Consider the following 57,671-nt stretch of genomic DNA (forward strand, 5'->3'; position numbering starts at 1 on the left):
CTGCTGCGTTTTCATCAGGTTAAGAATTTCAGCCGCAGGACGAACACCGCCCATTTTGCTGCGTTTGAGGTTTTGACCGTGCAGAAGGTTATTGAGGACTTCGGTCAGTTCCTGCAATGCGGCAGGCTGAACGCCGCCGAACGTCGCAATACGCAGCATAATGTCGTTGCGCTCGCGGTCGTCGAATTTACTCAGCACGTCCGCCGCCTGGCCTCGTTTCAGGTGAACCAGAATGGTGGCAATGATTTGCGGATGCTCATCACGGATCAGATCAAAGACCGTCTGCGGCTCCATAAAGTTGAGCGTCTCAATACCATTGGATCCTTGCTGCGAATCCAGAAGATCTTCAAGCAGACTGGATGCCCGCTCTTCACCAAGCGCTTTCACCAGTACACTGCGCAGATAATCATTGGTATTAAGACTCAGCGCAGCGTACTCGCTGGAATCCGTCTGGAATTCTTTCAGCACGGCCGCCAGTTGTTCATGGGTAAATCCCCCCATATTGACCATCGCACTACTGATCATTTTGACTTCGTGAGTATTGAGGTGTTTGAACACTTCAGCCGCCAGTCCGTCACCGAGTGTCAGCATGACAATCGCACTTTTCTCGTGGGCATTCATTATGACTTCAGCTCCTTGTTCATCCACTGACGGAGCACCAGAGCAATAACTCGTGGTTCCTGCTCGGCCAGGTCCCGCAGACTCTGGGTATTAATTTCCGTTTCAACGCGCTGTTCTGCCTTAGCTCTGGCACCACTTTCAGCCCGACGGGTATTGGCATCAATTTCAGCCTGACGCGCCTGCTTCTCCAGCTCAAGACGCTGTAAAACCAGTTCCTGATTTCTCAGCCAGGCCGGCTGCACCGCTTTACGCCACAGGAACCATGCGACAAGTGCGATCAGCAGATAACGTGCGGCAGCCATCAGGAGATTGAGGAACCCGTCCTGCTTCCAGAATGGCGGAGTAACGTCTTCTTCCACGGTATTGAAAGGCGAATTGACGATGTTCAGAGTGTCACCACGCGCGGAGGAATAACCCATTGTTTCTTTCACCAAAGCATTGATTTGCTCCAGTTGCTCAGGGGTTAACGCGACCGGATCGCCCTCTTTACCCGGCAGATAATTCACCACTACCGCGACCGAAAGCCTTTCAATACGACCTGTGCTGCGCTTGATGTGCGTCAGCGTACGGTCCAGCTCATAGTTAGTGGTATTGTCCTTACGGTTATTGAAAGGCATCGGCGTCAGGACTGTCGTCGATGCACTGCCGTTTGCGGCATTGTTTGTCGTCGTGTTAGCCGCAGGGTTATTCGCAGTATTGCCATTTGCCGCTGTGTTATTAGCAGCTGCGGGCTGGGTGATTGGCGTGGTAGCCGGTGCCGGTGGCTGATTGCTCAATGCCCCTGGCACACCGCCTGTGGCGTTTTTGCTGCCCTGTTCTGCGTCACTGGTCTGACGGCTGCGAATGGCCATTTTGTCCGGCGAAGTATTGGGCTGATATTGCTCGGCAGTTTGCTCATGCTGGGTAAAATCAAGTTGTGCTGTGACCTGGGCCTTGACGTTGTTTCGCCCGACAATGGTCGCCACAATCGTCTGGATCCGCTGCTGGAAATCCGCTTCTACTTCACTGGTGTATTTAAGCTGAGTGGTCTGCATCGCCTGACCACCGCTTTGGGTCAGCAGATGCCCGCTTTGATCGACAATAGTGACGTTATCCGCATTCAGGCCGGGAACCGCGCTCGACACAAGATAAGTGATCGCACTGACCTGCCCGGAATCAAGAGAACGTCCCTGACTGAGCGTCACCGTGACCGCAGCAGAAGGTTGCTTTTGCTCGCGAACAAACATCGAAGGTTTAGGAATGGCAAGATGTACGCGCGCACCCTGCACCGATCCGAGAGTTTCAATGGTTCGTGAAAGCTCGCCTTCCAGCGCCCGCTGGAAATTGACCTGCTCGCTAAACTGGCTGATACCAAATTTTTCCTGATCGAGCAATTCAAAACCCACCGCGCCGCCTTTAGGTAATCCCATCTGTGCAAGGGTCAGACGTGCTTCATAGACCTTGTCTTCCGGGACCATAATGGCGCCGCCATGTTCCTCAAAACGGTATGGCACATTCAGCTGCGCCAGTTGGGCCACAATCGCCCCCCCATCCTGCTCGCTGATATTGCTGTACAACACCCGGTAATCCGGGGATTTTGCCCAAAAGACCAGAGCGATAATCACTGAAATGGCCGCTGAAGCACTGATAACAAGAATAATTTTAGGACTAGAGCGGAGACGTTCTAATACTGCCTTCAGATTAGCTGTATTTTTGTTTTTGATACCGTTTGTTGTGGCATTCATGCCGTAATCCTGTAAAAAAATAAATGACGCAATGCGGCGTATTATTGCGAATCAGCACTCCGGTTACGGATTAGAGAAAGCGAAGCAGTAAATACACAGACTTATTTCCAGCTGCGTATTATCTTCTAATTGCGTTTTTTTTAAGCATCAATAAGCTGAAGTTTCTGTCAGCTATTCGAATTATTTTATTTTGCTGACCTTATGTTACGCTGCAGTTATTAAATGCTAATAGAAGGAACGGCGAAGAAGTCATTACGCCGATATAAAGGAAATACTGATGTCTATTCCATCGATTAACGGCGTTCTGGAACAAATGAATTTCCAGGCACAACAGGTTTCAGCAACAAAAACCTCACCTTTTATTTCTGAAAGCCAACGTGCGGACAAGAAGTTACAGTTCTCGGATGTCTTGTTCGACAGCATTAACAGTATCAGCAGTGCCCAAAACCAGGCGAAAACGCAGGCTCAGGACTACATGACCGGCGCGACAGACATCGGACTTAACGACGTGATGGTCTCAATGCAGAAATCTTCAGTGGCATTAAATCTGGGGATTCAGGTACGTAACAAAATGGTCAGTGCCTACCAGGAAATCATGAGTATGGCAGTCTGATTATTCGTTATTTTATTACCTCACACATTGCCTGCAATTAAAAGAAGTTAAGACATTACGTAATAATATGGCCTGCTGGTCATCTTGCGTCCTCACTGAGAATATCTCTTTTTCTCAGGATTTCAGGAAATCACCAGAAAATATTTCTATCTGTGGTTTTTTCTATCAGTAACTTTGTCTATCAGTAAAAGTGCGGGCAGAAATGACCGGTATTATCCCTTTGGGAATGATGTTTTATCCGTGACAGTTGAATAATTAAAATATGCGTATTCAGGAAGACCTTTCTGATAAAGACTTACAAAAAATCAGTGAGCTGATTTATCAGCGTGCAGGGATTGTTTTAAACAGCCAAAAGCGTGACATGGTTTATAACCGGTTGTCGCGCAGATTGAGGGAACTGAAATTAACCAGTTTTACCGACTATGTAAAACGGCTGGAAGCCAACCCGCAAAGTCAGGAATGGCAGGCCTTTATCAATGCCCTGACCACCAATCTGACGTCGTTTTTTCGGGAGTCTTACCACTTTCCTATTTTGGCGGAACATGCCAGGGGTAGGCCTAATTACACCGTGTGGTGTACAGCAGCCTCAACAGGTGAGGAACCCTGCTCAATCGCCATGACCCTGGAACAAACACTGGGGCGCAGTATCACCGGTCCCCGTATCTGGGCGACGGATATTGATACGGAGGTTTTAAACAAAGCCAATACCGGCGTGTACAGACTCGCCGATATCGACAGTTTAACCGACGAACAAAAACGCCAATATTTCCTGCGCGGAACAGGTGCACAGGAGAATCTGGTGAAAGTACGGAAAGAGCTGCTGGCAGAAATCCGCTACCAGCACCTCAATTTGCTGGATTCAAAATGGGATGTCCCGGCTCCCTTTGACGCGATTTTTTGTCGAAATGTGATGATTTACTTCGACCAAAAAACTCAGGAACACCTGATGCAACGCTTTGCAACAATGCTCAAACCTGGTGGCATTTTATTCGCCGGTCATTCTGAACATTTTAGCAAGATGAACAGTCCTTTCCGTCTGCGTGGCCAGTCAGTGTATTACCTCGCCAGGGAGAAATGATGAAAAAGATAAGAGTACTTTGTGTCGATGACTCCGCACTTATTCGCAGCATTATGAGTGAAATTGTGAATCACCAGCCCGATATGGAGATGGTCGCGACAGCACCGGACCCGATCATTGCCAGAGATTTGATCAAACAATTTAACCCCGATGTTCTGACGCTGGATGTGGAAATGCCACGAATGGATGGTCTGGACTTCCTGGAGCGCCTGATGCGGCTGCGCCCGATGCCCGTCATCATGGTGTCATCGCTGACCCGTAGGGGATCGGAAATCACACTGAGTGCGCTTGAACTGGGTGCGGTGGATTTTGTCACCAAACCCGAGATGGGCCTGAAAGACGGCATGATGCACTACGCGGAAATTATCGCGGACAAAATCCGTATGGCTTCTCAAGCGCAGGTTCATCGGCGCGAAAATCCGGGTCAGGTACCTAAAATCATCTCCGGCCCGCTGGTCGGAAGTGAAAAAATTATTGCCATCGGTTCGTCAACGGGCGGAACTGAAGCTCTGCGCCGCGTACTGGTTCCCATGCCGCTCAATTGTCCGGGGATTGTAATAGCGCAACATATGCCGCCGGGATTCACCCGCTCTTTCGCTGAGCGGCTGGATAATCTTTGTCAGATCAAAGTAAAAGAAGGCGAGGATGGCGACCGGGTGCTGCCCGGCCATGCTTATATTGCCCCCGGCGATATGCATATGGAACTGATACGCAGCGGGGCTAATTACCATATAAAAATCAATCAGCTGCCTGCCGTTAATCGCCATCGTCCTTCGGTCGATGTCCTGTTTAATTCAGTAGCAAAATCCGCTGGAAGAAACGCAGTCGGGACCATTTTAACCGGCATGGGCAGCGACGGGGCTCAGGGACTGCTGGCCATGCGTTCAGCGGGGGCACATACGCTGGCACAGAGTGAAAAAACCTGCGTGGTCTTCGGCATGCCCCGCGAAGCCATAGGTCTTGAAGCGGTCTGCGAAATTGTCGATCTGGATGACATAACCCAGCGCATTCTCAACGGCGTCGTGGGTCAGGCACGCAGAATTTAATCTTATCTCCCGTCACGCTGTTTCCTCGCTGCGGTTTTCATTTAATGAATTGTATTTAAAACATTTTTTCAAAAAAAAGGACGATGTATGGCAGACAATAATTTGCGTTTTTTAGTTATCGATGATTTCGCCACCATGCGCCGCATTGTGAGAAACCTGTTGCAGGATCTGGGCTTTAAAAATGTTGAAGAGGCTGAAGACGGTCACGATGCATTAACCAAACTGCGAGCCTCAAAATTCGATTTCGTCATCAGTGACTGGAATATGCCCAATATCGACGGGCTTCAGCTGCTGTCTGAAATACGTAAAGACGACACCCTGAAAACCATTCCGGTGCTGATGGTGACGGCTGAAGCGAAAAAAGAAAACATCATCGCTGCCGCTCAGGCGGGTGCAAATGGCTATGTGGTGAAGCCTTTCACGGCTGCCATTCTGGAAGAGAAACTCAATAAAATCTTCGAAAAGCTCGGGTGGTAAAGGATGAATACAACACAGAACCAGCAGTCAGCAGATAACTTCAGAGAAATTTTCTCACGGATAGGTCAGCTCACCCGCCTCTTACGTGACAGCGTGGCAAATCTGGGTCTGGATCGCGCCATCATGGATGTTGCTGAGGCGATTCCGGACACCCGCGATCGCCTCAATTATGTAGTGGGCAAAACCTCTCAGGCCGCAGATCGCGCCCTGACATGTGTCGAAATTGCGCGCCCGTTACAGGATGGTCTGAGTGAGCAATCCACCGAACTGAAAACGCGCTGGGATGCCTGGTTTGCAGAGCCGGTAGAATTATCCCAGGCCCGCGAACTGGTTGCTGATACCCGTGAGTTTCTGGATACCGCGCCCAAAATTGCCAGCCAGACCAATCAGCAACTGATGGAAATCATGATGGCGCAGGATTTTCAGGATCTGACCGGTCAGGTGATTCAGAACATGATGAAACTGATTGAAAACGTCGAGCATGAGCTGATTCAGGTACTGGTGGAAAACATGCCGGGGGCGCAATCACTGGTCGCCGCACCTTCTGAAAGCCTGAAAAATGGGCCACAAATCAATCAGTCCGTTGCAGGTGTCGTCGCTTCACAAGATCAGGTTGATGACCTGCTGGAAACGTTGGGTTTCTGAGGCAACTGCGCAGTGACTTTCTCCCTTTTATTTATACCAGCCAGAACTTACGGCCTAAGATCCAGCAGAACCCATGTCTCAGGAAAGTGATGTAGAAAAAACCGAGGAACCCACGCCCCACAGGCTATCCAAAGCCCGTGAAGACGGGCAAATTCCTCGCTCCAAAGAACTGACCTCATTGCTGATGTTACTGATCGGCTGGATGTTGATTCTGTTAGGAGGAACGCATCTCGCCGGAAAACTCAATCTGTTGCTGCATAACGGACTGACGTTTGACCGGATGCTGGTTCTCGATACCAAAATGATGCTGTTGCGCGTTGGGGACTTATTAAGGATGGGCGTTCTTTCCGTTTTGCCGATCCTGCTCGGCCTGTTCATTACCGGCCTGGCTTCGCCGTTGTTGTTAGGTGGGCTGAACTTCAGCGGTAAATCGCTGAAGGTGGATCTCAAGCGTTTGAATCCTCTCTCAGGATTCAAACGCATGTTTTCCATGCAGGTCCTGTCGGAACTGTTAAAAAGTGTGCTGAAGGTCACGCTGGTGGGAGCGGCCTGCGCCATCTACCTCATGAGCAATAAGACGCACATGATCCAGCTTATCTCTGAACCGGTTGCGATCGCCCTGGGAGATACGCGATCCCTGATATCCAACGCGCTGCTGGTGGTGATCCTGGCGCTGATCCCTCTGGTGGGTTACGACGTTTTCTATCAGATCATGAGTAATTTGAAAAAGTTACGCATGAGCCGCCAGGAAATACGGGACGAATTCAAACAGCATGAAGGGGATCCGCACATCAAAGGGCGTATCAAACAACTTCAGCGCAATGCAGCCCGCCAGCGAATGATGGCCGATATTCCAGAGGCCGACGTCATCGTCAACAACCCGACGCACTATTCCATCGCCCTTTGCTACAAAGAGGGAGGAACGGGCGCTCCCACCCTGCTCGCCAAAGGAGCGGGTGAAATTGCATTACGCATCCGGGAAGAAGGCGCAAAGCACGGAATTCCGATGCTGGAAGCACCTCCGCTGGCCCGTGCGTTATACCGGCATTGTGAAATCGGAGAACAAATTCCAACAGAATTATATGGCGCTGTCGCAGAAGTTCTGGCCTGGGTTTACGGCCTGAAACGCTGGAAAAAAGGCACCGGCACGCTTCCCCAAAAACCTGAGAACCTTCCGGTGCCTGCTGCACTGGACTTTGCACAAGAGAGTCAAGAGTGATGGCCAATTTAGCCACCAAATTACGTTTACCGGATTTTAAACAGACGCAATGGCAGATTCTGGCAGGACCGATTTTAATCCTGACCATATTGTCGATGATGATTTTGCCCTTACCGACGTTCGTTCTGGATTTACTGTTTACCTTTAATATTGTGCTGTCGCTGATGATATTAATGGTGGCAATGTTTACGCAAAATACGCTGGAATTCTCCGCGTTCCCGACGGTATTGCTGTTTTCAACTTTGCTGCGTCTGGCCTTAAACATCGCGTCCACCCGTGTGATCCTGATGTACGGTCACACTGGCGACGGCGCTGCGGGTCAGGTCGTTGACGCCTTCGGGCATTTTCTGGTGGGTGGCAGCTTTGCCATCGGTATCGTCGTTTTCGTCATTCTGGTTATCATCAACTTTATGGTCATCACCAAAGGTGCCGGGCGTATTGCCGAAGTGGGTGCACGCTTTGTCCTTGACGGGATGCCGGGAAAACAGATGGCGATTGATGCGGATCTCAACGCCGGGATCATCGGTGAGCAGGAAGCGAAAAAACGTCGTAATGAAGTCACTCAGGAAGCGGATTTCTACGGTTCGATGGACGGCGCCAGTAAATTCGTCCGTGGCGATGCCATCGCAGGTTTACTGATCATGGGAATTAACGTGATCGGCGGGCTGATGATCGGGACGCTGCAACACGGCATGTCTTTTGGCGAAGCAGGATCCACCTACACGCTGCTGACGATAGGCGATGGTCTGGTCGCGCAGATACCGGGGCTTATCATCTCTACCGCAGCCGGTGTTATCGTGACCCGCGTGGCGACTAATGAAGATGTCGGCGAACAGATGGTCAGCCAGCTCTTCAATAACCCGCGCGTGATGGTACTTGCCGCAGGCGTCATCGGTTTACTGGGCCTGGTTCCCGGCATGCCGAATTTTGTATTCCTGCTGTTCACCGTCGCCCTGCTGGCGCTTGCCTGGTGGATGCGCGGACGTCAGATGTCTGGAACGGACAGCCAGCGACGCGCCAGCAATAAAGAAGGGCAAGCCTCTGCGGACAGCGAGCCAGATGCAGCACAAACGACCGAAGCCTCATGGTCCGACGTTCAGCATGAAGATGTGCTGGGGCTGGAAGTGGGCTACCGTTTGATCCCCATGGTAGACAGTGATCAAAAGGGGCAGTTGCTGACACGTATTCGTGGGATCCGCAAAAAATTCGCCCAAGACATGGGCTTTTTGCCGCCCGCTGTGCATATTCGTGACAATCTGGATCTGGCGCCTACGGATTACCGAATCCTGCTTAAAGGCGTTGAAATTGGCCGGGGCGAAACCCAGCCGGAACGCTGGATGGCAATTGATCCCGGTTGTGCTGAAGGTGAACTGCCAGGCGTGCCTTGTCAGGATCCTGCTTTTGGTTTACCTGCGATATGGATTGATGAGGTGATGCGTGAACGCGCGCAGACACTCGGCTATACGGTTGTCGATCCGAGTTCAGTGATCGCCACGCATCTGAATCACCTGATTTCCTTGCATACAGAAGAGTTGTTTGGCCGTCAGGAAACTCAGCAACTGCTGGACAGGCTGACCAAAGACATGCCGAAACTGGTAGAGGATCTGATCCCAGGTGTCATTTCGCTGACCACTTTCCACAAGGTGCTTCAGAATCTACTGGCGGAACATATTTCTATTCGTGACGTCAGAACCATCATTGATACCCTTGCGGAATATGCAGGCACCATTACCGATCCCGACGATCTGACCGCACATGTGCGCGTCCGGTTGGGACGTGCTATCACGCAAAAATGGTTCCCCGGCAACGCAGAAATGCAGGTGATCGGGCTGGATCTCAATCTTGAAAGGCTGCTGACCCAGGCAACGCAAAGTGGCAGCGCGATTGAGCCGGGCATTGCGGAAAATATCATCTTGCAGACAGAGAAAGCGATTTCGCAACAGGAAGCCATTGGTGCACCACTGGTTCTGCTGGTGAATCAGCCACTTCGCTTTATGTTATCGCGATTCCTGCGGCGTGTTTTCCCGCAACTGGCGGTGTTATCCAATCAGGAAATCAGCAACAACCGCACTGTCCGGATGTCTTACATCATCGGAGGCAAAGAATGACATTCAGGGTGCTGATGCTGGCTTCTTTGTTTCTTTTCCCGCTGGATGCGCCAGCCGCCAGCGGTTCGTGGAGCGGCACATCGGCCGGGGGCGGCGTCAGCGTTGGCGGACAAATATTATCGAGCCGTCCGCTCAATCCGACGCTACCGGCCGGGGCGCGGCTCAGCCGTATTTCATGGCGCATCTCGTTACTTTCGCCTCCGCCACCTGGTTTGCAGATAAAACTGTGCACTCAGAACCGGTGCGTGTTACTCGATTCCCTGTCGGGGAATAAGCAAGTCACCACCTCACTGACCGCCAGCGGGCCTTTTTATTTTGTTTATTCCGTAGAAAGCCGGGGCCAGCTCGCGCCAGCCCTCAATGTGATAAAAAATCAATTAACGATTAATTATTATTAACAAGTCACTATGACTCACTAAATTACCTGTTAAAAATAATCAGGTTGGTGCGGGGGCGAGAAGCGCTGATGAGAGGGGTGTTCAAATCAGGCGAAGGCTATATCAGGATTAACCAAAATAGCCTCTCAGGGGATTAATGGAAAGCTGAGGTAAATTGTGTTGAATAAGCCTCACTGCCTTTTTTCCCTCGATGTAAAGATGACATTTCTTTTTTTAATACATCCAGACGATTTCTCAGTGTTTTTTCAATTTCGTCTTCATTCTCAAGCAGGTTTCCTAATATCATCGCCAGACTGGATTTCTCCTCAGGCAAAATATCGTCCGGCTGATTCGCCAGCACCTCATGCAGCTGAGTAATATAGACTTCAGCCATCTGGATGAACTCCTCCCATTTTTCCTGCTTCACCATTTCGAGAAGATCTAAATTTAGCTGATAAATACCTTCATAATCGCCATACACAGTCTTACCCATAAGTTTCCTACCTTTTCTTAGGTTCAATTTCCTTCCAGGTCGTGGCAAGGTTGGTCAGAATTTCACTCACGCCCGTGAGCAGTTCGGGTTTATTTTGTCGGTTTGCCTCCAGTAATGTTCGCGACATATACTCATACAGCTGCTCAAGATCCTGAGCGATATGCTGACCTTTCTCATGGTCTAATGATGTCCTGAGCCCGTTATCAATAATATTGATCGCTCTGGAAATCATCTCCCCGCGTTTGGCAATATTGCCGGTTTCAAAATAGATCATCGCCCGCAATACTGCGCTTTTCGCGCCCTCCAGCAACATAGTGATCAACTCGTGGGGCGATGCGCCCGCCAGCTGACTTTCCAGATCAACCTGAGCGTAAGCTTGCGTTCCAGACTTCGAATACATGGTGACTCCGTACAACACACGAAACAGGCAGGAGACTGTCATCCCCTGCCCGTCATTAAGATTAAAGTGAAGCTAACAGGCTGCCCATCTGATTGCTCAGGCTGTTCATTTTGGACATCGTACTGTCGAGATTTTGGAACTGGATACGATAACGTTCCACCTGGGCATCGATCAGTTTCTGCGTTTTATCCAGCTGGGTTTGCATGATTTTGACCTGCTCATCCAGCCCCTCTGTCGAGGTCTTAATAATGCCTTCCGATTTAGTATCCGGATCACCGACATACTTTTCGACGATGGTGCTCAATTTCGTCGCCAGGCCTTCTTTTTCGCCGCGCCCCATAAACATGTCAGCAATGCTGTCAGGATTATCGGCAATGGCAGAATCGAGTTTGGTTTCATTGAGCGTCATCTGACCGGTTGCGGCATCAATTTTGATCCCTAAATCAGCCAGCGCCGTGACATCTGCATCAGAATCGCCGTATATACCATTCACCGCAGTACGCAGTTCTCCGACCATGCCACGCAGGGTGGAGTCCCCCATCAGCGCGCCGCTGTCACCATTCTTATTGGCAACATCCTCGTCTTTCAGACCCGAGGTATCATTGGGTACATACTTGCTGGCGGCTGAAGTCAGCTTCAATAACGCGTTGTATTTCTCTACAAAATCTTTAACGCTGGTCTTAATAGCCGAATTATCACGGGTCAGTGTCAGCTGTTCCGGCTCGGTGGTTTCCGACTTGGCTTTCAGCTCCAGCGTAACATCGGTGATGATGTCTGAAATGTTATTGGTAGAGCGTTCATAATCCATACCATCCACAGTCAGTCTGGCATTCTGCGCCGCTGTGACCAGTTTCATGTTATCGCCATTACCGCTGCCGTCATCGCCACCGCTTGAGGTATCGAGGATATCACCCAGCGCGGTATCGCCATCGACTTTCACCGTCATTTCACCGTCAGTGCCCGTTTCTTTAGCACTCAACACCAGCTGATAACCCTCATTAGTCCGCTGTACAGAAGCTTTCGCTCCGCCGTCGGCTTTGTTAATCGCTTTCGCAATCTGATCCAGCGACGTTTCATCGTCTTCCAGCGTTACTTTGGTTTCTTTGCCATCACCGTTAGTAATAGTGATAGTGCGGGTAGCGCCGTTTTGTTCACCCAGTGGGACGTCAGATTCTGGTTTACCGTCTGTTTTAAGTTTATGCGCCACGGCCAGCTGTTCGATATGTACTGCGTGGGTGTCGGCGCTGGCGCCTGTACCGGCTTTCGCGGTGAAGGCTTTGTTGGTGCTGACCGACAGCGTATTAAAGGCATCATTGGTCAGTTTTTTTACGCTGCCCTGAAGAGCAGACATTGAGCTGGAGATTTGACCCCATGCAGAAATTTTTGATTTATAGGTGTTCTGCATCAGGGTGTAGGGCTTAAGGCGCATCTGTTCCGCAGCCTTAATTTGCTCGAGCATTGCACCGGTATCCATACCTGAACCGATACCTATCGATGAAAACGAAGCCATTAGATTCTCCTATATAGAATATATTTTTCTTTAATTGCACGTCTTAATTAGATATCGGTGATAACGATATAAAGTTTAATTTTTTGGCATAACCACATCAACCTAAAGACGGCATAAAACCATTCCCTTCTTCTTTTCAGTCAATAGAATTCACCAGAGCGTAATTATTCGCGCATCTCAAAACTCCCACTCGTTAAAATAGCGACAAAAATTGCATTATTTCTGCGAATTGGCAGAATAACGGTATTATTTTATTCACTCAGAAAAATTTAACATTGTTATTACTCGTTTTTACATTAAGGATGTCTATCAGTCAATCACAGTGTTATGGGCATAAAAATCTATCCTATCAGATGAATTGCGCACACAAATAAAACCATTTATCCAACTAGCGATTTAAATCAAAAATAATTAAAAAAATGTTTTAGTGAATTCTATTACCACCGATGTTTTTAGTATGCGAAACGAATTACGCATCACTAATTGCAATACGTTGCAGTGTTTAAACATCAATATCTGAGGAAATAGATATGGCACAAGTTATCAATACCAACGCACTGAGCCTGGTCGCACAAAACAACCTGAATAAATCACAGTCTTCACTGGGCACTGCAATTCAACGTCTGTCTTCTGGCGTACGTATTAACAGCGCAAAAGATGATGCCGCTGGCCAGGCCATCAGCAACCGTTTCACTTCTAACATCAACGGCCTGACTCAGGCTTCCCGTAACGCCAACGACGGTATCTCCATTGCGCAGACCACAGAAGGCGCGTTGGATCAGGTGAATGACAACCTGCAGAACATCCGCCGTCTGGCTGTACAGGCACAGAACGGAACTAACTCCGAATCTGACCGTAAATCCATTCAGGACGAAATCACTGCACGTCTGGCTGAGATCAACCGTATCTCTGAACAGACTGAGTTCAACGGCGTGAAAGTTCTGAGCCAGGACCAGACTCTGAGCATTCAGGTTGGCGCTAACGATGGCCAGACCATCGATATCAACCTGAACCAGATGAACGCTACCACGCTGGGCATGGACGGTTTTGATGCCACTAAGGTCGCGTCTAAAATGAGCGTAGGCTCAAAAGTGGCTGATTCTACCGGCACCATGAGCGTCACACTGTCTTCCGGCGACATCGATACAATGAAAACTACTGCATTCGGTACCGGCGGCAGCGGTGAAATCTATGCCACTAAAGACTCTACCGGTGCAACTGTCTACGTGGCAGTGGGTACAGACTCTACCGGCAGTGCAGTGGCTAACATCATGACGCCTACCTTCACTCCGGGCGCCGCGGGTGCTCCAGACACGGTAACCTTCGCTTTAGGCGCAGCAGCAGGCGCTGACGTGATGGCCGGTGTGGGCCAGCTGAAAGCGATTGATGACGCCCTGTCTCAGGTCGCCGATTTACGTTCAGGTCTGGGTGCTGTTCAGAACCGTTTCGATTCTGTCATCAGCAACCTGAGCAGCACAGTCAACAACCTGTCTGAATCCCGTTCACGTATCCTGGATGCGGACTTCGCTTCTGAAGTTTCCAACATGAGCCGTGCAAACATCCTGCAGTCTGCCGGTGTGACCGTGCTGGCACAGGCTAACCAGGTTCCACAGAACGTTCTGTCTCTGCTGCGTTAATTGCTCTGAGCCGTACCCAACTCCCTGTCTTAACGGACAGGGAGTTTTTTATTATTAATTTCCCAAAACCTCTGATTTATAAGAACAGGAATACATGAGAACTACCAAAGCAATACATACCAAAACGATGGATATCAAAACGGAAGATGACTTTATCGGTTATGACAAGAACCATCATTGGTCGCGGCAGTTTAAGGTACTGAAATACCGTGATGGTTTTTTCAGCACACTCCCACAAAAATTTTTCAGAAACTGGCTGGATGAGGAATCGAACACAGGAACATTTTATATTGGTAAGGGTTCCGGTTTGGGAGTGGGATCCATCGTCAAATACGATTCAGGGATCCAAAGCCTGCGTGTGGGGCGTTTTGTTTCCGGTGGACTGAGGTTAAAATTCCTGCTTAACGGCCAGCATGAGATGAAAACGCTATCAACAGCCATATTCGCCGGATTTGGACAGGGCCTGACAAACGCACCGCCCCCGCAGTATCAAGACTCCATTATCAAAAACGATGTCTGGATTGGCGATGAAATGATGATGCTGGGCGGCGGGATTATAGAGAATGGCGTTGTGATCGGTGCCCGTTCCCTGCTGCCACCGAATTTCCGCTCAGAACCTTACGGTATTTATGCCGGCAGCCCGGCAAAACTCGTCCGCTTCCGCTTTTCAGAGAAGGTACGTGAAGCCCTGATCGACATTGCCTGGTGGGATATGCCTAACCTGTTCTCCTGGGTGAAAGAGATGAACGGCTGTTTTACCTTTGATCTGACACTCGATGAACAGAAAACGCTGGAGATTCTTGCGCTGGTAAAAGAGAAGAAACAGCTCTGGCTCAGGGATCATCAGCAATAAAAAAGCGGCAGAATAATCTGCCGCTTTTTATAACTCATACTGACTGACTTTTCAGCGCACTGACTTACGCAGTCTGAGGGTCTGCTTCAATGTGAAAAACAGCCACCATGCTTTCCAGCTGCGTGGTTTGTTCGTCCATTACCGCGGTAATGGCCGCCGATTCTTCCACCAGCGCCGAGTTCTGCTGTGTCACCACATCCATCTGATTGATCGCCACCGACACCTGCTGGATCCCCATATTCTGCTCTTCAGAAGCCTGGGTAATATCCTGCATAATTCCACTGACTTTGCTGACCATATCGACAATGCCGGTGATGGTATTTTTTGCATGATCGACACGTTTACTGCCCGCTTCGGTATCCTCAACGGAAAGCTCGATAAGACCACGAATTTCTTTCGAGGCATCCGCGCTGCGCTGCGCAAGGTTACGTACTTCACTGGCTACCACGGCAAATCCACGCCCCTGCTCACCGGCACGTGCGGCTTCCACCGCGGCATTCAGCGCCAGAATATTGGTCTGACTGGCAATACCGTCAATCACTTTAATAATGTTGGCAATCTGGGTGGCATTGCCGGCGATTTGATCCATTGAACGGACCACATCCACCATGATGACAGACCCGTCGTCGGCCATGATTTTCGCTTCCGTCGCCAGACGGTTGGCCTCACGGGCATGCGCGGTATTATTCTCTACCGTAGTTTTGATCTGCTCCATGCTGGCCGCCGTCTGTTGCAGAGCGCTGGCCTGCTCTTCGGTGCGGGCAGAAAGGTTATTGTTGCCGTCGGCAATCTCAATCGCGTTGTGGCGAATGTTCACCGCCACACTTTTCACTCCACCAATCATTTCCACCAGCGCAGTGCGCATGGTTTCAATGCCACTGAAGAGTTTGCCCATTTCGTTACGGCCATACTCCGGCACTTTTTTGGCCAGCTCACCCTGACTGATTTGCGAGAAGACGTCGGTGGCTTCAGACAGACGATTGAGGATCATACGCGTGATGTAGCGGGTAAGTGACAAATAGACCAGGACGAACAGCGCGACCAGACAGGCCAGTGTCGCCCACAAAACATCATGCAGGAAACCGGCACGGTCCTGATATTCATCCATTACTGCTGCGCTGGTTCGTAAATATTCTCCAGTCAGCGCTTCAAGCTGAAGCAGCAGCTCGTCAGTTTCATCAATGATTGAAGCGTTATTATCTAAATTGCTCGCAAAACCCAAGTAGTTATCCAGAACCCGGTTTAAAAGAACGCCGGTTTTTTCAGATACTGTCTGGATCTCGACCGAAGATTTTGGCGTTTTTACCCACTCAGTAATATTACGGCGTATTTCCTGATTATCCTTTTGGATCGACGCCATCCATTCCGGCCCCGGATCTTGTTGCGTCAATGTGGAAACTTTTAAAAATAAAACGTCGCCACGGATCACCATTAATTTGTACATGGCTTCATCTAATACGGCGACGCGGGAATGTAACTGAATAGAGTCGTCGAAATTACTGCTGGATATGCCTGAGATCCGTAAGCTCAATCCGGCAAGCACCAGAAATGAAAATGCAATGACATAAAGATGTAATTGCACCATCTTTTTAATACTCATAAAAGATAGCAAAATAGCGTTCCCTAAAATTTTTAAATGGAGATCAACAAAGAAATGAGGATATTCAGCCTTATTCGAATTCAGCTTCAGCCAGTCTTTCAACGATTTGCATTTCATCGCTGTTGAGCAGCTTTTCTATATCAACAAGGATCAGCATACGTTCATCGAGAGAACCTAAACCGAGCAGATATTGCGTTGAGAGAGTCGTAGTAAAATCAGGGGCGGGTTTGATCTGCTCTGTCCGCAGCGAGAGCACATCAGAGACGCCGTCCACCACGATGCCCACCACACGGTCACACAGATTAAGAACGATGGTGACGGTCTGCTCATTTATCTCAGCCGATTCAAGCTGGAATTTAATCCGCAGATCAATAATCGGAACGATCACGCCACGAAGATTGGTCACACCGGCAATAAAATCCGGTGAATTGGCAATACGGGTCACCCGGTCATAACCGCGGATCTCCTGAACTTTAAGGATCTCTATTCCGTATTCTTCTTTGCCCAGCGTAAAAATCAGGTATTCCTGATCCACATTATTTTGGCCGAATTGTTTTTCACTTCCTGAGAAATTCATGCAATACCCTCACGTGGTCGGTACAAGTTGATTTTGTTTTCCAGCGAGCCGCTTATTTTTGCAAAGCGTAATCAGTGCCACGACGTCAAGGATCAGTGCCACACTGCCGTCACCCAGAATGGTGGCCGCAGAAATCCCCGGCACTTTGCGATAATTCAGCTCGAGATTTTTTACGACAACCTGATGCTGACCGATAAGCTGATCAACCAGCAGGGCATAACGACAACCGGCGCTTTCCAGGATAACGGCGATCCCGTCACTGGCCTGTTTCGCTTCACTGTCAATGTCGAACACCTGATGCAATTCAACCAGAGGCAGATATTCTCCCCTTACCAGCAGCATCTGTTCATCACCCGCCATGCGGTATAAATCTTTCTCAGAAGGTTTGAGTGATTCCATGACCGTGCCGAGTGGCAGGACATAAATTTCGTCGCCGACACGTACCGACATACCGTCGAGAATGGCCAGCGTCAGTGGCAGAATAATGCGGATCGTGGTGCCTTTATCCTGCTCAGAGTGGATCTCAACGTGCCCGCCCATCGCAAGAATATTTCGGCGAACCACATCCATACCCACACCGCGCCCGGAAACATCCGTGACTTTTTCTGCGGTAGAGAACCCTGCCGCGAAGATAAGCATCCAGACTTCTTTATCGCTCCAGTTATCACTGACCATGAGCCCCTGAGAATACGCACGCGCCAGGATCTTCTCGCGATTTAATCCCGCCCCGTCGTCGGTCACTTCAATGACAATGCTGCCACCATGATGCTCCGCCGATAACGTCAGATTTCCTTTCGCAGGTTTGCCTTTGGCCTCACGCACTTCAATGGATTCGATGCCATGATCAAGACTGTTGCGCACCAGATGCGTTAATGGATCGATGATCCTCTCGATCAGGCTCTTATCCAGCTCGGCTGAACCGCCCTTCAGGGTCAGTTCGATCTCTTTATTGAGCTTACTGCCCAGATCATGCACCAGACGCGGGAAGCGGCTGAATACATACTCCATGGGCATCATGCGGATCGACATGACCGATTCCTGCAAGTCGCGCGCATTGCGCTCCATCTGCACAATGCTGCTGATCAAAGTGTCATGCACGGCGGGATCCAGAACACCCGAAAGCTGTGACAACATGGCTTGTGTGATGATGAGCTCACCGACCTGATTGATTATCTGATCCACCTTCTCGACCGCGACCCGCAGGCTGCCTGATTCCGCGGGCTGTGCCCTGGCTGCCGGTTTAGGTTTTACTGCCGGGGTCATCGCGACGGCGACCGGCTCAGGAGTTTTTTGTTCAGTGATGTTATGCACCGGCGCTAAAGCAGGCGCTTCCGGGGCCAATGCGGTCTGCGGCAGGTCAGTTTCGCCAGTGGCGTTGCCAGCCGTAATCCTGATTTGCTCCGGTTCTAGCACAAAACACAGCACGGCAAGAATGTCATCTGCACTGACCTGAGTCTGAAGCTGTATCTCCAGCGTATTATTATGTGCCTGCGAACTGACGATCTCGCCGAGGTTGGCCAGTTCTTCAGCCATGAGTGTTTTATCAGAATCGGATATCGCGCTGAGCATAATGGTCAGCAAACCGCCGTTATCAGGCGGCGCAGGAGGAGAGGTTTCAGGAATTGCCAGCGCAGTAGCCGGTGTGCTGAGTTGTTTTTCATCCAGAGCAATCTGACGCAATGCTTCACAGATATAACGGAAAGTTTCCTCATCAGGTGTCTGCGAGGATTTATACGCATCAAGCTGATCTTGCATAATGTCTTTGCTCTCCAAAAACAAATTGATGATGTCGCTGTTTAGCCCTAATTCTCCACGTCGAGCATCATCGAGCAGGTTTTCGAGGATGTGCGTCGTTTCCTGTAATACCGTAAATCCGAATGTTCCCGCCCCGCCTTTAATCGAATGAGCAGCGCGGAATATGGCGTTCAGCATTTCGGTATCTGGCGAATTAAAATTAAGCTCCAGCAGATGCTTTTCCATATCAGCCAGCAGCTCATCAGCTTCATCAAAGAAAGTCTGGTAAAAGTCACTCACGTCCATTTTGATCACCTGTTACCTGAGAAGCGCTTTGTGCAGGGTTAACCGGAATGGCGGGGGCAGGCTGAGGCGCAGGCCCGGACGACATCATTTTCAGCTCAGCTTTAATTTTTTCACTGGCCTGATTATCAGAGACGTTTTGTAAAACGGTATCTTCATCAAGGATGGATTTCTCCTTCTGCATGCTCAGAACCAGCAGGCTGATACGCCTGTTGATAGGATCATCCGGACGCAGGTTTGATAGGCTCATTTTGTCTGCCGTGCCAATCACCCTCAGGAACTTGTTATCCGTCAGACCAGCGGCGACCAGCGTGCGACGGGAAGCATTGGCGCGATCAGAAGAAAGTTCCCAGTTGCCATACCCCGCTTCGCCGTTGGCATATGGCAAAGAGTCAGTATGACCGGTCAGGGTGATGCGGTTAGGAAGATCATTGAGAACCGGCACCAGCGCCTGAAGAATGCCGCGCATATAGGGCTCAGGCTCTTTGCTGCCGACTTTAAACATCGGACGCTCCTGGCTGTCGATGACCTGGATAAGCAAGCCATCATCAGTCAGCGACAGTCGAAGGTTCGACTGGAAATCACTTAAGCGGGGATCGTTGTGGATCAAGCTTTCGAGCTTGTCATGCGCACGTTCCAAGTTCTGTGCGTTCTTTTGTTTATCCAGTTGATTCAGGGTTTGGCGGAAAACTTCGCCGTCCTGCTTCGTGAAATCGTCGCCACCACCAGGAATGACACTTTCACTCAGACTGGATTTATTACCCTGCGACAGCGCCACTTTAAGCGGCATCTGGAAGTATTCGGCAATCTGTTCCCGCTGCAAGGGCGTTGAAGAAGACAACAGCCACATGACCAGAAAAAAAGCCATCATGGCGGTCATAAAATCGGCGTAAGCGATTTTCCATGACCCGCCATGATGTGCATGTTTATGTTTCCTGCGTTTACGGACAATGACGACGGAATGTGGCGCTTTGTTCATGATGCGCTTTCCGTCGCATTGCCTTTCGACTGCGTTTTTGCCTCACGAACATGTTCTTCCAGCTCAACAAAGGTCGGTCGTTCGGTTGAGAACAGCGTTTTACGACCAAACTCGACGGCAATCTGCGGAGCGTAACCATTCATGCTCGAAAGGAGCGTCACGCGAATACATTGCAGCATTTTGATTTGTTCACTGCTTTTCTGGCGCAGTAGCGAAGCCAGAGGCAGAACAAAACCATAAGCCAGTAAGATGCCAAGGAAGGTACCCACCATCGCATGTGCAATCAGTTCGCCAAGCTCTGCTGCCGGGCGATCGGCCGCGGCCAGTGCGTTCACTACGCCCATGACAGCCGCAACGATACCGAAAGCCGGGAAAGCATCTCCAATCACATTCAGGCTTTGTGCAGGCACTTCGTGTTCATGCTCACAGGTTTCAATTTCCTCATCCATCAGCGCTTCGATTTCAAACGCATTCATGCTGCCGCTAATCATCAGACGCAGATAATCGATGACAAAATTCATCAGCATGGCGTCAGCCAGTAAGCGGGGATAAGCAGAGAAAATAGGACTGTTATGCGGGTCTTCTATATCGTTCTCGAGAGTCATCATGCCGTTCTGCCGGGATTTACTCAGCAACAAAAACATCATGGCCATCAGATCCATATAAAGCACTTTGGTATATCTCGACCCTTTTAATAAATGAGGGATCGCTTTGGCTGTGGCTTTTATCGCTTTACCATTATTACCCACAACGAAAGCGCCCACACCGGCGCCTCCGATAATCAATAATTCTGCGGGTTGATATAACGCGCCCAACTGGCCACCCGTAATAACAAACCCACCGAACACAGTCAGAATAACAACCAGGTAACCAATAATAACTAACACATGTACTCCTTAATAATTAAATATCTTGTTCAGCCCCATGTGTTCGTTAGCCATGAATTTTGTATACGGGGAGGCCGTATCACTTATTGGCGACACCAGGTTGTAGTTTCTTGTTTTATGAGTTATCTCATCGCTGCGCTTAGAGATGGCTTCGCAGATAATTCAGGTATTTTACATTTTTTAATTGCACGTGACGGCGGGCTGCATAAGCTACATGTAAAAGGATTTTTTGAATGTTCTGATGTCACAACAAACCCACCACCGCAAATACAGCATTCTGTATGTTCTATAATTCCGCAATCAATGAACCGTAATAATGTCCAGGCACGAGTCAGACCCAAAACCTGTTTTTCACCAGGCGGCGTCGGGCATTGTTCCAGGTATAAACGATAAGCTTTAACCGTGGCTTCAATTGGCCGGCAAGGTTCTGTTTTTTGCAGATATAAATGAATATTATAGAACATAGATGAATGAATATTCTGTTCCCATGCCATGAACCAGTCTTCCGAAAAAGGCAGCATTCCTTTGGGTGGCGGGCATCCCCTGAGTTCTTTATAGAGTCTTAATAATCTTCTGCGACTCAAACTGGTTTCACTCTCCAGCATCTGCATACGGGCACCAAAGGAAATCAGTTCCATAGCAATCTGGACTTCTTTGATCTCTTCTAAAATACTTTTTTCACTCATAATCACAAACTCCGTTTTTCCATCAGGTAGGGGTAAGGTTTTGCTCAGAGAGCGAGTTAAGAAGGTTGGTAGATAAGATGATCCCGGTATGAATTTGCTGCAAAGCTTCAATGCGGGAATCTTTCGTCAGGTTATCTATCACTATTTCATTATCCACCCGCAGGCGGCAAATGAGTTGATTGGTAGAAGCCAGCTTTATCAGTTGCGGAAGTGAAAGTTCTCTCAGAGTATCAATTGTCGCTTCGGTCAGCCCCAGACGGAACCCCGCAGCAAATTTGTCTTCCCTGATTAATTGCTGAGCCAGTAGCAGGTAAGAGAGATTAATGTCATGAATTCTTTGAAGCTGTTCATCGATGTTATCTGTATTCATTTCTTCGTCACCACATCCTCACGCTGATGGCATGATGAGATGTAAATTAATTCGTTTGATTTTGATCAATAAATTAATCGATAAAGAAAGCACAGACTTTACGGAAACCCTGACATTCCTTTATCGGATAATTACTATCACCTTGTGATTGCAATTTCTTGAAAAATAGTGAGTTTTTCTCACCCTTTATTTTCCACATCCTGAGTATAAATTTCCACGCAAAAGCCACCGGGTAATTTTGCGGTAAAAACAGAAATTAAATACCCCGTCCCTACCCACTTCATAATGATGAATCGGTGAGGAACATTGTTTCAATATAATAACGACTATCGACTAAAAGCTCAATCTTTAAAGCCCCTTTAACCTTAAGAATTACTTTAAGCGCTACCTGGATTATTTGCACATAAGTAATAGTCACTCATATTACAAATGAGATATTTAACAATGATTCGCATTACTGTAATTATTATTACGATATACAATATTTTATTTAACAGCATCCATCCTGGCCCGTAACCGCTTAATGGCCTGACTGTGCAACTGGCTGACCCGGGTTTCAGTGATACCCAAAAGTATGCCGACTTCTTTCATGTTCAGTTCTTGCTGGTAATACAAATTCAGTAAAAGCTGTTCTCTTTCAGGTAATTCTCTAATTTCCTGACTGATTTTTTCCGTTAACTTCCCTTTCATTAACTCATGTAAGGGATCCAGCATTTCATGCTTCAGTCCGGGTTGTTCAACGTCACCGTTTTTTTCTTCCATCAACTCATCGAGAGAATAAAACTGACTGCTGTTCGTATCCACTAACATCTGCTGATATTCTTGCAATGATATTCCCATGCTGGTCGCAATACCTGCTTCTGTCGCGACAGTACCGGTTTCCTGCTCCAGCTTTTGAATAACAGCAGAAATTTCCCTGGCATTCGTACGTACTCTTCGCGGAACCCAGTCACGCTCACGAAGTTCATCTATCATTGCCCAGCGAACACGTTGGGTAATATAAGTACTCATTCCAATCCCTTTTTTGGGATCAAATTGATCAATAGCCGTTAGCATTCCGATTGCACCGGCCTGGATGAGATCATCCAGTTCAACGCAAGGCGGTAAACGAACCTGCAGGCGTAGTGCTTCGTGGCGAACTAAATAACGGTATTTCAACCATAATTCGTCCTTTTGCACTACACCATCATGGGTATAAATACCATTCACAATTACATTCCCAGCGTACAAGACAGAGCACAATTATTAGGGATCACGACAGGATCATATAGCCTGATAAGGCCAAACAATATTGCGCAATCCGGCACTTAAATTTTTTAATCACGTTAATAATCATCACGTCAGGGACTAAATTGGGCGTATTTGTTAACTATATTAATAAGAAATTAAATTCCTTTTAAAATGTTTCCCAATGACCTTCGTCTGTATTTTTGCTGATCTCGGCGCTGCGTTTAACGGACAGGGCCGGTAACTGGCCGGAAGCTTTATTGCGCACGGAAACTTGCAGGCCCTGAGCTGACTGCTCATTAATTTTAAATTTGCTGACGATCTTCTCCAGCGTCTCGGCCTGAAGTTCCAGATTATTTGCAGCGACCGCGGCTTCTTCAACCATGACTGCATTTTGTTGCGTAACCTGATCCATCTCATTCACGGCCTGGGCAATCTGATTGATTCCCGCACTCTGTTCGTCAGATGCTGAGGTTATTTCGCCCATGATATCGGTCACTTGTGTCACCGAATCCACGATATCACTCATCACCGTTCCTGCGTTGTCCACCTGCTGGGAACCGGTATTCATGTTATCAACACAAACCGTGATTAACTGGCTGATTTCTTTCGCTGCATCGGCACTGCGCTTAGCCAGATTTCGAACTTCGCCTGCGACCACCGCAAAACCGCGTCCCTGTTCACCGGCCCTGGCCGCTTCAACTGCGGCGTTCAGCGCAAGAATATTCGTCTGATTAGCAATGCTGTCGATCACGCCGTTGATATCGGCAATCTGACGGGAACTGCGGGTGATCTGCTGCATAATCTCGTTGAGGTTGAGCATCACATCGCCACCTTTACGCGCATTTGCACTGGCACTATCTGCCAGCTGGCGCGCGGTGTGGGCATTGTCCGCATTCTGACGTACGGTCGTTTTAAGTTCTTCCATACTGGCGGCAGTTTCCTGCAATGCTGAAGCCTGCTCCTCGGTACGCGCTGACAAGTCATTGTTACCCTGTGCTATTTCCTGCGCGTTGGTGTAGATACGATTGACACCTGAATGAACGCCGGAGATGGTTTGTGTCAGATAAACCCGCATTTTTTCCAGCTCAACCAGCATCAGGCCCAGTTCATTTTCATTACCGGTATCAATTTTTTGTGTGAGGTCACCGCCAGCAATGACTTTGATAGATTGCGATGTCTGCTCCATCCGCAGCACCAACGCCCGGCGCAGCCAGATGCGGATCATCAATGTCATGATCACCGAAGCGGAGACAACCACAATGGTCATCACGATCATCTCGTAATAATTTTTTTCTGCTCCGCTGACATACTGGTCATTCAGCCCACTGGTGATATCGCTGTAAGCGTCAATTTTATCCCGGAGCAAATTCCGCTCATGTGATTCACTTTCGAGGTTATCAGGAGAGCTGACGGGATCAGAAATGTAGTCCAGTTTCGCCTGCGCTAAGCTGAGCACATGGTCGAACTGCTTATTAAGGTCAACGGCTGCCTGCTTCTCTTCTTCGGTATTAAACGGCGTTACCATAAACGTTTTCATATTCGCCTGCGCTTTGACGAAGATATCGCGGGCGGTATTGATCGCTTCCGGATCGACTTTCCGGTTCAGGCTGGTCTGAAGCATCAGAGCGTTCACATATGCCAGCCCACCGTTGAGGTTAAAGGCCGCGCCTCGCATGGTATCGATGTTTTCGGTTGAATTCGTAATACGGGTAAAATTGTTTTTTGAGGACATGGCATTGAACAAACTGAAGGCCATCACCACCATCAGAAAAATCGTGAGGGTAGCGATAACCCCGGTAATGCCAGTCGATATTTTTAAATTCTTAAACATAATTACCCTTTATGTGAAGCTGGTTGTCGCTGCAGGCTTACATCAGAGAAATCAAATGCCCGTATCAGAGAACGCCGCTATTGTGACCAGTGAGCTAAGAAATAGCTCACTGAACTTCTTGTAGGAAAATTCCCATGCCTACATATTGAAGATGTTCATCTTCTGCATAGTCTGAAACACCATCATTGAAGAATTCAGAGAAAACTCCGTCATTTTTGACTGACCAATCAACGTGATGAAAGTGTTGTAGTCAGAGCCCACGGTCTCTTGCAGTCGGGATTCCACATTGATCTGCTGAGTCGCAGAGGACATATCCAGTGCATCAATTTGCTGGAGGTTAGTCCCCACTTCCGCCTGAACTCGCCCGAGATTATCGATACCTTTTTTGACCGAGACATTGACCGCATCAAGAGTGTCTTTCAGGGCCTGACGGGCCGCATCATCACCATCATTAATCGGTGTATTCAGGGCGGCGATGGCTTTATCCAGCGCGGCAAATAAATCATCGCCGGACCCACTCATAAAGACGTCGCTGCCCAGATGTCCGGTTTGCATTTCAGTGCTGTCGGCCACAATCTGGGTGGCTGGCGTATCGCCGCCCACATAAGTTCCATCAGGCTGATAGGGACGCGTAGCGGTGTTATAACCCGAGAAAATGTAACGACCACTGCTGTTCTTCGTATTGGCCAGATCCATCATGTTGTCGCGGATACCCTGCAACTCAGTCGCCAGAGCCTGACGGTCAGCATTGGAATAAGCCCCGTTTCCGCCAGCCACAATCTTTTCACTCAGACTCTTGGTTAAAATATTTCCCAGAGAGCTCAGCGTGTTATCTTCAAGTTCCAGTGCATTCTTGGCATAAATACGCGCCGTATCGAACTGCTGCATACTGGCTAAAGAATTCTGATAAATAATCGCCTGAGCGGCCCCGGACGGATCATCAGAAGGCGTCAGTAACTTCTGACCGGCAGATAGGCGCATAGCGATATCATTGCCGGTATTCATTGCCTTCGAGAGGCTGTCGATATTGTGCTGGAACATGTATTGAGTGCTTAGACGCATCACAATCATCCTTAATTTGTCGTCACACTACCGGTGACAAAATAGTGGTTAACGAAGACTCAGCAATGAATCAAAGAGAGTGTTAGCTGCCTGAAGCACCTGCGCATTTGCCTGGTAATACTGCATATACATCTGAAGTTTGACGCTCTCTTCCTGCAAATCGACACCCGTTTTGGACTGCTTTTCAAACTCAATAGCTTGCTGGGCTTTAGAAGTGGTTTCATTGTCTGCTTTCAGCGCCGTCATTGAAGAACCGACAGAACTGACCAGACTGGAGTAGGCTTCAGTCAATGTTCCATTGCCGATAAGCGTGGCGGTTTTGATGGCAATCATGTCTTTGATATTCTCGTTGTTGCCTTCCTGACCGGCCTCACTTGCAGCAGCAATTTCGTCACCTTTGGTGATCGCCACACTAAGTTTCCCCGCAGCACCCGCCGTCGGGTTAAGCACGAAGCTGTCACCGGCCTGCGGCGTGCCCTGTGGTTTAACCGAAATACCTTCAAACTCCAGCTCACCGCCCGCACCGGGGGTCGGGGTGATGGTTCGCCCGTCTTTGGTTTGCACCTGCCAGTCGGTTCCGTCAAAGGTCAGGGTGTAATCCTCAGCCTTCACGTTGCTGATGTCGGTAAACGTGACATCCAGTGAACCATCACCGGCATTGCCCCGGTTAGCCAGCGCAGTCGGATCGGCGATATTGAAAATATCTTCGCCTGCGTTGCCGTCCAGATCGAAACCGGCCTTGTTCACTTCATTGAATTTATTGGCCATCTGCAATGCGAGCTGATTAAGCTGATTACGCGCATCGACCAGGTCTTCATTACGAAATTTGAACAACCCGCCCAGCTTACCGCCGCTCATTTTTTCTTCATCAAGCAGCATTTTATTGCCGGAAGCATCGACGTAAGACACCACGGTTTTCGAAGGGTCCTCCGCTGACGCAGAGGCTTCCAGCTCATAAGAACGGTCGCCGTTAACCAGCTGCATCCCGTTAGATAACGTTACATCCACACGACCCGTGGTGATGTCTTCGTTAACTTTGATCCCAACCTGCGTGCTCAGACGTTCCAGCAAAGCATCGCGCTGATCGAGCAGGTCAGCAGGCAGGTCGCCATTACGCGCATGAATTTTTGCGATTTCTGAATTGAGTTTGGCGAGCTGTTTCGCGTCGGCATTGATATCCGAAACGCTTTGCGAGATGAGCGTGTTGGTGCTTTTTTCCAGTCCGTTCAGCGTATTGCTGTTGGTATTGTACTGATAGGAAATCGCTTTGAACTGGGAGAGTGCCCCCTGACGCGCAGCCTGGCTGGCGGGATCTGCACTGATTTCTTCCAGTGATTTGAAAATATTATTCAGAGAAACCGAGATATTACTGGTGTCGTCACCCAACATATTATCAATCTGGGTGAGCTGCTGATAACGACCGACCTGAGATGAAGATTCGGTGTAGGCGCCACGCAACTGGTTATTCACAAAACCGTCGTAAGCACGTAAGACACCATCGACCTGAACACCATAACCAAAGAAGCCAGAGCCGGTGGTTCTCCCTCCTGCTTCACCCAGAATAATACTCTGCCGGCTATATCCTGGCGTCAGGCCGTTGGTTAAGTTGTTGCCAACGACATTCATCGCTGCTTGTGCCGAACTCAGCCCACCCTGGGCCAAATGGAAAAGATTCATACATCACCAAGATTGTGTTCTTTGCAAAAGTTCTTAGCGCCTTATCCAGAATTATTCTCCAGGAAAATTCGCACCCTACATAATTAATCGGAACTTCGAAAATAAACTAAAATGCTAAATGCTAAAAAATTGCCGAAAGATCGGTTTTATAGGCCTTCAGCCCCTGATCGATATTTCCTTTCACCTGCGCAATGATGCTGATTAATTTCTTCGCATAGGCAGGGTCTGTGGCATAGCCACCAGACTGCAACGCATGGGCTGCTTTTTCCGGTGTGCCGGATTTTGCAACATGTTGATAACGTTGATTGTTAACAAGAAGAGAGGTGTAATCTGACAAGGCGTCGGAATAGGAAGGATATACCCTGAAGACCGCTTTCACCTTTTGCGCCGAGCCATTGATAAATTCGGTGGTGGTGATTTCTGTCCTTTCGCCTTTCCAGTCCGGCGTTGCTTTGATACCAAATAAATTGTGACTCGGCTTACCGGACGCAGTAGTAATTTCCTTATTTCCCCAGCCTGACTCGAGCGCCGCCTGAGCAATAATCAGCTGATGCGGAATACCGCTTTTTTTCGCTGCCGCGATAGCCGGTTCAAGCATGCGGGAAATAAAGTGCGTATTCTTCTCAGGGCCGCGGGAATATTGCGTTGCCGCCGGTTCAGCCTGCGCAGAAATAAAAGGGACTGCTGGGGCATTTTTCTTAAATAACGCCCCGTTCAGACTGTAAGGTGCGGGAGCAGAACCCGGTGTGTTTTGCACCGCCACCGCCTCTCCTCCCATTTGTTTCACCATCATATCGGCAAAACCCAGCTTACTTTGTTCGGCGATATCCTGAGAAATCTGCTGATCGTACATGGAGGTAAACATGTCCGATTCCTGGCTGTGCATCAGGCTGTCCTTAAATGACGCATCCCGCATACTTTTAAGCATCATCTGGATGAACATCCCTTCCATCTGCTTAGCCGCGGCTTTTATCCCTTCCGGTGAATTGCTTTTTACTTCACGTTTCAGGGCATCCAGACCACGCACATCAAAGGCTGCGCCGGTTGAAAACGGAGGGGTACTCATCAGTTAGTCTCCAGCTTCGCGCGCAAACAACCGGCGCTTTTCATGGATTGCAAAATCGACATCAGGTCATTCGGCGTTGCGCCAAGACTGTTCAGTGCCCGAACAACGTTATTGAGATCCGCACTGGTATTCACTCGTTGTAATGAGCCACTCTGCTCGCGAACGGAAATCTCCGTATTCGGCGTCACCACTGTCTGACCGCCACCAAATGGCGTATCTGGCTGGCTGACCTGATTGGTGCGCGACACCTCTACCGTGAGATCTCCCTGAGCAACCGCACAGGCATCGAGTACCACATGACGGTTCATCACCACGGAACCGGTACGTGAGTTCACAATGACCTTGGCATCCATGATGCCAATGCGGATCGGTATGTTTTGCACGTCAGCCAGAAAGCGGACTTTCGCCGCACTGCTCGCCGGAGCAAAAAGTTTCACGGTGCGCGAATCCTCAGCAACCGCTGTCGAACCGCCAAAGCGACGGTTAATCTCATCACTGATCTGCTGGGCAACGGTGAAATCATCATCGTTAAGCTGGAGTCGCAGAATATTTTCCTGCGCAAAGCTGGCAGGCACTTCACGCTCTACCGTCGCCCCCCCGCTGATCCTGGCGCCATTCAGCTGGTTCGTTTGCACCCGGCTTCCGCCACTTTGTGCGCCCGCGCCGGACACCAGTAAATTCCCCTGCGCCAGTGCGTAAATCTGATTATCCACGCCCTTAAGTGGCGTCATCAGCAACGTGCCACCACGCAAACTCTTGGCATTACCGAGGGAAGAAACCACTACATCAATTTTCTCACCGGGGCGAGAAAAAGGTGGCAGATCGGTAGTCACCATCACCGCAGCCACGTTCTTGAGCTGCATATTGGTGCCCGCGGGCACGGTAATTCCCAGCTGAGAAAGCATGTTACTCAGGCTTTGAGTGGTAAAAGGGGTTTGCATGGTCTGGTCACCGGTGCCGTCCAGACCTACAACCAGTCCGTAGCCCATCAGGGAGTTGCTGCGAATGCCCTGTATGGAGGTCAGATCGCGAATTCGCTCGGCCCAGGCGTTCTGCGGCATGATAAAAATCAGACCAAAGAACAAGCTCAGGCAAAAAGAGATAAATGAAGTTTTCATGAGCTGTTATTGTTTAGCCATTCATTAATAAGGAGAAAGATTCAGGAACAGGCGTTGTAACCAGCCCATCTGTTGCGCTTCATTGATGTATCCGTTACCGACATATTCAATGCGGGCATCCGCCACCTGCGTGGAAATCACCGTGTTGCTGCTGCTGATAGTTCGCGGATTGACCACGCCGGAGAAACGAATAAATTCGGTGCCCTGGTTAATCGCGATTTGTTTCTCGCCGACCACCCGCAGGTTGCCGTTATCCAGCAATTGCTGAACAGTGACAGTGATGGTGCCGCTGAACGTATTTTTGGCCGCAGCCCCCCCTTTCCCGGAGAAATCATTTTTGCCACTGATGGAAGTTGCTGCGCGGTCGCCGCCCAGTAATCCGGCCAACATGCTTGGAACGGCATCCACGGAAAGATCGGTTGAACCGCCCCGGTTGGCATTCGCGGAAGAGCTTTTGCTGGCGCTGACATTTTCCTGCAGCACAATCGTCAGGGTATCGCCCACATTTCGGGGTCTGCGGTCTTCGAACATCGGCTGATAGCCGTAGCCCATAGCCTGCCCTGTCTGGAATACGGAACCGTTCGCCGTTGTCATCGCCGACGGCGTGGGTGTGGCAGTCGTCACTCCGTCAACCAGAGGTTTATGCGGGATATACGCACATCCGTTGAGAAACAGAATCAGCACCACCGGCAATGCCCGCTGGGCAAAGGGAGGGAAAGTCAGGGAATAAAGCTGGTTTTTCATTTCATCCACTACGGCGTTAAACAGCCATAAAGCGGCCCCCGTCTGCAGGACAGAGGCCGGGCTTATGGGTGCTATTGGGCTTAATTAGTCAGTTAAAGCTGGGACAGGCGTTGCAACATCTGATCAGACGTTGTGACCGCTTTGCTGTTAATTTCGTAGGCTCGCTGAGTCTGGATCATGCTGACCAGTTCTTCGGCTACGTTGACGTTGGACGCCTCGACATACCCTTGTTTCAGACTGCCACCGCCATTAAGGCCCGGCGTAGTCTCATTTGGCGCACCAGAAGCCTGGGTTTCGCGGTAAAGGTTTTCGCCTATGCTTTCCAGACCCGAGTCATTTATAAAGGTGCTCAATGTGAGCTGACCGATCTGCTGTGGCGCGGTTTGCCCCGGAACCGTTACGCTGACGATACCGTCTTTACCGACAGTCAGCGTTTCAGCATCCTGAGGAATATTGATCGCGGGTTGGACCTGATAACCGCTGGCAGTGACCAGCTGGCCATTCTGGTCGAACTGGAAAGAACCATCACGGGTATAACCGGTGGTTCCGTCCGGCATCAGCACCTGAAAGAAGCCGCTGCCGTCAATCGCCAGATCCTTGCTGTTATTCGTCGCTGTCAGGTTGCCCTGACTGTGAATACGCTCGGTTGCGACAGGACGCACACCGGTCCCTAGCTGCAATCCCGAAGGAATGGTGGTCTGCTCGGAAGACTGAGCGCCAGGCTGGCGCAGCGTCTGATAAAGCAGGTCTTCAAATACTGCACGCTGACGTTTGAAACCCGTGGTGCTCACGTTTGCCAGGTTGTTGGAAATGACATCCATGTTGGTTTGCTGTGCTTCAAGACCTGTTTTGGCAATCCATAAAGAACGAATCATACTGAAATTCCTTTTTGCCGGGCTTAGCCCATGCTGAGTAGCTGGTTAGCCTTCTTTTCATTGTCATCCACTGCACTGATGACTTTCATATTCATATCGAAACCACGGGCGGTTGCGATCATCTCGACCATTGATTTAGCCGGATTGACGTTGCTTCCCTCCAGTGCGCCGGGGATCAGCTGAAGATTCTGATCCGCAGGCAAAACGGCCAGACCGGCATTGGGAGAAGTGGGCGCAATATGAAATAAGCCATCATCACCGTGGGCCAGATCCTGAATGCTGGCATTGACTATTTTCAGCCGCCCGACCTGCGCCAGCGCCGTTGGTTCATCACCAGCGCCCAGCGCAGTAATGGTGCCGTCCGGTGCAATGGTCAGTTCGGATTGCGGAGGAACGTTGATCTGCCCTCCGTCGCCGATGACCGGCATTCCCCGGATACTGAGCAAACCTTCACTGTCGACCTCAATGTTGCCCGCGCGGGTATACGCCTCGGTACCATCAGGCAGCGCAACACTCAGCCAGCCGTTTTGCGGCAATGCGACATCAAGGTTTCGGCCCGTCTGATTGATGGCGCCCATGGAATCATCATGATAAGGCGTGGATTCAGTCACCAGCGTGCGGGTTGCCACAGAAGGACCATTCACCGGCACCGCGCGATAGGCGGCAAGTTGTGAGCGGAAACCCGCTGTGGTGGCATTCGCCAGATTGTTAGACGTCACAGCCTGACGATTCAGGGCGGCATTCGCTGCGCCCATAGCGGTATATATCGCGCGATCCATATCAGCCGTTAACCCAGGTTAGCCAAGATCTGAAGCAGTTCAGACTGGGTTTTGATGGTCTGTGAATTGGACTGGTAGTTGCGCTGGTAGACGATCATATTGACCATCTCTTTACTCAGATCCACGTTCGATGATTCGAGACGATTGCCGAGTAATTTCCCCAGGTTTCCCGTTCCGGCGATACCAGTCGAAGGCTGCCCGGACTCAGGTGTTTCGGCCCAGCTGTTATCACCTTTCGAAGATAATCCACCGGGATTGGTGAAGTTTGACAGCACCACCTGACCCAGTAACTGCGACTGACCGTTACTGTAGCTGGCAATAATCTGGCCGTTATCACCCACGACATACCCGTTCATCAGACCCGGCGCATAACCGGTGGTCGTCGGACTGCCCATCTCCGTATCAGAGGCCTGCTGTGACATGCCGGTCAGATCTAAATTAAAGTTAAGCGCTGCGGCACCGTTGTATGCCGCGCTTTGAATGTTCAGATTCGGTGAGTTTGTCGTCAGTTCCCCGGCGTTAGTAAAGGTTAAATCAAGCTCGCCGTAGAGCGTTTCTCCACCGTCATCGAGTTTGGGAGACGTCGCGTCGCTGGAATACGCTTTCCAGGTGTTATTCCCTGTTTTCACGTAATAAATGTTCACGGTATGTTTATTGCCGAGGCTGTCATACGCATCCATCTGCGAGACAGAACTGTAAGTTTTGTTATTCGACGGATCGAACGCATTGGCCGGATCGGTCTGATCAATGGCCTCGGTTTCTGAATTCAAATTGCCTTTAAGACTGCCTGCATCAGAGGCGCGTGCTGGCATCTGTCCATTGGGGATTTGAATCGGGCCGACTGGCGCGCCGGGCTGAATGGTAGGCGGGTTACCTGTGGCCTGATAGCCGGTCAGGAACATCCCCTGGTTATTGACCACATAACCATTTTCATCCTGCTTGAACTGACCGTTACGGCTGTAGAACACCGCGCCAGCATCATTGGTCAGGCGGAAGAAACCGTTGCCCTGAATGCCCATATCCAGTGAGCTGTTGCCCATTCCCAACACACCATCACTGAAGTTTTGGTTAACCGAGGATACCTGCACACCCATGCCGATTTGTGAACCGGCAAAGACGTCTGCGAAGGCAATAGAACCCGATTTAAAACCGACAGTCTGAGAGTTAGCAATGTTATTGCCGACGACATCGAGAGCTTGAGAAGCCGCATTTAAGCCGCTGAGACCTTGAGAAAAACTCATTATTATTCATCCTGAACGCTAGAAATTAATGAAACACTGAGACCGAATCACTCAATCAAATACACTTTGCTTAATGTCGTACTGCCATCGAGACCGAGCTGTAGCTCCGCACTTCCGCTGGCAAATGAAACCCCTTCCACTTTGGCTTTTTTCAGGGAAACAATTTTTGGCGTATTGCCGTCTTCATTGGACGCTGCATAGGTCACTTTGAAAGAGCTGTTCTCCTCAATGACGGGCTCAGAAGGTTTAAAGTTGGTCAGATCGTCATAGGTAAATTTATTCACCCCGGCTTTCAGATCTTTTAGCTCAGCGGTGTAAGCATTCCCTTCTTTATCCGTCAGCGTGACCGTCACGTTGTCGGCATCACTTTCCAGACTGAAAGAGAGATCCTGTTTGCTTTCTGTGATGACGGAATCCCCTTCGACATACACAGAACGACCGACCCATTGGGCAGAGTTCATCTGCTGCATGCTGTTCACCAGGAAACCGACGCCTTCGAGTGTACCGTTGAGTTTTTCAACGCCCGCTGCGGTATTAAACTGCGCAAGCTGAGAGGTAAGCTGATTGTTATCCATGGGATTGGTGGGATCCTGGTTTTGCATCTGAGCCACCAGAAGTTCCATAAAACTCTGCGAGAGGTCGGCGGCACTGTTGCCACTTCCTCCTGAATTACTGACGTTGTTATTGCTATTCATTACCGGCGAAACAGCCATGATTAAGTCCTTATTGGCCCAGCGTTAATGTTTTCAACATCATCGATTTGGCGGTGTTCATCACGTCGACATTGGCCTGATAACTGCGAGACGCGGAGATGGTATTCACCATTTCATTCACGACATTCACGTTAGGCATCCGTACATAGCCATTGGCATCGGCCAGCGGATTCGAAGGCTCATAGACTTTGCGATCAGGCTCGTCACTTTCGACGACGTCACTGATACGCACGCCACCGATTTCCTGACCTGGTGCACTGTCCACCTGGAAAACCACATGCTTTGCGCGATAAGGTTGGCCGTCGGGTCCGACGGCGCTGTCCGCATTGGCCATATTGCTGGCGCTGACGTTTAATCGTTTTGACTGAGCCGCCATGGCGGAACCTGAAATATCAAAAATACTCATTGTAGACATGACAATTATTAACCCTGACTGATGACACTCATCATGCCTTTAATTTGTGAACCGAGAACGGTGAGGCTGGTTTGGTATTTCATGTTGTTATCTGCGAAACTGACGCGTTCGCGATCCATGTCTACCGTATTACCATCAGCACTGGGCTGATCCGGAATGCGATAAAGCAATTGTCCGTTATCTATTGCCGGCGCTACCGCGGGAATATGATTTCCTGAGGTTAAAGACAAGTTCAGAGGCCCCTGTACCGGCGTATTCCGCTCTACGGCACTTTTTAACTGCTCTGAAAAATCAATATCTCTGGCCAAATATCCTGGCGTATCAACATTGGCAATATTGGATGCCAATATATTCTGACGTTGAGTCAGTAAACCGAGTGCTTCCTGCTGGAAACGAAGCGCATTATCGAGTTTATCAAGCATGAAAAAACTGACCTCTGCCTTATGAAAATTAACGAATGCATTCTATTGGTGAATGATTCAATTTTATACTGCAAGGATAAGACAAAAATAACAGCAATTAGCGGGATGGATTTTGACGGGTTATTCAAAAAAATCCATCCAGATAATTAGCGTCATAAATTTGCGCATTTAACACGTTAATAAAGTTAACTTCTGGCATATACTTTTGATTATCAAAAATTGATAGCCAAGGGAATTACCCTCCGTTATACAATATAAGGTTTGTAAAACTCATGGTTTCATTCCACCGTTTTATTAAAGCACTGCTTACCGGAGCATGGATATTATTTCCGCTCGGTTCAGGGGGCACGCAGGTCTTAGCTGCATCTGCGGATCTCAGTCAGCTGGAATCACAAATTACGGCGCTGATTAATCTGCCGCATGGCAAAAGCGTGGAAAACACCGTGGTTCGTACCATAAAAATCCTCACGCCCGCAGAGCAACTCTCTGCTCTTTGCGCCGACCCGGAACTTTCAGTCGCCGGCAATAATACGCGTCTGACCGGCAATAAAAGCGTAGTGGCACAGTGCGGTACACGGCGCAAATTCATTCAAATTTCTGTACATGCGCAGGGGACATGGTGGACCGCCAAACATACGCTTAAACCTGGCAGCGTGATCACCGCCGACGACATTCAGGTACGAACCGGTTCGCTGGAAAGATTACCTGCCGGTCTGATTTTCGATCCGCAACAGATTATCGGTAAAACCACCACGCGCTCAGTCAGCCGCGGACAAGCCCTGACTGGGAACCAGCTGCGTAAAGGCTGGGCTATCGTTTCCGGACAGGAAGTTGATATCCTCGCGACAGGAAAAGGCTTTCAAATCAGGAGTAAAGGTAAAGCACTGGGCAGCGCCGCTGCCGGACAGCCCTTGCGAATGGCCACCCGTTCAGGGCAAATTATGACTGGCGAGGTCGATCCACAGGGCTATGTGAAAATTAATCTTAAAGAATAATTTTAGTTTTTCTGAGTACCACCGATATTTAAAATATACCGCGAGGTCGAAATACAAATTATCGAGGAACACCATGAGCATAGACCGCACGCTACAGCCTTTGTCAGTCACCGCTGTTAATTTGCAACAGCAGGATTTGAAGATGCGTCCAAGAACCGAAGACGCCAGTTCAGCGAAGATGACGAACAGCGAAAACTCCGGTACACAGATTAAATTAAGCAAACTGACGCAGGAAATTCAGACCGACAGTTCACGTGATGTCGACTACGATCGGCTGGCAAAAATTCGTGCTGCGATGGATGCCGGCGAGTTAACACTTGATCCTGATGCCATTGCCCATGCGCTGGTTGACGATATATTTCAACTTTCATAAACCCTGATAAAGATAGTAATGAAAATGGAAAATCTACGTTCTATTCTGCTGAAACTACAGGACTCTTTGGGCGAACTCGAAGCTATTCTGGTAGAAGAAGTAAATCAATTAAGGCGGATTCAGATTAACCCTGTTTCCCTGCAAATTGTGTCTGATAGCAAAAGTCAGTTACTTGCGACCATCACTCATTATGATGACTTGCGAAAGCAGCAGGAAAAATCTTTACATCTTTCTGCACCCTATCAGCAGAATGCGAGATTTGCCTCTTACTGGAATAACATTACCCGTAAAGTGAAAAATTCGAATGAGCTCAACATAAAGATTTATGAATTGCTCGAATTGCATATGCAAAAAACAGACAATTTAAAAAAGCTCGTCAACAATGCAGGGGCGACATCTTCTCTTTACAGTCAGGAAGGGCAGTCGAATACTCCGCCATCTGGAAAAGTTTATAACATCAGCGTGTAGCGCACAGAATATTCATTCTGTAAAAAAGTTCGAACTCGTTGTTCCACTTCAGGCTTCTCCCCAGAGAAGCTTTTTTTATTTAAAACTATCGTTCTATTTGCGAACACTTTCGTCCTCTCTTCGCCCCTTCTCTTTATCATTATTTCCTCTCAAAAGCCGCTAAAATAACCAACGCAAAAGATGCGGAAAAATAATCAGGATTAATGAAGTGGCAAAAATAATACTGCGCAGTGGCTATCTGGATGATTTTACCGCGCTGGGCGAAAACGGACAGACAATATTCGACAGCGCAATCCAGATACGCGAAACACTGCGCCTGCGAAAACAACAGGCACTGCTCAGTTGTCTGGCAATCCCTCAGCGAAACGATGCGCAAGATAAAGTGGACTGGTATGCGCCGCATGAAGGCACGTTGACACAATGGGCATACGCCAGTGAACAGCAGCGCGACAGTGCCCTTCGTTATCTGGAAAACGCGGTGGCGGCAGCCCGGGCACTCAGTCAGCGCTGCCTGGCAGCAGACAAAATACAACTTCGTCTGCTGGGATCGTTGCTGACGAAAGTGCTGCATTTTCCCGCCAGCCAGCACATTTATCTGGTGGATGATAAACCGGTCATCACCTTCTGGGGATTTGCCTCCCTGAACGATACCGCCCGTGAAGATATTCTCGACTGTCTGCGTCAGACCCTGCTGCCGGAAGAAGTGCAGTCCGTAGAGACTGAGCCAGACGACTCTATGATCGTGCCAGAGCAGAAACTGGAAACAGAGCCAGATCAGGATATTGCGCAGCATGATCGCGTCACACTGAGCCAGAATGAGACTCCGCTTCTGAGCGGTGCGATGACATCCGTGCCTGTGACAGCTGAACCTCCTGTTGTGCAAGCCTCTCCGCTGCCTGACACACAGAAAGTGAAATCTGTCTGGCGCCAGCTGTTGTTGAAAATCTCCCTGGTCGGGATCTTATTTATCGTGCTGCCGCTGGCGTGGCCGCATCTGTCTGCATTGCTGCCGTCCGTATCTGTCTCACTAACCCCTCACAATCCTTCAGAATCCGCTGTGACATCTGCGAATGCAGAACCTGAACGCCCGAAACCTGTCGTGCCAATAAACTTACCGCTGCAAAAAGCGGAGTTTGTGCCAACCCCGGCAGTAGTGACGGAAAAACTCAAAGAGCCTGATGTTGAACTAAAGGCAGAGAAAAACCCGGAAACGACAGTGGATAAAAACGCGTTGTTCCTCCCGGCCGGAGAGGTGAAAGCCGGTTCAGTGACGTTTATGAATGGCCGCTGGAAAGCCAGTATTGACGTTAACAACCCGCTCACCAGTAAACCGCCGGGCTTGCGCTATCAGTTCAAAAACGGTGAAGGCAGCATACAAATTGCACGCAGCAACAAGGTGACCTGTCAGGCAGGGGTGTATACAGGGTTGATGCCGAGCGGCAACTTGCTCATTAAAAGCCGCAGCAAAGCAAAATGTAGCGACAACAGCCGATATCAGGTCCCGGAAATTACCTGTAAGCAACCTCTGGACGGCGCAGCACAATGCACCGGCCGGTATGAGGATGACACTGTGGTACCAATGACGCTGACCAAGGTGGGTAACTAAATCATGCTGGCAAATCTTATTGACTATCAAAGCGCAGTGACGCTAATCCGCGACAGCAGTATCCAGTGCCTGGACTTTGGTCTGAACCCTGTCACCACAGATCCTCATGGTGGTCGGTTTGTTCGCCATAGCGTTAACGGCCCGCTTTTGCGTCTGCGCCACGATCCTCTGTCAGACCGCTTTACCCTGCCGGGCGAAAATGGCAGCGAACCGGAGATCGTCAGGCCGGAGCTGACTGTCGGACTCGAACACTCCTTGCAGGTACTGGACGGCGTCTGGCTGCCGTTACCCTTTATGCGTTTCAGCCCGCCACGGGCTTTCGTTAACAGCCCGTCGAACTGGGCTCGTATGCAGTTCAAACGCCTGAAAACGCCGGATGCGTCGGGTAATATCCTGCGCCTGTGTCTGGCTTTTGATACCAAAGTACAGGCCGATGAAGGTTCTGTTGTCGAACTCGCTCTGACCGAACGGGATATCCGCGATAGCATCCGCTTTGCCCTTGTATGGAAAGACCATGAAGTGGCTGAGTTTCTGGATAACACCTGGGTAGATGGCTGGCTGCGGGAAGCGTTCGTTCATCATGCGACGAAGCAGGAAGAACGCAGCACGCAAAGTCTCAACAGCGCGCTGAAAGTCTTCGAATATCAGGCGCATTACCTCAATATTCTGGAGATGGTGGGCACTCAGCTTTCAGTCCCTGAAATACAGATCATTACTCAAACGCTCAACACCCCGCCAGTGCCTGTTGATCTGATCCTCGACGTCGGCAATACCCATACCTGCGGAGTGATCCTTGAAGATCACGGTGAAAAAAATGTCGGCTTACAGCAAAGCGCGGAGTTACACATCCGTTCTCTGAGCGAACCGCATCTGATCAGCGAGCCACTTTTCACCAGTCGTCTCGAATTTAGCGAAGCCAAATTTGGCAAACATCATTTCTCAATGGAAAGTGGCCGGGAAGATGCCTTCGTCTGGCCTTCCTTTGCTCGCGTCGGCGACGAAGCCAGCGGACTGGCTGCACAGCGTGTGGGTATCGAAGGAACCAGCGGAATTTCCAGTCCGCGACGCTATCTCTGGGATGATACGCCTTCCGCCCAAGCGTGGCGTTTCAGTCAGCTGACCGGTAAAACACCCCGTGAGCCCCGCGCCATTGCGCTGCCTCTGATGAACCTGATGAATGATGACGGCCAGCCTTTATACAGTCTGACGGAAGAAGAACGTCTGCCGGTTTTCTCGCCAAATTACAGCCGCAGTTCGCTGATGACGATTATGCTGTGCGAGCTGCTTGCACAGGCGCTGGCGCAGATTAACAGCGTCAGTCACCGCCAGAGTATGGGCCAGACTCACGCCCCACGTCAGTTACGCCATCTGATCCTGACATTGCCTTCCGCGATGCCTAAACCAGAGCGGGAAATTTTCCGCCTGCGGGTACAGGAAGCGGTGAAACTGGTCTGGGAAGCCCTCGGCTGGCAGCCCGAAGAAGACAATAATTCCATCAGTGCCGCATCACGTTTGCTCACCGTGCCCCTACCTGATGTCCAGATGGAATGGGACGAAGCGACCTGCGGGCAGTTGGTCTGGTTGTATAACGAGGTGGTCAATAATTATTCGGGTCAGGCTCCGATCTTTTTCGAGGGGATGGCCCGCCCTGACCGTCGGCTTGCCAGTAATGAACTGCCGGGCAAAACGTTGCGTGTAGCGTCGGTGGATATTGGCGGGGGGACGACCGACATGGCCATCACCCAATATCAGCTGGATGAGAGTGCCGGGCGCAATGTCCAAATCACACCGCAACTGTTATTCCGGGAGGGCTTCAAGATTGCCGGTGACGATATTCTGCTGGATATTGTCCGCCAGTGCGTTTTGCCTGCGTTTGAAAATGCGCTGCAAACGGCGGGGGTTACCCATACTGAACGGGTGATGGCGAAATTATTCGGGGAAAGCAGCGCCGATGACAACCGCGCGGTACTCCGCCAACAGGTGACGCTACAACTGTTTATTCCGGTCGGGCATGCCATTCTGGCCTGCTGGGAAAATTGTGACCCCGCAGAGACTTCCGCTCATTTTGAGGGGCATTTCGGCGAGCTTCTGCCTCATCCGCCTACGCCCAACGTTATCAATTATATACAGCAAGCCGTGCAGCCGTTGCTGCCTGCCGGTGCTCCCCGCTTTGACGTGCTGGATGTGCCTTTTTGTATTGAACTTGCAGCCCTGAAAGACGCGATGCTGTCGGGAAAATTCAGTCTGACCGCTCCTCTGCTGTCACTTTGCGAAGTGCTCCGCCATTACTGCTGTGATGTTCTTCTGGTCACGGGGCGCCCTTCCGGCCTCCCTGGCGTTCAGGCTCTTTTACGTTATCAGCAGCCCGTGCCAGTTAACCGGATCATCTGGCTGGACGACTATCAGCTGCACGAATGTTTCCCGTTCGGTCAGGCAGGCCAGCGGGTCAATCCTAAATCGACGGCGGCACTGGGCGCCATGTTGTGCTCTCTGGCGAAAGACCAGCGTCTGCCCGGATTTAACTTTAAAACCTCCGATATTCAGGGGTATTCCACCCTGCGTTTCATCGGGGCGTTAGGCAACAGTCTGGTTCTGGATGAGAAAGATGTCTGGTACAGCGACACCGATCTCGATGACCCAACGGCACGGCTGGATGAGAACGTCAGCTTCGCGCTACGCGGTGATGCCTGCCTGGGATCCCGTCAGCTGGCAGATGCCCGCTGGCCAGCGACGCCGCTGTATCAGCTGAAAATCACACATCCTGAAATGGCAAAGCGTATTGCCGGTGACACAGTCCTGCATGTCCGCCTGCAATATTGCCGGCAAAGCGGAGGCTTTACCCTGGCAGACGTGAAAATGGCGGATGGCAGCCCGGTGCCCAAAGATGCTGTGCAGCTAAAACTTAACACCATGGCCGGTAGCTATAACGGCATCCATCACTATTGGATCGACAGCGGGAACGTATATCTAAAATGAGTCAGCCAGGCATTCCATTCCACCCGCTCATGAGTTGGGTCAATACATCCCGTTCGCATTCAATGCGTCTCAATATTGAGGCCGATAGCCTGCTGGCCCGGTTAACTGATTTGCAACAGCGCCAGCAGAAGATTGATGATCTCGCTGCGGCGCCGCTGACGCTGGGACTTTACGGCACATCCGTCGCAGGCAAACACCATTTACTCAAGATGATCGTGTCTGAAGGGCGGGATCAAATTGATGTTTTGCTGGGAGGAAATCCGCTTAATTATCTGCGTCATATCAATCCGGAGAATACAGCGCCGTTGATGGCCGTGCGTTTCACGACGTCACCGATCGTTGTGATGGACAATCTTCCGCTGCTGCTCACACTGTTCAGTGAAAGTGAGCTGGCACAACGGCTCATCGTTCAGTACCAGTCTTCACGTCATCCCCATATTGTGGCGGACAGCAAAATAAGAGACACACTGAAAACCCTGAATCTGCACCGGCAACCTCATGAAATTCCGGGGATGAGCAGCACAGAGTTTATGTCTGTCATCCGTTGCTATCATCAGCGGGTTCACAGCTCACATCGTCCTGGTGACGCGTTGATTTACCAGATGGCGCAGCTGATACCCTTTTTAGCGCTGGCTGACCGGGCTACGTTGCTTTCAATGCTCTGGGGGGAACATATCACCCTGACCTCTCAGTGGCAGCAACAGGCGCAAAAACGGCATTATCTGGGTAACGCCATGCAGGTTCTTGCACCGGCAAGTCTGGTGGTAGACCACCTGCTATTGCCCAATAAAGGTTTCCTCTTCCCTGCCAGCGACAACGAACGCGGGCAAAATCAGGATGTGATCGTTTGCCCGCTGCATGATGGCGTACCGGGGAACAGACTCAGCATCTCACAGCAGGATCTGGCCAGTCTCAGCGCCGGAATAACCTTCACACTTAGCCACCATTCCTCTTTAAGCTGCGTGGATATCGTGGATATCGTGGATATTCCGGCGGATCAGCTGCCTCAGTATCAAGAGAATTTGCAGCCCGACACCCTGCTTATCTGTAACAGCGACGCAGGAAGGCAGAACAGAATGCCGGTAGCCAGGGCGCTGACAGACTGGCTGTCGCAGACCCAGACGCAAAAGCAGAATTCGCTACCAAGGCTCGTCTGGGCGATTACGCCGTTTGATGCACGTTTCATTCACGGCCATCATGCCGACGAATTGATACAGCGCATGATTACGCAGTCGGGAAAACATTGGGGAACGCTTCAGGCGCTGGACAACCGCGATATGTCTTGTCTGAATGACTGGTTGTCGGCGGCAATGGCAACGTCATGCCGTGACGAACGTGTGAATACGTTGCGTGACTCTCTCAGGCAACAGACTGCGGCACAATTCCGGCATTTTACTTCTGATGAAATTGCTTCTTCTGCCCAATACGAAGCACTGATCCGCTTGATGCAAACACAGATTGCCCGGCACGGAACTCTTATCAGCAGCCTGATGCTTTCACGCACCACTCTGCACGAAGCCTGGTTACAGCACCAGCAAACGCGCCCTCACCAGCCGGTGGCGCCTTTGATAAGCATCGATCTGTTTGACGAGCCGGAGACGGTGACGGATGTAATTCAGGAGGAAAATAGTTATGCCGCGCAGGTATTTGCACAATGGGTGAATCATTTAAGCCAGCTTAGCGGAAATACCGCCGTGGCAAATGCCAGCGGACTGGGATCCCATCAGTTGGCAAGTCTGTGCGATATTCTGGTGACAACGAGTTACCGCTTGGGGCTGCCGGTAATACTGGAAGAAACGCTGAAACAAAACGAAACAGACGCCGCGATGGCGGTGACCCATGCCAGTAATGTGCTGAACGACTTTGTCAGCTGGTTGGGATACCAACGGATCAGTGAAGAGCTCCGCCCGAAAAGTCGTGTGCAAAAAGACTCAGCAATCTTTACTCCGGCGCCGCAAGCCAGTGCAAACCAACGCCTGACGCAGCTGGGGGTTCAGACTTCTCAGGGAAATGAGCGATATATTTATGACTGGCTGGTGGCGTTACTGACACGGGCGAAAGAGAATGAGCAATGCCCTCATTCAGACGATATCAGCACTGAACATCGCGAAATACTCAAGACACTCTTATCGTAAAACGCAAAATACCCCTCCCTGTAAAATAAAAACATTGTTATTTAATCTACGGGGAAGGGAATGATTTGACTCAGGATGAATCTATCTGAAATAAAAAATAGGTGGTAAACAGGCTGGATTAACGCCCTCTCTCACACATCAGAAATATGCTTGAACAGAGATCAGGGTAATGTTGTCCCAGCTGATAGCAACCTTCCAGATACTCCGGGGAAATAATATCTGTTTGCAACAAATGGTCCCACTGGAAATTAGCCAGTGCTTTGAAGAAAATTCCGGACCGATGTACAACGTTGAGACCTGCCGCCGTCGCCTCGCGCTCCAGAGTGTCCAGACTATAAGTACACCGGTGGCCGTGTGCTGCCTCAGCCTCTGTCACGGCAGAGTTATGAGAAATCAGTCCCATTTTAACGGCAATCTGACGAGAAGGTGCATTCGCATTAGGGCAAACGAGGAAAAAGCGTCCGCCTTCTTCAAGCCACTCATCATTAATCCGTTTTAATAGTTTTACAGGTTCATCGATATGCTCAAGAACGTGAGTCAGAACAATATTATTATAACGCTTGGGTAATGTAGCCTCTTCAAACAAGGCATTAATATAGTGAACCTTATCTCCGAGTTTTTCCCGTGCTTGCGCTATTGCAACGCTGGACGCCTCAACACATGTCACGTCGTCAAAATGGTGCATAAAACGTTGAGTGAAATCGCCCTTAAAACTGCCTAATTCCAGTAAACTTCCTTTTATGAAAAAAGGCTCAAAAGAACGGATCATGAAAGGATGCATTACATCAAAATCAAATCCGTAGGCATATTGATGGTCAGGCGCATCATTTATTTCATTATTATAATCACGTTGTAAATTCATTATATTTCTCTCTACAAATTCATTGTCATCAGGATGGTGCCTGTGGTGTTGAACTCCGGGGTAAAACCCAGCTTCTGGTAAAGGCTCAATGCAGCTATATTCGCGTTATTAACTTCCAGGCTGACTTTCCCCACCCCTTGCCCATGAACCTGCTCAAGCGCATTTTTCATCAGAAGGAGGGCTATTTTTTGCCCCTGCAAAGCTGGGATCACGCTGACATTAGTAATATATGCACCCCGTTCTGGATTGTTGCAGTACAGGCATATCAAACCCGCCAGAACGTCATGATGCCAGCCCTCGATACACCGGGCGTGTCGGGTCACTTTCGTCGCGTACTCAGCAATGTTGACCCGGTGGCTCAGGGGGGGAATAAAGGCATCGTCACATATCATCAGATGTTCAGTGACCTGTGCGGCGCTTGCAGAGTCTGAACGGACAACAATTTCGCTCATGATAATTTCAGTTCTGCGAGGCCGAAGCCGTCGCGGCCAAAATCATTACCGTTATAAAGCAGATAAAGATGTCCTTCGCATTCAAAGATATGCGGATAGCACTGCATCTCGTCGTCCCATTCACCGGTCTCACCCAGCGCAGGCACCTTAGTGTCGTCACGGGTCCAGGTGATCCCGTCTTCAGAAAAGGCATATCCCAAACGATAACCACGGCCTGCGGCCTGGCGAAAATTATAAGATTCGCGATAACAAAAAAAGAGGTGAAAAAGTCCGCCAAAATGCGCCACTGTTGGGAGTGCCTGACTTTCCTGCGGGCCAAGCCGGTCAGGAATTATCTGATTCGCCTGCTGGCGATGCCATTCAATGCCATCCGCTGATTGGGCGTAACCAATTTTATAGGTACGGTCGGGCGGAGAGTCTGGCGCATATTGCTTCCACCCGGTTCCAAAGATGTACCACATATGGAATGTATCGTTAATCACCTTCACAAACGCATCAGCGACCAGGCATGGCTCATACTGGGACGCCGCCATAACTGGCCCTTGCCCGAACCGCTGAAATGTTTTTCCCGCATCCTGACTTGTCGCAAGCCCGATCGCGGTATCAACCGATACAGAAACCCGTCGGTTCCATCCCGTCGTAAAGGCCATGACTTTATTTTTGTATGGCACAACGTTGAAAGGGAAAATACCGTGTTCGTCAAAACATCCCTTTTCTCCCTGGCAAATAACGGGCTGCTGGTTGGTTGCCAGTACCTTTTGGAGTGTTTTATCCATATCAACATACGCGACATGGCTGATGTATTTTCCATTATGAGGGTCGGGAGTGCGGGTGGAAAAATAGATACGGATAAACGTTTCAAATACTAAAGTCTGAGGCGATTGTGCGAATAAACCCGGTTGCCCGTTCAGGACAAATTCGCCGGGCGTAAAAATTTTACCATGCCGGATCCATTGCCAGTTCATCGTAACTCTCCCTGTAATTGCGCAAGTCCAAAACCTTCGCGGCCTACGCCGTCACCCAGATACGCCATATAGATTTTGCCATCCAGTTCAAATACATGTGGATAACTGATCATTTCCGCGTCCCATCCTTCAGACGACACATCAATGCCCGCTTTACTGTCATCACGCGTCCAGTCAGTTAAGTTTTCACTGGACGCATAGCCAATTCGATAGCCATATTGCTTGCCCCGGTAATCACTGCTGTAGCGATAACTGAAAAACATATGGTATTTGCCATTCGCAAAGAAGACATCCGGGCTGGCCTGAGCCTCATCTTCTTCAATACGACTTGCAATTAAATCGCGGTTGAGTTTTTTCCAATGAACGCCGTCATCTGAGGCCGCCATTCTTATTTTGTAAACAGGCTCAGCACGGCCCTCAACACTCTTCCACTTTCGCCCGGCGATATAAAAAAGTTGCCACTGGTCATTGAAGCGCCGAATTTTGGGGCCACTGATAACAAAAGGTTCTTCAGGAGAATATTCGATGACCGGCCCGCACCCGATCCTTTGAAAACTCTGCCCCCCGTCGTTACTGACAGCGGTACCAATGGAGACATTAAAAGGCACTGATTCACAACGCGTCCAGCCAGCATACCAGGCTCTGATCTGCGTTCCATCGCGTATCACCGAGACAGGATAGGTACCGAATTCATCAAACTCGCCTAATCTGCCCAGCGGAAGGATGGGGTTATCAGCGATGCGCAGCACTTTGAACAGGTCATTACGGTCGAGATCTACCCAGGCGGAATAACTGACAAACTGGCCATTCTTATCTGCAGGAGGCCGGCAGGAGAAATAAACACGAACATAATTATCGAAGACCAGTGTGGCAGGCGCTTGTGCAAAGGCACTGAGCCACGGGCGGCCGGTGACTTCCTGCGGAGTAAAAACTTTACCCAGCTTTTTCCATTGGAACATTATTCATACCAGAGAATAGTTATATTTGACACTATGGCGAACAGCGTCAAGAGAGTTGAACATCAGAACGTCGGCGATCGAAAGCCAAGGGACAAAAGTGGTTGAAAATTGACGATATTCTTCCACGTGAGATTGGATAAAACTCAGCCTGATCCCTTCACGGGCAAAGTCGGATTCGCTGTATAACTCTTTACCACCAATAGCATTGATATAATGACTTGCTGATAATGCCTTGCAGATTGATAAAACTTTGTCCTGGCCTTTTAAATTTTCGTTATCTGATACCGAAGAAGATATAATTATTTTTGTTTTAATATTGAGCAAAGAAGCGATTTTACACACTGAATAATGTAAGTAAGAAAAAAGATTATCATCTTCATATCTGATAATATCTTCAATCAGTGGAAAAACTTCTTTGAAATAAGGTGCTTTAGAATAGGCACCATGAAACTGATTAAGTAATTTCATTTTATTAAAATCTGGCGAGATAGCCCTTTCAGCGATATTCAAAGAATCAGCGCCTTTCATAAGGGGCAAGCTGAAGACAGAATCTTTGCCGTTGAGCAACATGCGATTTCGATTTATCCAGCCTTTTTTTGTATATTTAATATTATCATAGATAACAAACACATCAGCTGATGCCATCAGTTGAAAATAACCAATATAGGGAAGAAAATAAGGCTGCATAATAGCGACTTTCATACTTTTCCTCTCCTGAAGATCCCCGGTACTTAACGCCATCTGTGAGTAACAGGATACCGTATTTAAGTGGTCGCTAAAGCCTTAAACACGGCGCTGTTTCAGCGCTAATTTGGGCAACGGTCATGCAGACAGGCACAGCGAGAAAATGTGAGAAGATAATAAAAAGCCGCCTGAGAAGGCGGCCTGAAGACGATTTATTATCTGACCATCATATAATCCTGATGGACAGTGGCACTAATAATGGTATCGACAGCGGTGAAGAACTCTTCCAGGCCGTTGACCTTATTAAGGTCAACGGCACCGGTTTTATGTTTTCGAAATACAACACACTCACCGTCGTAGTCATAGTCGAAAAAGACCTCGCCCTCATTCTGGCCGGTTATTTTCAGCAGTTTTAATCTGAATGAATTATCTTTATAAGCAATCTGAATGGACTCACTGAAATCCCCTTTAAATTTAGAGGCATAGGTCTTTATTTCATTCATCTGTTCGAGATCTAATTTTCTTGCGTCGTTCTGCCCCATCGTCACTGCTCCCTGTTTTAAAAAGCGGCTTCATTGTCGCTTTCTGAATGAATTAATCGGAGAAAATCAGAGAAAATAAAGGGAGCGCAAAACGTTTTGTTCAAATTTATCCTGAGAAAGATGTTTCTGTTGTACGCGCATATTCCGCGAGTTTCAGTGCAAGGCAGTCCAGCTCAGCCAGTAACTGATTCACTGCTTCTTCACAGTCCTCCTCATTCTCACAGACGATTTCCAGCGTATCGCAGGCATCTGTCAGGTTCTGGGCCTTAATCACCTGTGCGCCCCCTCTTATCCGGTGAGCGAGGGCTTTCAGGGCGGCCAGATCCGCGGCGGAAAAAGCGGCCTGAACGTATTTTTTGTCCTGCGACATTCCGGTTAGAAACGTCTGCAAAAGTATCGCGAATTTTTGTGGATCTCCTTCCGTCAGTTGAATGAGCTCAGTTAAATCGAAATCCTTCGCTTTTGAAAGTGGCTCAGGAGGCTCTTCCTGCGACGAGGATTCATTGACGAACAACGACGCCAGCATAGCCAGCGTGGCAGGCTTAAATAAACAGGCGTTCATTCCCTCGCGAAGGCATTTCTGACGTTCTTCGTTCAGGGCATTCGCTGTGAGCCCGACGATTCTGACAGGCGTGAGTCCCTGAGAATGTTCGCTTTGGCGTATACTTCGCGTGAGTTCATAGCCATCCATCACAGGCATGTTGCAGTCGGTTATCACCAAATCAAACGTTCCGTTTTGCCAGAGTTCCAGAGCCTCACGCCCGTTTTGAGCTGCGGTCACCTGATGGCCTAATGACGCAAGCTGTAATGATAAAACTTCCCGGTTAGCGGCATAGTCATCGGCGATTAGAACATTTTGGTGTACCAAAGACAGAGCCGCTGGGATCGTTGCTAAAACAGGAGGCTGCCATTTCGCGCGATGCAACGGCAGTACAATGTTTATACGGGTGCCTTGCTGCAATTCACTTTTCAGCACTAAAGTGCCGCCCATCATTTCGCACAGTGTTTTGCAGATAAGCAAACCCAGCCCGGAACTTTGCTGCGATGAAAGAGTATTGTTTCCTGCCTGAGAGAAGCGGGAGAATAATTTCTGACTGTCTTCGTGGGAAATCCCGATGCCGCTGTCCTGGATTTCTAACGTCAGCTGCAGTTGTTCATCACTGATTTCATTCACACTGACGCAAACACGTATTTCGCCCTGTTCGGTGAACTTCAGCGCATTACTCAGCACATTAGAGATAATCTGTTTGAATCTCAACGGGTCAATGAGTACACCATAATCCAGCGGGGTGGTTTCACGTAAAGTAAATACCAGCCCCTTCCGGCGCGATAACACCTCAAACAAACGGCAGACAGAATGAATGAGCTGTCCGAGGTTATCAGTCTGTTCATTAAGGGAAAGATGTCCGCTTTCGGCACGCTCGATATCCAGAATATCCCCAATCAGTTCCAGTAAGCTTTGCGCTTCACCCGAGGCTGTTTTCAGGGAACGTTTATCCACGATACCTGCTTCTGCATTATTAGCCGCCAGTTCCAGCATACCGATAATCACATTCATCGGCGTACGGATTTCATGACTCATGGTGGTGAGGAATGTCGATTTCGCTTCGCTGGCCTGCAGGGCCCGATCTTTATCCGTTTGCAATCGCTCCAGTCGCTGCTGGCGTTCGCTGATGTCATACCAGCCACCGATAATGCCGATGATTTCCCCCTGCCCGGATCTGTAAGGCAGGATCCAATGATGGATTATGCGAAAGTCATTTTGGCTGATACGTAAAATACGGTCATTGACGATGCTTTCCCCTGCCTCAATGACCCTCCGGTAGCTTTGTTGCAACTCGTCGGCGCGTTCACCATTATCGCCCAGCACTTCATATACCGTTTTACCCAGCATTTCCTCTTTGGTGCTATTGAGCTGACGGAGATAACTGGTATTACACAGCAGCAATTTCCCTTCACGATCGCGCACATAAATAGGTAAAGGTGTGCCGTCGATCAGGTCCTTCATAAAAGTCAGCTGATCATTAAGTTTATGCTCAGCCTTCACACGGCGTCGGATCAGGCTGCGTAACCAGATAATCCAGAACAATAGAAAGACGAATGACGCCGCAAGAACCAGAAATCCTCGCAGTAATTTACGCCGGTCGAAGTTCCAGAAATTGTGATCGACAATAATCTGACCGCGCCAGTGATTACTGAGTTCGCTCATTTGTGCAGGCGTTATCGTAGCGAGTGACTTGCTGATAATACTCAGCAATTCTGGCTGTTCTTCCGAGACGGCCATACTCATATGGAGTGACTGATTGCTGAATACTGCGTCAATTTTGACGCGATTTTTATAATAGTTATCAACAATAAAAACAGCTTCCGCCAGCGAGACAATTGCAGCATCGACTCTGTGATTATCTAGCAGACGAAACGTCCCGATGGCGTCATCAGTGACCAAAGGTTGCATCAGGGGGTAATCGCGGCGGATCACTTTAAGGATCGGATCCCGCTCGACCACGGCCACGCGCAAAGCTTTAGCAGAAAGCTCGCTGGTTGGAAGGATTGTGTCTGAACGGCTGACGATGACATAGCTGTCACGATAGAACGTGGGTGAAAAACTCAGTCGTTCTGGCGAAGATTGCTGGTGATCAGTAACCGCAATGGCAATATCCGCCGCGTTATTTTTTAGCAAATTTTCAGTTTCAGCTGACGTTGTAGTTTTACGCCAGACAAGCTGAAATCCAGCAATCCGGGCGACTTCCTTTATAACATCGGAATTAATTCCATGCGCCTGGCGGTCGGGACCAAAAAAGGAATAAGGCTCATTATTATCTTCCAGAGCGACCCGAAGCACAGGATGCTCGTCGCGCCACTGAGTTTCCTGCGCATTCAATAATGGGGCCATGCCTTCTAAACCCCTTTGCGATTTTATGCCCCAATACTTGAGAAGTTTCTGGTGATCATGGGGAGTAATTGATGTGAGAACCTTATTAATCAGGCCCAACAGTGGCTGTTCGTTGTCTCTGAGAGCAAACGCAAACTGGGTTTTTGGCAGGGACGCTTTGCTGCGAATGGAAATATTATTGAAGAAACGACGACCGGAGAGAAACTCTGCGCTGATGTTATTACCGAGGAAAAAGTCATTTTCACCGAAAGAAACCGACCCCATTGCGCTGAAATTGGAGGGATAAATCTTCAGTCTGATCCCCGGATATGCCTGCAATATCCAGCGGGGCGGCAGGTAGTGATAGACCATCGCCACTGATACTCCGTCGAAATCGCCGGTAAAATCGCGCGTCGCCTCTGAACGCCCGGCGAAAACAGGATTATCTTCAGAATAAGGAGCTGACGACACCAGCTTCTGCTCTGATGCTTCAAATCCATTAGCGGTGCCGAGAAAATCAATATCCCCGCGTATCAGAGCGGCAATGGCTTCCTGACGCGACTCAAACACTTTCACCCTGACCGGGATCCGCAGCGTATTACTGATAACTGTCGCAAAATCGGCAGTCACACCAGTGTATTTACTGTCAAAGTTGACGATATCGAAAGGCGGATAATCCGGTTCTGAAACCCCGAGCGTCAGTTCACCTTTTTGTTGCAGCCAGTTTTGCTGGGCATTCGTCAGAGCAATCTGTGGCACGGGGCCATTAACCTGCCCGTCCAGTGTCGCAAAATAAGGGTCTGCCGCCGTTGCACTGAAACTCAGCAGGGAAATAATGATCAGACAGACCGCCCGCCACATATCACTCAATCTCATGCCGTTGCGCCATTTCAGCCAGCGCCAGCACCGTACTGACGTTAAGTTTTTCCAGGACGCGTGACTTATAGGTACTGACCGTTTTTTCGCTTAATGAGAGAGATTCGGCGATTTGTTTATTGTTCAAACCATTCACCAGATACTTCATTACCATCATTTCACGATTGGACAATGCAGCCAGTTTTTGAGCCTCGCCCGTGAAAAACGTATTTTCCCCGGCGTCCAGAGTCAGCTGTGGGAAAAACGAATACCCTGCCATCGCCGCATTAATGACATCCGTCAGAATAGAAAGATTATCCTTTTTAGAGACATAACCCACCGCGCCTGCCTGTAAACAACGCAGTGTAAACTGTTCACTTTGCTGTGAGGAGAGGACGATGATTTTAGTGGGGATCTCTTTCTCTTTAAGGCGGCGAATCACGTCCAGACCATCCAGACCAGGAATGGCGAGATCAAGAATCATTAAATCAGGCTGATGCTTCTGACATTGCTGAACAGCATCAATACCATTACCGCATTCTGCAACGACCTCAAACCCTGCATTTATGACTAATAATCTGACACTGGCCAGTATGAAGGGGTGGTCGTCAACAATGATGGCTTTGCGCAACGTAATAATCTCTGAAGTAAGGGTAAAACAGAATCCGCTGCATTAAGGGGCGACATCCATTGATCTTAGCAGTGCTTTGCAGTGCGGGGGATAAATCCTGTGTGCAAATGATGTTAACATAATGCTAATCCGTTTCAGGATGAGCGTCATAAACAACAGCACCCGTGCTGACATAACGTCTCCGTACGTCAGTTTCCCTCCTTGTTACATATTTGTAATTTATCATATTTTTTCTTCGCACAGTTTGCGGGATGCTTTCCATTTTTAGCTGTGACAGCCGATTGCCCGCTGGGCTACTATAAGCGTCATTAAATGGCGGCCTGTATGTCAGAAAAGCCAATAAGTCGCTTGCGCCTAAAATGGATTAATAAGACTAAATCTATGACTGATAATAAAAATTTAGATGCCCACACCCCGATGATGCAGCAGTACCTGCGTCTTAAAGCAGAGAACCCGGAAGTTCTGCTGTTTTATCGTATGGGCGACTTCTACGAACTGTTTTATGACGACGCAAAACGTGCGTCGCAGCTGATGGATATTTCCCTGACCAAGCGCGGTGCCTCTGCCGGTGAGCCGATCCCGATGGCGGGCGTGCCTTATCATGCGGTGGAAGGCTATCTGGCGAAACTGGTGCAGCTCGGCGAATCCGTCGCGATTGCGGAACAGATTGGTGATCCGGCGCTGAGCAAAGGACCGGTCGAGCGTAAAGTCGTGCGGATTGTGACGCCGGGCACCGTCAGCGATGAAGCGCTGCTGAGTGAGCGCCATGACAACCTGCTGGCGGCTATCTGGCAGGACGGGCGCGGCTTTGGCTATGCGACGCTGGATATCAGTTCCGGTCGTTTCCGTGTAGCGCAGCCAGACGATCTGGAAACCATGGCAGCAGAATTACAACGCACCAATCCGGCTGAATTACTGTATCCGGAAAGCTTTGAAGCCATGTCGCTGATTTCTTCCCGCCGAGGATTGCGTCGTCGTCCGATGTGGGAATTCGAGCTGGAAACCGCCAAGCAGCAGCTCAATCTGCAATTTGGCACCCGCGATTTAAGCGGATTCGGCGTCGAGCAGGCTGCTCAGGCGCTGCGTGCGGCCGGTTGCCTGCTGCAATATGTAAAAGATACCCAGCGCACTGCCCTGCCGCATATCCGTGGTGTCACCATGGAGCGCCAGCAGGACGGCATTATTATGGATGCGGCGACGCGCCGTAATCTGGAACTGACGCAAAATCTGGCCGGTGGCGTAGAAAACACGCTGGCGGCGGTGCTTGATCAGGCCGTGACAGCGATGGGCAGCCGTATGCTCAAACGCTGGATCCACATGCCGAGCCGTGACACCAAACTGCTGACCCATCGTCAGCAGGCGATCGGCGCATTGCAGGATATCACCGAAGATTTACAGCCGGTGCTGCGTCAGGTGGGGGATCTCGAACGTATTCTGGCGCGTCTCGCCCTGCGCAGCGCACGTCCGCGGGATCTGGCCCGTATGCGTCATGCTATGCAACAACTGCCGGAAATCCGCGAGATTTTGCAGGAAACGGATGCCGGGCATGTAAAAACGCTGGTGGAACAAACCGGTGACTTTGCCGAACTGGTGGAACTGCTTGAACGCGCAGTCGTCGAAGCCCCTCCGGTGCTGGTGCGTGACGGTGGCGTTATCGCACCGGGCTACAATGCAGAACTGGATGAATGGCGCGCGCTGGCAGATGGCGCAACGGATTATCTTGATCGGCTGGAGATCCGCGAACGCGAAAAACTCGGACTGGATACGCTGAAAGTCGGATTCAACGGCGTTCACGGATATTACATTCAGGTCAGCCGGGGTCAGAGTCATCTGGTGCCCATTCATTACGTTCGCCGTCAGACACTGAAAAATGCTGAGCGCTACATTATTCCGGAGCTGAAAGAGTACGAAGACAAAGTGCTGACCTCCAAAGGTAAAGCCCTGTCTCTGGAAAAAGCGCTGTATGAAGAACTGTTCGATCTGTTGATGCCACATCTGTCTGCCTTGCAGCAAAGCGCAAGTGCGCTGGCAGAACTGGACGTGCTCAGCAATCTGGCGGAACGCGCGTACACCCTGAATTACGCCTGTCCGACCATGAGTGAAAAACCGGGTATTAATATTACCGGTGGTCGCCATCCGGTGGTTGAGCAGGTGCTGAGTGAGCCCTTTATCTCCAACCCGCTGAACATGTCCCCTGCGCGGCGTATGCTAATCATTACCGGCCCGAATATGGGCGGTAAAAGCACCTATATGCGTCAGGCAGCTCTGATTGTTCTGATGGCGCACATCGGCAGCTATGTTCCGGCGGAAACAGCCATCATCGGACCGGTGGATCGCATCTTCACCCGTGTCGGAGCGGCAGACGATCTGGCTTCCGGGCGTTCGACCTTCATGGTGGAAATGACCGAGACCGCTAATATCTTGCACAATGCGACCGAAAACAGTCTGGTACTGATGGATGAAATCGGGCGCGGGACATCAACTTATGATGGACTGTCGCTGGCATGGGCGTGCGCAGAAAACCTCGCAAGCCGCATTAAGGCCATGACGTTGTTCGCAACCCATTACTTCGAACTGACTACGCTGCCGGAAAAAATGGAGGGCACGGTGAACGTGCACCTGGATGCCATCGAACACGGTGACACTATCGCCTTTATGCACAGTGTGCAGGACGGTGCTGCCAGCAAGAGTTACGGTCTGGCGGTGGCGGCGCTGGCGGGTGTGCCACGTGATGTGATAAAACGTGCGCGCCAGAAACTGAAAGAGCTGGAGACGTTGTCAAATAACGCCGCCGCCAGCAAAGTCGATGGCCCGCAACTGGCATTGCTGACCGAAGAAGTGTCTCCGGCAGTCGAAGCGCTGGAGGCTCTGGATGCGGACTCGTTGTCGCCACGTCAGGCGCTGGAATGGATTTATCGTCTGAAAGACATGGTGTAAACGTCTGCTGACCTGAACCGGATGCATAAAAAAACGGTGGGGATTAACCCACCGTTTTTATTTGTCGTTCTTGCAGAAACTGCATAATGCAGCAACTGTCTGACGAATCTGTTATTCGCGGAACAGTGCTTCGATGCTCAGCCCTTGCCCCTGCAGGATTTCACGCAGGCGACGCAAACCTTCTACCTGAATCTGACGAACACGTTCACGTGTCAGGCCAATTTCGCGGCCCACATCTTCCAGCGTCGCTGCTTCATAGCCTAACAGGCCGAAACGACGCGCCAGAACTTCACGCTGTTTTGCATTCAACTCGAATAACCACTTCACGATACTCTGTTTCATATCGTCGTCTTGTGTGGTGTCTTCCGGGCCGTTGTCTTTTTCATCCGCCAGAATATCTAACAACGCTTTCTCAGAGTCACCACCCAACGGGGTATCTACAGAAGTAATGCGTTCATTCAGGCGCAACATACGGCTGACGTCATGTACCGGCTTGTCGAGTTGCTCAGCAATCTCTTCAGCGCTCGGCTCATGGTCCAGTTTATGTGCAAGTTCACGTGCGGTACGCAGATAAACGTTCAGTTCTTTAACGATGTGAATTGGCAGACGAATAGTACGGGTTTGATTCATGATCGCCCGTTCAATTGTCTGACGGATCCACCATGTTGCATAGGTAGAAAAACGGAAGCCGCGCTCAGGGTCAAATTTTTCAACCGCACGGATCAGACCCAGGTTGCCTTCCTCGATCAAATCCAGCAGTGCCAAACCGCGATTACTGTAGCGGCGGGCAATCTTAACCACTAAACGCAAGTTACTTTCAATCATACGGCGGCGGGAAGGAACATCTCCCCGCAGCGCGCGTCGTGCAAAATAAACTTCCTCTTCTGCGGTAAGCAGAGGGGAATAACCGATTTCACCGAGGTACAGTTGAGTGGCATCCAGCACTCTTTGGCTTACAGCCTGCGACAACAATTCTTCTTCAGCATCGTTGTCGGCAGTCTCTTCGACTATTGCTTTCTCGTCAAAGGCTTCAGCGCTGTTCTCATCGAAATCTACATCATCATGTAACTCGTTAACTTTCAGCGTATTCTGACTCATAAGCTGCTCCTACCCGTGGTCCCGAGGGCAGAATCAATGCTCTGCCCCGATTTATCGCTGCGGAAGATAACGCAGCGGGTTTACGGATTTCCCCTTGTAACGAATTTCAAAATGCAATCTTACTGAACTGGTTCCGGTGCTACCCATGGTCGCTATTTTCTGTCCCGCCTGCACTTCTTGTTGTTCCCGGACCAGCATTGTATCGTTATGTGCATAGGCGCTCAGGTAATCATCATTGTGTTTGATGATGATCAGATTACCGTAACCGCGAAGAGCATTACCCGCGTAAACCACGCGCCCCGAGGCGGTTGCTACGACAGACTGTCCACGCGAGCCAGCGATATCGATCCCCTTATTTCCCCCTTCAGAAGCTGAGAAATTATCGATAATTTTCCCGTCAGTCGGCCATTTCCAAGAGGAAACCGGACCGCCATTATTTGCAGAAGTGGCGACGGGAGTGCTGGCTACAGCAACAGGTGTTGTGGTGGTAGTAACTGCACCTGATGAAGGCAACATCTTGCCTACATTCTGTTTACCAGAAGAATCAGAATACGTGGTAGTTGGTTGAGATGCAACCACAGAACCTGTGAGCATTCCTCCTGTTGGAACTTTCGGAACACCGCCATTTGTGGCGTCCGTGACGGCTGTTGTGCTGCTGGTACTGGCCGCAGAAGAGACGTTATTTATCTGAACTGTCTGCCCGACTTCTAGGCTGTAAGGCGCCTGAATATTATTGCGCGCGGCCAGGTCACGGAAGTCGTTGCCGGTGATCCAGGCAATATAAAACAAGGTGTCGCCACGCTTCACCTGATAGGTACTGCCGCTATAACTTCCCTTTGGGATTGAGTTGTAGCTGCGGTTGTAAACAATGTGTCCGCCAGAGCCGACAGCAGGTGCCATTTGCGGAGCGGAATTCAGAGTATTCTGACTGGTATTGCCACTGTTACCACCGCCATTGACGCTGCTGATCGGTGCGGATGTCGTTGAATTGTTCGTACATCCCGCCATCCAGGCACTGATAAAAGTACACACTACAATGCGGCTTAGTGTTTTTATTGGGCTTCCCGTGCTCATATTTCCCCCGTTACGGCAATCTCAGAATATCTCTTTAACCTCGCACACCGCGCCAGCTGGCGCTTTTCGTGTCATCG

At 49.7% G+C, this 57,671-nt stretch carries 52 protein-coding genes (1 of these 52 cut by a window edge); 17 read left to right on the forward strand and 35 right to left on the reverse strand.

The window, feature by feature from the left end:
* On the reverse strand, nt 1-621 hold the 5' portion of the coding sequence (fliG, locus tag D5398_RS19130) for a flagellar motor switch protein FliG (protein WP_120509039.1). 366 nt of this gene lie to the left of the window's left edge; only the first 621 of its 987 coding nucleotides appear in the window; its start codon is at nt 619-621; the stop codon falls past the left edge of the window.
* Nucleotides 621-2,345, reverse strand: a complete 1,725-nt coding sequence (fliF, locus tag D5398_RS19135; protein ID WP_120509040.1) for a flagellar basal-body MS-ring/collar protein FliF — start codon at nt 2,343-2,345, stop codon at nt 621-623. Before fliF ends, fliG begins: the two co-directional genes overlap by 1 nt.
* Nucleotides 2,346-2,622: 277 nt before the next feature.
* Here fliF and fliE point away from each other — a divergent pair, with 277 nt between their 5' ends.
* The 8 genes from fliE (at nt 2,623) to D5398_RS19175 (ending at nt 9,929) form a co-directional block, all read left to right on the forward strand.
* Nucleotides 2,623-2,958, forward strand: a complete 336-nt coding sequence (fliE, locus tag D5398_RS19140; RefSeq protein ID WP_120509041.1) for a flagellar hook-basal body complex protein FliE — start codon at nt 2,623-2,625, stop codon at nt 2,956-2,958.
* A gap of 262 nt (nt 2,959-3,220) precedes the next feature.
* Entirely contained in the window at nt 3,221-4,036 is an 816-nt protein-coding gene (locus D5398_RS19145) for a CheR family methyltransferase (RefSeq protein WP_120509042.1), read from the forward strand.
* On the forward strand, nt 4,036-5,082 hold the full coding sequence (locus D5398_RS19150; RefSeq protein ID WP_120509043.1) for a protein-glutamate methylesterase/protein-glutamine glutaminase: 1,047 nt from the start codon (nt 4,036-4,038) through the stop codon (nt 5,080-5,082). Before D5398_RS19145 ends, D5398_RS19150 begins: the two co-directional genes overlap by 1 nt.
* An 87-nt stretch (nt 5,083-5,169) precedes the next feature.
* Complete coding sequence (gene cheY / locus D5398_RS19155) at nt 5,170-5,559, forward strand: chemotaxis response regulator CheY (protein WP_120509044.1); 390 nt, start codon at nt 5,170-5,172, stop codon at nt 5,557-5,559.
* 3 nt (nt 5,560-5,562) lie between these two features.
* Nucleotides 5,563-6,204 carry a protein phosphatase CheZ gene (cheZ, locus tag D5398_RS19160; protein WP_120509045.1) on the forward strand — a complete coding sequence of 214 codons (642 nt, stop codon included), beginning with the start codon at nt 5,563-5,565 and terminating at the stop codon, nt 6,202-6,204.
* A 73-nt stretch (nt 6,205-6,277) separates the two neighbouring features.
* Entirely contained in the window at nt 6,278-7,423 is a 1,146-nt protein-coding gene (gene flhB, locus D5398_RS19165) for a flagellar biosynthesis protein FlhB (RefSeq protein WP_120509046.1), read from the forward strand.
* Entirely contained in the window at nt 7,423-9,531 is a 2,109-nt protein-coding gene (gene flhA / locus D5398_RS19170) for a flagellar biosynthesis protein FlhA (RefSeq protein WP_120509047.1), read from the forward strand. The genes flhB and flhA overlap by 1 nt, the downstream gene beginning before the upstream one ends.
* Entirely contained in the window at nt 9,528-9,929 is a 402-nt protein-coding gene (locus tag D5398_RS19175; protein WP_244216800.1) for a flagellar protein FlhE, read from the forward strand. Before flhA ends, D5398_RS19175 begins: the two co-directional genes overlap by 4 nt.
* Before the next feature lie 133 nt (nt 9,930-10,062).
* Here D5398_RS19175 and D5398_RS19180 read toward each other — a convergent pair whose 3' ends face one another.
* From D5398_RS19180 to fliD, 3 genes are all read right to left on the reverse strand, one after another.
* Nucleotides 10,063-10,401, reverse strand: coding sequence for a flagellar protein FliT (locus tag D5398_RS19180; protein ID WP_244216801.1), 339 nt, complete (start codon nt 10,399-10,401; stop codon nt 10,063-10,065).
* 7 nt (nt 10,402-10,408) lie between these two features.
* Complete coding sequence (fliS, locus tag D5398_RS19185; RefSeq protein ID WP_120509048.1) at nt 10,409-10,801, reverse strand: flagellar export chaperone FliS; 393 nt, start codon at nt 10,799-10,801, stop codon at nt 10,409-10,411.
* Between the two features lie 61 nt (nt 10,802-10,862).
* Nucleotides 10,863-12,311, reverse strand: coding sequence for a flagellar filament capping protein FliD (gene fliD, locus D5398_RS19190; protein ID WP_120509049.1), 1,449 nt, complete (start codon nt 12,309-12,311; stop codon nt 10,863-10,865).
* Between the two features lie 530 nt (nt 12,312-12,841).
* Between fliD and D5398_RS19195 the strand changes: the two genes are divergently transcribed.
* Entirely contained in the window at nt 12,842-13,948 is a 1,107-nt protein-coding gene (locus tag D5398_RS19195; RefSeq protein WP_120509050.1) for a FliC/FljB family flagellin, read from the forward strand.
* Between the two features lie 94 nt (nt 13,949-14,042).
* Entirely contained in the window at nt 14,043-14,801 is a 759-nt protein-coding gene (locus D5398_RS19200; protein ID WP_208646014.1) for an LbetaH domain-containing protein, read from the forward strand.
* A 64-nt stretch (nt 14,802-14,865) separates the two neighbouring features.
* On the opposite strand, the gene D5398_RS19205 is transcribed toward D5398_RS19200, so the two are convergent.
* The 20 genes from D5398_RS19205 to flgB form a co-directional block, all read right to left on the reverse strand.
* A complete protein-coding gene (locus D5398_RS19205) occupies nt 14,866-16,386 on the reverse strand; it encodes a methyl-accepting chemotaxis protein (RefSeq protein WP_244216802.1) in 1,521 nt (506 codons plus the stop codon).
* Between the two features lie 85 nt (nt 16,387-16,471).
* A complete protein-coding gene (cheW, locus tag D5398_RS19210) occupies nt 16,472-16,978 on the reverse strand; it encodes a chemotaxis protein CheW (protein ID WP_120509051.1) in 507 nt (168 codons plus the stop codon).
* A 9-nt stretch (nt 16,979-16,987) separates the two neighbouring features.
* A complete protein-coding gene (gene cheA / locus D5398_RS19215) occupies nt 16,988-19,018 on the reverse strand; it encodes a chemotaxis protein CheA (RefSeq protein ID WP_120509052.1) in 2,031 nt (676 codons plus the stop codon).
* Entirely contained in the window at nt 19,005-19,994 is a 990-nt protein-coding gene (gene motB / locus D5398_RS19220; RefSeq protein ID WP_120509053.1) for a flagellar motor protein MotB, read from the reverse strand. Before motB ends, cheA begins: the two co-directional genes overlap by 14 nt.
* A complete protein-coding gene (gene motA, locus D5398_RS19225; RefSeq protein WP_120509054.1) occupies nt 19,991-20,881 on the reverse strand; it encodes a flagellar motor stator protein MotA in 891 nt (296 codons plus the stop codon). The genes motB and motA overlap by 4 nt, the downstream gene beginning before the upstream one ends.
* A 122-nt stretch (nt 20,882-21,003) precedes the next feature.
* Nucleotides 21,004-21,567, reverse strand: a complete 564-nt coding sequence (gene flhC, locus D5398_RS19230; RefSeq protein WP_120509055.1) for a flagellar transcriptional regulator FlhC — start codon at nt 21,565-21,567, stop codon at nt 21,004-21,006.
* 22 nt (nt 21,568-21,589) lie between these two features.
* Nucleotides 21,590-21,937: a flagellar transcriptional regulator FlhD gene (gene flhD, locus D5398_RS19235; protein WP_120509056.1), complete on the reverse strand. Its 348-nt coding sequence runs from the start codon at nt 21,935-21,937 to the stop codon at nt 21,590-21,592.
* Nucleotides 21,938-22,423: 486 nt separating this feature from the next.
* On the reverse strand, nt 22,424-23,146 hold the full coding sequence (locus D5398_RS19240) for an RNA polymerase sigma factor FliA (protein WP_120509057.1): 723 nt from the start codon (nt 23,144-23,146) through the stop codon (nt 22,424-22,426).
* 187 nt (nt 23,147-23,333) lie between these two features.
* Nucleotides 23,334-24,998: a methyl-accepting chemotaxis protein gene (locus tag D5398_RS19245; RefSeq protein ID WP_120509058.1), complete on the reverse strand. Its 1,665-nt coding sequence runs from the start codon at nt 24,996-24,998 to the stop codon at nt 23,334-23,336.
* A gap of 138 nt (nt 24,999-25,136) precedes the next feature.
* Nucleotides 25,137-26,060, reverse strand: a complete 924-nt coding sequence (flgL, locus tag D5398_RS19250) for a flagellar hook-associated protein FlgL (protein WP_120509059.1) — start codon at nt 26,058-26,060, stop codon at nt 25,137-25,139.
* A 48-nt stretch (nt 26,061-26,108) separates the two neighbouring features.
* Nucleotides 26,109-27,737 (reverse strand): flagellar hook-associated protein FlgK, encoded by a 1,629-nt coding sequence (gene flgK / locus D5398_RS19255; RefSeq protein WP_120509060.1) that lies wholly within the window; start codon nt 27,735-27,737, stop codon nt 26,109-26,111.
* 121 nt (nt 27,738-27,858) lie between these two features.
* Nucleotides 27,859-28,803, reverse strand: a complete 945-nt coding sequence (gene flgJ / locus D5398_RS19260) for a flagellar assembly peptidoglycan hydrolase FlgJ (RefSeq protein WP_120509061.1) — start codon at nt 28,801-28,803, stop codon at nt 27,859-27,861.
* Nucleotides 28,803-29,864, reverse strand: a complete 1,062-nt coding sequence (locus D5398_RS19265; RefSeq protein WP_244216804.1) for a flagellar basal body P-ring protein FlgI — start codon at nt 29,862-29,864, stop codon at nt 28,803-28,805. Before D5398_RS19265 ends, flgJ begins: the two co-directional genes overlap by 1 nt.
* A gap of 81 nt (nt 29,865-29,945) precedes the next feature.
* Nucleotides 29,946-30,665 carry a flagellar basal body L-ring protein FlgH gene (locus D5398_RS19270; protein ID WP_120509063.1) on the reverse strand — a complete coding sequence of 240 codons (720 nt, stop codon included), beginning with the start codon at nt 30,663-30,665 and terminating at the stop codon, nt 29,946-29,948.
* A 92-nt stretch (nt 30,666-30,757) separates the two neighbouring features.
* Nucleotides 30,758-31,540, reverse strand: coding sequence for a flagellar basal-body rod protein FlgG (gene flgG / locus D5398_RS19275; protein WP_120509064.1), 783 nt, complete (start codon nt 31,538-31,540; stop codon nt 30,758-30,760).
* 23 nt (nt 31,541-31,563) lie between these two features.
* Nucleotides 31,564-32,319 carry a flagellar basal body rod protein FlgF gene (locus D5398_RS19280; RefSeq protein WP_120509065.1) on the reverse strand — a complete coding sequence of 252 codons (756 nt, stop codon included), beginning with the start codon at nt 32,317-32,319 and terminating at the stop codon, nt 31,564-31,566.
* An 8-nt stretch (nt 32,320-32,327) separates the two neighbouring features.
* On the reverse strand, nt 32,328-33,560 hold the full coding sequence (gene flgE / locus D5398_RS19285) for a flagellar hook protein FlgE (protein ID WP_120509066.1): 1,233 nt from the start codon (nt 33,558-33,560) through the stop codon (nt 32,328-32,330).
* A gap of 47 nt (nt 33,561-33,607) precedes the next feature.
* Entirely contained in the window at nt 33,608-34,273 is a 666-nt protein-coding gene (locus D5398_RS19290) for a flagellar hook assembly protein FlgD (RefSeq protein ID WP_120509067.1), read from the reverse strand.
* A gap of 10 nt (nt 34,274-34,283) precedes the next feature.
* Nucleotides 34,284-34,688 (reverse strand): flagellar basal body rod protein FlgC, encoded by a 405-nt coding sequence (gene flgC / locus D5398_RS19295; RefSeq protein WP_120509068.1) that lies wholly within the window; start codon nt 34,686-34,688, stop codon nt 34,284-34,286.
* An 8-nt stretch (nt 34,689-34,696) separates the two neighbouring features.
* Nucleotides 34,697-35,110, reverse strand: coding sequence for a flagellar basal body rod protein FlgB (flgB, locus tag D5398_RS19300; protein WP_120509069.1), 414 nt, complete (start codon nt 35,108-35,110; stop codon nt 34,697-34,699).
* A gap of 272 nt (nt 35,111-35,382) precedes the next feature.
* Between flgB and flgA the strand changes: the two genes are divergently transcribed.
* From flgA to D5398_RS19330, 6 genes are all read left to right on the forward strand, one after another.
* Complete coding sequence (gene flgA / locus D5398_RS19305) at nt 35,383-36,105, forward strand: flagellar basal body P-ring formation chaperone FlgA (RefSeq protein WP_120509070.1); 723 nt, start codon at nt 35,383-35,385, stop codon at nt 36,103-36,105.
* Nucleotides 36,106-36,178: 73 nt separating this feature from the next.
* Nucleotides 36,179-36,478 (forward strand): flagellar biosynthesis anti-sigma factor FlgM, encoded by a 300-nt coding sequence (flgM, locus tag D5398_RS19310; RefSeq protein ID WP_120509071.1) that lies wholly within the window; start codon nt 36,179-36,181, stop codon nt 36,476-36,478.
* 18 nt (nt 36,479-36,496) lie between these two features.
* Nucleotides 36,497-36,946 carry a flagella synthesis protein FlgN gene (locus D5398_RS19315; protein WP_120509072.1) on the forward strand — a complete coding sequence of 150 codons (450 nt, stop codon included), beginning with the start codon at nt 36,497-36,499 and terminating at the stop codon, nt 36,944-36,946.
* Between the two features lie 208 nt (nt 36,947-37,154).
* Entirely contained in the window at nt 37,155-38,552 is a 1,398-nt protein-coding gene (locus tag D5398_RS19320; RefSeq protein WP_120509073.1) for an SrfA family protein, read from the forward strand.
* 3 nt (nt 38,553-38,555) lie between these two features.
* The gene (locus D5398_RS19325; protein WP_120509074.1) at nt 38,556-41,528 is read left to right on the forward strand and encodes a virulence factor SrfB; all 2,973 of its coding nucleotides are present in this window, start codon (nt 38,556-38,558) and stop codon (nt 41,526-41,528) included.
* The gene (locus D5398_RS19330; RefSeq protein WP_120509075.1) at nt 41,525-43,663 is read left to right on the forward strand and encodes a virulence factor SrfC family protein; all 2,139 of its coding nucleotides are present in this window, start codon (nt 41,525-41,527) and stop codon (nt 43,661-43,663) included. The genes D5398_RS19325 and D5398_RS19330 overlap by 4 nt, the downstream gene beginning before the upstream one ends.
* Before the next feature lie 118 nt (nt 43,664-43,781).
* Here the strand turns inward: D5398_RS19330 and D5398_RS19335 are convergent, their stop codons facing one another.
* The 8 genes from D5398_RS19335 to D5398_RS19370 all read right to left on the reverse strand — a co-directional run bounded on the left by D5398_RS19335 (nt 43,782) and on the right by D5398_RS19370 (nt 52,485).
* The gene (locus D5398_RS19335) at nt 43,782-44,525 is read right to left on the reverse strand and encodes a class I SAM-dependent methyltransferase (protein ID WP_120509076.1); all 744 of its coding nucleotides are present in this window, start codon (nt 44,523-44,525) and stop codon (nt 43,782-43,784) included.
* Nucleotides 44,526-44,536: 11 nt separating this feature from the next.
* Entirely contained in the window at nt 44,537-44,977 is a 441-nt protein-coding gene (locus tag D5398_RS19340; RefSeq protein WP_120509077.1) for a GNAT family N-acetyltransferase, read from the reverse strand.
* Complete coding sequence (locus D5398_RS19345; RefSeq protein ID WP_120509078.1) at nt 44,974-45,942, reverse strand: glycoside hydrolase family protein; 969 nt, start codon at nt 45,940-45,942, stop codon at nt 44,974-44,976. Before D5398_RS19345 ends, D5398_RS19340 begins: the two co-directional genes overlap by 4 nt.
* Nucleotides 45,939-46,901 carry a glycoside hydrolase family protein gene (locus D5398_RS19350; protein ID WP_120509079.1) on the reverse strand — a complete coding sequence of 321 codons (963 nt, stop codon included), beginning with the start codon at nt 46,899-46,901 and terminating at the stop codon, nt 45,939-45,941. The genes D5398_RS19345 and D5398_RS19350 overlap by 4 nt, the downstream gene beginning before the upstream one ends.
* Nucleotides 46,902-46,904: 3 nt before the next feature.
* Nucleotides 46,905-47,603: a WbqC family protein gene (locus tag D5398_RS19355; protein ID WP_120509080.1), complete on the reverse strand. Its 699-nt coding sequence runs from the start codon at nt 47,601-47,603 to the stop codon at nt 46,905-46,907.
* A 197-nt stretch (nt 47,604-47,800) separates the two neighbouring features.
* Nucleotides 47,801-48,127: a hypothetical protein gene (locus D5398_RS19360; RefSeq protein WP_120509081.1), complete on the reverse strand. Its 327-nt coding sequence runs from the start codon at nt 48,125-48,127 to the stop codon at nt 47,801-47,803.
* 106 nt (nt 48,128-48,233) lie between these two features.
* The gene (locus tag D5398_RS19365) at nt 48,234-51,875 is read right to left on the reverse strand and encodes an ATP-binding protein (RefSeq protein ID WP_120509082.1); all 3,642 of its coding nucleotides are present in this window, start codon (nt 51,873-51,875) and stop codon (nt 48,234-48,236) included.
* The gene (locus D5398_RS19370; RefSeq protein WP_120509083.1) at nt 51,862-52,485 is read right to left on the reverse strand and encodes a response regulator transcription factor; all 624 of its coding nucleotides are present in this window, start codon (nt 52,483-52,485) and stop codon (nt 51,862-51,864) included. Before D5398_RS19370 ends, D5398_RS19365 begins: the two co-directional genes overlap by 14 nt.
* A 381-nt stretch (nt 52,486-52,866) precedes the next feature.
* Here D5398_RS19370 and mutS point away from each other — a divergent pair, with 381 nt between their 5' ends.
* Nucleotides 52,867-55,422 carry a DNA mismatch repair protein MutS gene (gene mutS, locus D5398_RS19375; protein ID WP_120509084.1) on the forward strand — a complete coding sequence of 852 codons (2,556 nt, stop codon included), beginning with the start codon at nt 52,867-52,869 and terminating at the stop codon, nt 55,420-55,422.
* Between the two features lie 111 nt (nt 55,423-55,533).
* Here the strand turns inward: mutS and rpoS are convergent, their stop codons facing one another.
* Nucleotides 55,534-56,520: an RNA polymerase sigma factor RpoS gene (gene rpoS, locus D5398_RS19380; RefSeq protein WP_095923512.1), complete on the reverse strand. Its 987-nt coding sequence runs from the start codon at nt 56,518-56,520 to the stop codon at nt 55,534-55,536.
* 51 nt (nt 56,521-56,571) lie between these two features.
* Nucleotides 56,572-57,594 (reverse strand): murein hydrolase activator NlpD, encoded by a 1,023-nt coding sequence (gene nlpD, locus D5398_RS19385; RefSeq protein ID WP_120509085.1) that lies wholly within the window; start codon nt 57,592-57,594, stop codon nt 56,572-56,574.
* Nucleotides 57,595-57,671 lie beyond the last annotated feature (77 nt).

The sequence above is a fragment of the Rahnella bruchi genome, assembly GCF_003614975.1.
In the GTDB taxonomy this organism is placed as follows: Bacteria; Pseudomonadota; Gammaproteobacteria; order Enterobacterales; family Enterobacteriaceae; genus Rahnella; species Rahnella bruchi.

What these genes read in the sequence shown, in the direction of transcription:
- fliF (WP_120509040.1), bottom strand. Translation starts at nt 2,345, where the DNA reads ATGAATGCCACAACAAACGGTATCAAAAACAAAAATACAGCTAATCTG.
- fliE (WP_120509041.1), top strand. Translation starts at nt 2,623, where the DNA reads ATGTCTATTCCATCGATTAACGGCGTTCTGGAACAAATGAATTTCCAG.
- D5398_RS19145 (WP_120509042.1), top strand. Translation starts at nt 3,221, where the DNA reads ATGCGTATTCAGGAAGACCTTTCTGATAAAGACTTACAAAAAATCAGT.
- D5398_RS19150 (WP_120509043.1), top strand. Translation starts at nt 4,036, where the DNA reads ATGAAAAAGATAAGAGTACTTTGTGTCGATGACTCCGCACTTATTCGC.
- cheY (WP_120509044.1), top strand. Translation starts at nt 5,170, where the DNA reads ATGGCAGACAATAATTTGCGTTTTTTAGTTATCGATGATTTCGCCACC.
- cheZ (WP_120509045.1), top strand. Translation starts at nt 5,563, where the DNA reads ATGAATACAACACAGAACCAGCAGTCAGCAGATAACTTCAGAGAAATT.
- flhB (WP_120509046.1), top strand. Translation starts at nt 6,278, where the DNA reads ATGTCTCAGGAAAGTGATGTAGAAAAAACCGAGGAACCCACGCCCCAC.
- flhA (WP_120509047.1), top strand. Translation starts at nt 7,423, where the DNA reads ATGGCCAATTTAGCCACCAAATTACGTTTACCGGATTTTAAACAGACG.
- D5398_RS19175 (WP_244216800.1), top strand. Translation starts at nt 9,528, where the DNA reads ATGACATTCAGGGTGCTGATGCTGGCTTCTTTGTTTCTTTTCCCGCTG.
- D5398_RS19180 (WP_244216801.1), bottom strand. Translation starts at nt 10,401, where the DNA reads ATGGGTAAGACTGTGTATGGCGATTATGAAGGTATTTATCAGCTAAAT.
- fliS (WP_120509048.1), bottom strand. Translation starts at nt 10,801, where the DNA reads ATGTATTCGAAGTCTGGAACGCAAGCTTACGCTCAGGTTGATCTGGAA.
- fliD (WP_120509049.1), bottom strand. Translation starts at nt 12,311, where the DNA reads ATGGCTTCGTTTTCATCGATAGGTATCGGTTCAGGTATGGATACCGGT.
- D5398_RS19195 (WP_120509050.1), top strand. Translation starts at nt 12,842, where the DNA reads ATGGCACAAGTTATCAATACCAACGCACTGAGCCTGGTCGCACAAAAC.
- D5398_RS19200 (WP_208646014.1), top strand. Translation starts at nt 14,043, where the DNA reads ATGAGAACTACCAAAGCAATACATACCAAAACGATGGATATCAAAACG.
- D5398_RS19205 (WP_244216802.1), bottom strand. Translation starts at nt 16,386, where the DNA reads ATGGTGCAATTACATCTTTATGTCATTGCATTTTCATTTCTGGTGCTT.
- cheW (WP_120509051.1), bottom strand. Translation starts at nt 16,978, where the DNA reads ATGAATTTCTCAGGAAGTGAAAAACAATTCGGCCAAAATAATGTGGAT.
- cheA (WP_120509052.1), bottom strand. Translation starts at nt 19,018, where the DNA reads ATGGACGTGAGTGACTTTTACCAGACTTTCTTTGATGAAGCTGATGAG.
- motB (WP_120509053.1), bottom strand. Translation starts at nt 19,994, where the DNA reads ATGAACAAAGCGCCACATTCCGTCGTCATTGTCCGTAAACGCAGGAAA.
- flhC (WP_120509055.1), bottom strand. Translation starts at nt 21,567, where the DNA reads ATGAGTGAAAAAAGTATTTTAGAAGAGATCAAAGAAGTCCAGATTGCT.
- flhD (WP_120509056.1), bottom strand. Translation starts at nt 21,937, where the DNA reads ATGAATACAGATAACATCGATGAACAGCTTCAAAGAATTCATGACATT.
- D5398_RS19245 (WP_120509058.1), bottom strand. Translation starts at nt 24,998, where the DNA reads ATGTTTAAGAATTTAAAAATATCGACTGGCATTACCGGGGTTATCGCT.
- flgL (WP_120509059.1), bottom strand. Translation starts at nt 26,060, where the DNA reads ATGCGTCTAAGCACTCAATACATGTTCCAGCACAATATCGACAGCCTC.
- flgK (WP_120509060.1), bottom strand. Translation starts at nt 27,737, where the DNA reads ATGAATCTTTTCCATTTGGCCCAGGGTGGGCTGAGTTCGGCACAAGCA.
- flgJ (WP_120509061.1), bottom strand. Translation starts at nt 28,803, where the DNA reads ATGAGTACCCCTCCGTTTTCAACCGGCGCAGCCTTTGATGTGCGTGGT.
- D5398_RS19265 (WP_244216804.1), bottom strand. Translation starts at nt 29,864, where the DNA reads ATGCCGCAGAACGCCTGGGCCGAGCGAATTCGCGATCTGACCTCCATA.
- D5398_RS19270 (WP_120509063.1), bottom strand. Translation starts at nt 30,665, where the DNA reads ATGAAAAACCAGCTTTATTCCCTGACTTTCCCTCCCTTTGCCCAGCGG.
- flgG (WP_120509064.1), bottom strand. Translation starts at nt 31,540, where the DNA reads ATGATTCGTTCTTTATGGATTGCCAAAACAGGTCTTGAAGCACAGCAA.
- D5398_RS19280 (WP_120509065.1), bottom strand. Translation starts at nt 32,319, where the DNA reads ATGGATCGCGCGATATATACCGCTATGGGCGCAGCGAATGCCGCCCTG.
- flgE (WP_120509066.1), bottom strand. Translation starts at nt 33,560, where the DNA reads ATGAGTTTTTCTCAAGGTCTCAGCGGCTTAAATGCGGCTTCTCAAGCT.
- D5398_RS19290 (WP_120509067.1), bottom strand. Translation starts at nt 34,273, where the DNA reads ATGGCTGTTTCGCCGGTAATGAATAGCAATAACAACGTCAGTAATTCA.
- flgC (WP_120509068.1), bottom strand. Translation starts at nt 34,688, where the DNA reads ATGTCTACAATGAGTATTTTTGATATTTCAGGTTCCGCCATGGCGGCT.
- flgB (WP_120509069.1), bottom strand. Translation starts at nt 35,110, where the DNA reads ATGCTTGATAAACTCGATAATGCGCTTCGTTTCCAGCAGGAAGCACTC.
- flgA (WP_120509070.1), top strand. Translation starts at nt 35,383, where the DNA reads ATGGTTTCATTCCACCGTTTTATTAAAGCACTGCTTACCGGAGCATGG.
- flgM (WP_120509071.1), top strand. Translation starts at nt 36,179, where the DNA reads ATGAGCATAGACCGCACGCTACAGCCTTTGTCAGTCACCGCTGTTAAT.
- D5398_RS19315 (WP_120509072.1), top strand. Translation starts at nt 36,497, where the DNA reads ATGAAAATGGAAAATCTACGTTCTATTCTGCTGAAACTACAGGACTCT.
- D5398_RS19325 (WP_120509074.1), top strand. Translation starts at nt 38,556, where the DNA reads ATGCTGGCAAATCTTATTGACTATCAAAGCGCAGTGACGCTAATCCGC.
- D5398_RS19330 (WP_120509075.1), top strand. Translation starts at nt 41,525, where the DNA reads ATGAGTCAGCCAGGCATTCCATTCCACCCGCTCATGAGTTGGGTCAAT.
- D5398_RS19335 (WP_120509076.1), bottom strand. Translation starts at nt 44,525, where the DNA reads ATGAATTTACAACGTGATTATAATAATGAAATAAATGATGCGCCTGAC.
- D5398_RS19340 (WP_120509077.1), bottom strand. Translation starts at nt 44,977, where the DNA reads ATGAGCGAAATTGTTGTCCGTTCAGACTCTGCAAGCGCCGCACAGGTC.
- D5398_RS19345 (WP_120509078.1), bottom strand. Translation starts at nt 45,942, where the DNA reads ATGAACTGGCAATGGATCCGGCATGGTAAAATTTTTACGCCCGGCGAA.
- D5398_RS19350 (WP_120509079.1), bottom strand. Translation starts at nt 46,901, where the DNA reads ATGTTCCAATGGAAAAAGCTGGGTAAAGTTTTTACTCCGCAGGAAGTC.
- D5398_RS19355 (WP_120509080.1), bottom strand. Translation starts at nt 47,603, where the DNA reads ATGAAAGTCGCTATTATGCAGCCTTATTTTCTTCCCTATATTGGTTAT.
- D5398_RS19360 (WP_120509081.1), bottom strand. Translation starts at nt 48,127, where the DNA reads ATGGGGCAGAACGACGCAAGAAAATTAGATCTCGAACAGATGAATGAA.
- D5398_RS19365 (WP_120509082.1), bottom strand. Translation starts at nt 51,875, where the DNA reads ATGAGATTGAGTGATATGTGGCGGGCGGTCTGTCTGATCATTATTTCC.
- mutS (WP_120509084.1), top strand. Translation starts at nt 52,867, where the DNA reads ATGACTGATAATAAAAATTTAGATGCCCACACCCCGATGATGCAGCAG.
- rpoS (WP_095923512.1), bottom strand. Translation starts at nt 56,520, where the DNA reads ATGAGTCAGAATACGCTGAAAGTTAACGAGTTACATGATGATGTAGAT.
- nlpD (WP_120509085.1), bottom strand. Translation starts at nt 57,594, where the DNA reads ATGAGCACGGGAAGCCCAATAAAAACACTAAGCCGCATTGTAGTGTGT.